The sequence below is a fragment of the Vibrio sp. 99-8-1 genome, from assembly GCF_013114595.1.
GTDB lineage: Bacteria > Pseudomonadota > Gammaproteobacteria > Enterobacterales > Vibrionaceae > Vibrio.
Genome location: NZ_VTXE01000039.1, coordinates 1 through 44,411 on the forward strand (window position 1 = coordinate 1; position 44,411 = coordinate 44,411).

38 protein-coding genes and 1 tRNA gene are annotated in these 44,411 nt (G+C 41.4%); 26 read left to right on the forward strand and 13 right to left on the reverse strand.

The features are described 5' to 3' along the window. Window positions 1-220 precede the first annotated feature (220 nt). The 6 genes from F0227_RS18315 (at window position 221) to F0227_RS18340 (ending at window position 7,589) form a co-directional block, all read left to right on the forward strand. Window positions 221-297, forward strand: a tRNA-Pro gene (locus F0227_RS18315). 719 nt (window positions 298-1,016) lie between these two features. After that, on the forward strand, window positions 1,017-2,726 hold the full coding sequence (locus F0227_RS18320) for an ABC transporter ATP-binding protein (protein ID WP_171754693.1): 1,710 nt from the start codon (window positions 1,017-1,019) through the stop codon (window positions 2,724-2,726). A 131-nt stretch (window positions 2,727-2,857) separates the two neighbouring features. Then, a complete protein-coding gene (locus tag F0227_RS18325; RefSeq protein ID WP_171754694.1) occupies window positions 2,858-4,411 on the forward strand; it encodes an ABC transporter substrate-binding protein in 1,554 nt (517 codons plus the stop codon). Between the two features lie 200 nt (window positions 4,412-4,611). After that, window positions 4,612-5,589: an ABC transporter permease gene (locus F0227_RS18330; RefSeq protein WP_171754695.1), complete on the forward strand. Its 978-nt coding sequence runs from the start codon at window positions 4,612-4,614 to the stop codon at window positions 5,587-5,589. Between the two features lie 2 nt (window positions 5,590-5,591). After that, on the forward strand, window positions 5,592-6,530 hold the full coding sequence (locus F0227_RS18335) for an ABC transporter permease (RefSeq protein WP_171754696.1): 939 nt from the start codon (window positions 5,592-5,594) through the stop codon (window positions 6,528-6,530). 123 nt (window positions 6,531-6,653) lie between these two features. Then, complete coding sequence (locus tag F0227_RS18340) at window positions 6,654-7,589, forward strand: SPOR domain-containing protein (protein WP_171754697.1); 936 nt, start codon at window positions 6,654-6,656, stop codon at window positions 7,587-7,589. Window positions 7,590-7,708: 119 nt separating this feature from the next. Here F0227_RS18340 and gorA read toward each other — a convergent pair whose 3' ends face one another. Further along, the gene (gene gorA, locus F0227_RS18345; protein WP_171754698.1) at window positions 7,709-9,064 is read right to left on the reverse strand and encodes a glutathione-disulfide reductase; all 1,356 of its coding nucleotides are present in this window, start codon (window positions 9,062-9,064) and stop codon (window positions 7,709-7,711) included. A gap of 65 nt (window positions 9,065-9,129) precedes the next feature. Then, complete coding sequence (locus F0227_RS18350; protein ID WP_171754699.1) at window positions 9,130-9,969, reverse strand: 23S rRNA (adenine(2030)-N(6))-methyltransferase RlmJ; 840 nt, start codon at window positions 9,967-9,969, stop codon at window positions 9,130-9,132. 133 nt (window positions 9,970-10,102) lie between these two features. Between F0227_RS18350 and prlC the strand changes: the two genes are divergently transcribed. Then, a complete protein-coding gene (gene prlC, locus F0227_RS18355; protein WP_171754700.1) occupies window positions 10,103-12,145 on the forward strand; it encodes an oligopeptidase A in 2,043 nt (680 codons plus the stop codon). Window positions 12,146-12,248: 103 nt separating this feature from the next. Here prlC and asnC read toward each other — a convergent pair whose 3' ends face one another. Further along, complete coding sequence (gene asnC / locus F0227_RS18360; RefSeq protein ID WP_171754701.1) at window positions 12,249-12,710, reverse strand: transcriptional regulator AsnC; 462 nt, start codon at window positions 12,708-12,710, stop codon at window positions 12,249-12,251. A gap of 150 nt (window positions 12,711-12,860) precedes the next feature. On the opposite strand from asnC, the gene F0227_RS18365 reads away from it, so the two are divergent. The 3 genes from F0227_RS18365 (at window position 12,861) to F0227_RS18375 (ending at window position 17,406) form a co-directional block, all read left to right on the forward strand. Continuing rightward, window positions 12,861-15,986, forward strand: a complete 3,126-nt coding sequence (locus F0227_RS18365; protein WP_171754702.1) for an ABC transporter substrate binding protein — start codon at window positions 12,861-12,863, stop codon at window positions 15,984-15,986. Window positions 15,987-16,006: 20 nt separating this feature from the next. Then, window positions 16,007-16,789 carry a class I SAM-dependent methyltransferase gene (locus tag F0227_RS18370; protein WP_171754703.1) on the forward strand — a complete coding sequence of 261 codons (783 nt, stop codon included), beginning with the start codon at window positions 16,007-16,009 and terminating at the stop codon, window positions 16,787-16,789. Between the two features lie 119 nt (window positions 16,790-16,908). Next, complete coding sequence (locus F0227_RS18375; protein WP_171754704.1) at window positions 16,909-17,406, forward strand: hypothetical protein; 498 nt, start codon at window positions 16,909-16,911, stop codon at window positions 17,404-17,406. Window positions 17,407-17,467: 61 nt separating this feature from the next. On the opposite strand, the gene F0227_RS18380 is transcribed toward F0227_RS18375, so the two are convergent. Beyond that, complete coding sequence (locus F0227_RS18380) at window positions 17,468-17,896, reverse strand: universal stress protein (RefSeq protein WP_171754705.1); 429 nt, start codon at window positions 17,894-17,896, stop codon at window positions 17,468-17,470. 255 nt (window positions 17,897-18,151) lie between these two features. Between F0227_RS18380 and ftnA the strand changes: the two genes are divergently transcribed. The 4 genes from ftnA to crcB all read left to right on the forward strand — a co-directional run bounded on the left by ftnA (window position 18,152) and on the right by crcB (window position 21,138). Beyond that, on the forward strand, window positions 18,152-18,679 hold the full coding sequence (gene ftnA / locus F0227_RS18385) for a non-heme ferritin (RefSeq protein ID WP_171754706.1): 528 nt from the start codon (window positions 18,152-18,154) through the stop codon (window positions 18,677-18,679). A gap of 69 nt (window positions 18,680-18,748) precedes the next feature. Further along, window positions 18,749-19,072 carry a universal stress protein UspB gene (gene uspB / locus F0227_RS18390; protein ID WP_171754707.1) on the forward strand — a complete coding sequence of 108 codons (324 nt, stop codon included), beginning with the start codon at window positions 18,749-18,751 and terminating at the stop codon, window positions 19,070-19,072. A gap of 103 nt (window positions 19,073-19,175) precedes the next feature. Further along, window positions 19,176-20,360: an aminoacetone oxidase family FAD-binding enzyme gene (locus tag F0227_RS18395; RefSeq protein ID WP_171754728.1), complete on the forward strand. Its 1,185-nt coding sequence runs from the start codon at window positions 19,176-19,178 to the stop codon at window positions 20,358-20,360. 394 nt (window positions 20,361-20,754) lie between these two features. Continuing rightward, window positions 20,755-21,138 carry a fluoride efflux transporter CrcB gene (crcB, locus tag F0227_RS18400; protein ID WP_171754729.1) on the forward strand — a complete coding sequence of 128 codons (384 nt, stop codon included), beginning with the start codon at window positions 20,755-20,757 and terminating at the stop codon, window positions 21,136-21,138. A gap of 116 nt (window positions 21,139-21,254) precedes the next feature. Here crcB and F0227_RS18405 read toward each other — a convergent pair whose 3' ends face one another. Then, complete coding sequence (locus F0227_RS18405; RefSeq protein WP_171754708.1) at window positions 21,255-23,057, reverse strand: aminopeptidase P family protein; 1,803 nt, start codon at window positions 23,055-23,057, stop codon at window positions 21,255-21,257. 30 nt (window positions 23,058-23,087) lie between these two features. After that, window positions 23,088-24,047 (reverse strand): LysR substrate-binding domain-containing protein, encoded by a 960-nt coding sequence (locus F0227_RS18410; protein WP_171754709.1) that lies wholly within the window; start codon window positions 24,045-24,047, stop codon window positions 23,088-23,090. 108 nt (window positions 24,048-24,155) lie between these two features. On the opposite strand from F0227_RS18410, the gene F0227_RS18415 reads away from it, so the two are divergent. Continuing rightward, entirely contained in the window at window positions 24,156-25,346 is a 1,191-nt protein-coding gene (locus F0227_RS18415) for a multidrug effflux MFS transporter (protein WP_345775814.1), read from the forward strand. 172 nt (window positions 25,347-25,518) lie between these two features. Then, the gene (locus F0227_RS18420) at window positions 25,519-25,800 is read left to right on the forward strand and encodes a hypothetical protein (protein ID WP_171754710.1); all 282 of its coding nucleotides are present in this window, start codon (window positions 25,519-25,521) and stop codon (window positions 25,798-25,800) included. A gap of 53 nt (window positions 25,801-25,853) precedes the next feature. Here F0227_RS18420 and F0227_RS18425 read toward each other — a convergent pair whose 3' ends face one another. The 4 genes from F0227_RS18425 to F0227_RS18440 all read right to left on the reverse strand — a co-directional run bounded on the left by F0227_RS18425 (window position 25,854) and on the right by F0227_RS18440 (window position 28,287). Further along, complete coding sequence (locus F0227_RS18425) at window positions 25,854-26,309, reverse strand: DoxX family protein (protein WP_171754711.1); 456 nt, start codon at window positions 26,307-26,309, stop codon at window positions 25,854-25,856. Continuing rightward, complete coding sequence (locus F0227_RS18430; protein ID WP_171754712.1) at window positions 26,302-27,084, reverse strand: DNA-binding domain-containing protein; 783 nt, start codon at window positions 27,082-27,084, stop codon at window positions 26,302-26,304. Before F0227_RS18430 ends, F0227_RS18425 begins: the two co-directional genes overlap by 8 nt. After that, window positions 27,081-27,947, reverse strand: a complete 867-nt coding sequence (locus tag F0227_RS18435; protein ID WP_171754713.1) for a DUF692 domain-containing protein — start codon at window positions 27,945-27,947, stop codon at window positions 27,081-27,083. The genes F0227_RS18430 and F0227_RS18435 overlap by 4 nt, the downstream gene beginning before the upstream one ends. Window positions 27,948-28,026: 79 nt before the next feature. Next, window positions 28,027-28,287, reverse strand: coding sequence for a DUF2282 domain-containing protein (locus F0227_RS18440; protein ID WP_171754714.1), 261 nt, complete (start codon window positions 28,285-28,287; stop codon window positions 28,027-28,029). A gap of 286 nt (window positions 28,288-28,573) precedes the next feature. Between F0227_RS18440 and uvrD the strand changes: the two genes are divergently transcribed. Next, entirely contained in the window at window positions 28,574-30,748 is a 2,175-nt protein-coding gene (gene uvrD / locus F0227_RS18445; protein ID WP_345775815.1) for a DNA helicase II, read from the forward strand. Between the two features lie 687 nt (window positions 30,749-31,435). Here uvrD and rarD read toward each other — a convergent pair. Next, window positions 31,436-32,338 (reverse strand): EamA family transporter RarD, encoded by a 903-nt coding sequence (gene rarD, locus F0227_RS18450; RefSeq protein WP_171754716.1) that lies wholly within the window; start codon window positions 32,336-32,338, stop codon window positions 31,436-31,438. A gap of 170 nt (window positions 32,339-32,508) precedes the next feature. On the opposite strand from rarD, the gene recQ reads away from it, so the two are divergent. From recQ to F0227_RS18465, 3 genes are all read left to right on the forward strand, one after another. Then, window positions 32,509-34,338, forward strand: coding sequence for an ATP-dependent DNA helicase RecQ (gene recQ / locus F0227_RS18455; protein ID WP_171754717.1), 1,830 nt, complete (start codon window positions 32,509-32,511; stop codon window positions 34,336-34,338). Continuing rightward, on the forward strand, window positions 34,331-34,639 hold the full coding sequence (locus F0227_RS18460; RefSeq protein WP_171754718.1) for a DUF3630 family protein: 309 nt from the start codon (window positions 34,331-34,333) through the stop codon (window positions 34,637-34,639). Before recQ ends, F0227_RS18460 begins: the two co-directional genes overlap by 8 nt. A gap of 201 nt (window positions 34,640-34,840) precedes the next feature. Next, entirely contained in the window at window positions 34,841-35,515 is a 675-nt protein-coding gene (locus tag F0227_RS18465) for a 7-cyano-7-deazaguanine/7-aminomethyl-7-deazaguanine transporter (RefSeq protein WP_171754719.1), read from the forward strand. Between the two features lie 90 nt (window positions 35,516-35,605). Here F0227_RS18465 and gppA read toward each other — a convergent pair whose 3' ends face one another. Further along, window positions 35,606-37,099, reverse strand: a complete 1,494-nt coding sequence (gene gppA, locus F0227_RS18470) for a guanosine-5'-triphosphate,3'-diphosphate diphosphatase (RefSeq protein ID WP_171754720.1) — start codon at window positions 37,097-37,099, stop codon at window positions 35,606-35,608. Window positions 37,100-37,116: 17 nt separating this feature from the next. After that, on the reverse strand, window positions 37,117-38,412 hold the full coding sequence (gene rhlB, locus F0227_RS18475) for an ATP-dependent RNA helicase RhlB (RefSeq protein ID WP_171754721.1): 1,296 nt from the start codon (window positions 38,410-38,412) through the stop codon (window positions 37,117-37,119). A 112-nt stretch (window positions 38,413-38,524) separates the two neighbouring features. On the opposite strand from rhlB, the gene trxA reads away from it, so the two are divergent. From trxA to fre, 6 genes are all read left to right on the forward strand, one after another. Continuing rightward, window positions 38,525-38,851 (forward strand): thioredoxin TrxA, encoded by a 327-nt coding sequence (gene trxA, locus F0227_RS18480; protein ID WP_171754722.1) that lies wholly within the window; start codon window positions 38,525-38,527, stop codon window positions 38,849-38,851. Window positions 38,852-39,056: 205 nt separating this feature from the next. After that, complete coding sequence (rho, locus tag F0227_RS18485; protein WP_171754723.1) at window positions 39,057-40,316, forward strand: transcription termination factor Rho; 1,260 nt, start codon at window positions 39,057-39,059, stop codon at window positions 40,314-40,316. Between the two features lie 95 nt (window positions 40,317-40,411). Then, window positions 40,412-41,416, forward strand: a complete 1,005-nt coding sequence (locus F0227_RS18490) for a hypothetical protein (protein ID WP_171754724.1) — start codon at window positions 40,412-40,414, stop codon at window positions 41,414-41,416. Window positions 41,417-41,536: 120 nt separating this feature from the next. After that, complete coding sequence (gene ubiD / locus F0227_RS18495; RefSeq protein WP_171754725.1) at window positions 41,537-43,003, forward strand: 4-hydroxy-3-polyprenylbenzoate decarboxylase; 1,467 nt, start codon at window positions 41,537-41,539, stop codon at window positions 43,001-43,003. Then, complete coding sequence (locus F0227_RS18500) at window positions 43,000-43,269, forward strand: 2Fe-2S iron-sulfur cluster binding domain-containing protein (protein ID WP_171754726.1); 270 nt, start codon at window positions 43,000-43,002, stop codon at window positions 43,267-43,269. Before ubiD ends, F0227_RS18500 begins: the two co-directional genes overlap by 4 nt. Before the next feature lie 9 nt (window positions 43,270-43,278). Beyond that, entirely contained in the window at window positions 43,279-43,989 is a 711-nt protein-coding gene (gene fre / locus F0227_RS18505) for an NAD(P)H-flavin reductase (RefSeq protein WP_171754727.1), read from the forward strand. The last annotated feature ends 422 nt before the right edge of the window (window positions 43,990-44,411 follow it).

The window sequence follows — 44,411 nt, forward strand, 5'->3', positions numbered from 1 at the left end:
GATTCCGGTTGTCGCGAGTTCAAGTCTCGTTAGCCACCCCATTTATTTAGGTAGCATTCGCTTCCTGTCTTGATGAAAGTCGAGATGAAATAGCAAATTTTGAACAAGCAACAAAATATTTCGGTGAATAGCGCAGCTTGGTAGCGCATCCTGAAGTTTGGAATAGCGGGACTAGAGGGTGACCCTCGGTACGAAATTCTAAACAAGCAACAGAATATTTCGGTGAATAGCGCAGCTTGGTAGCGCATCTGGTTTGGGACCAGAGGGTCGGGGGTTCGAATCCCTCTTCACCGACCATATTAAAGAAACCTCGTCGTAAGACGGGGTTTTTTTTTCGTCATAACAAAATGCATAGCAAGTATTGGAGAGCGTTTTTGTCTATATAAAATCAATGATGTTACTCAACAAGCTTGTATCAATTAAATATCGTTATGACTACACGAGTAGTAAGGATTTTTTCGTCACTAGAAAATGATTTATTATTGCACCTCTTTATAAAAAACTGCTTTGTATGATAAATGCACTAAATAGAGATATCCGCTCTTTTCATAAATAGTCGTAGCTGGTTGTTGGTATTATCTTTTATTAGTACGTATGACTATAAAGTCTGCCTATCTTTGCTTAATTGGTTATTTACTCTATTTTTTTTATGTAACAAAGTATATGTAACTTGCTTGTTAAATAACAAATAGAATAAAAATTCAAAATTAGACGTTTGTATTACCTTTTGCTTTTACTGTGTATTGTTGTTTTTGTAGTGATATGTTCTTTGTTTTTGGTCTATGTGAGAGCGGTTATCTGTTTGGCCTGAGCGAATAAAATGAATGAATAATGAATAAATATTGATTTCCCATGCTTTAAAACGGACGTAATACACTTTTTTATTCTATATTTGTTGCTTTTTCGTGAATTATTTGCCAAATTGAATAGCTATCAGATTATCAGGACTTTATTCTGGTAATGAATGGATTCAATGTTTGCAGACAAGGCAGTAGCGCCGCAGTAGAGGTCTGGTAATGTCTCTTTTAGAAGTAAAAAACCTTCGGATCGAATATCCGTCAAGGCATGGTGTGCATGCCGCGGTAAAAGAACTTTCGTTTAATGTTGAACGAGGTGAGATCGTTGGTGTTGTAGGTGAATCAGGTGCAGGTAAATCAACGGTCGGTAATGCCGTTATCGATTTATTGAGCCCTCCTGGCTTAATTGCTGATGGTGAAGTTTTCCTTGATGGTGAAAAAATCTCAGGATTATCGTCGTCAGAAATGAGAAAGGTTCGCGGTTCAAAAATTGGGTTTATTTTTCAGGATCCAATGACCTCGTTGAACCCTTTGTTTACCGTTGAGCATCAGCTTAAAGAAACTATTCATGCGAATATGAATGTTTCTGATGAAGAAGCGTATCAGCGTTCACTTTCATTAATGAATCAGGTTGGTATTCCTCAGCCTGAGAATCGATTAAAGCAGTTTCCACATCAGTTTTCTGGTGGTATGAGACAGCGTGTAGTTATCGCGATAGCACTGGCTGGTGAGCCAGACCTAATTATTGCCGATGAACCTACCACAGCGTTAGATGTATCAATTCAAGACCAAATTCTTTCCCTTATCCGAGACCTTTGCGTTAAAAATAATGTAGGTTGCATGTTGGTAACCCATGATATGGGTGTTGTATCGAATGTCACTGATAAAGTAGCGGTTATGTATCGCGGTGATTTGGTTGAGTTCGGTAATACTGACAAGGTACTTGGCGACCCTGATCACTCCTATACTCGAAGCCTTATTTCCGCTGTCCCTCGTTCAGACAGAAAATTAGATCGCTTTCCTCTGGTTAGTTATATTGAAGAAGCGGCAGAAATGGCGCCTTTAGATGTAAAAAACCACTGGTTAGGCCAGAGCCAAGACCAACGTGCTTATACTGGCCCACTTCTTAATGTGGAAAATGTACACCTCCGTTTTGTTACTAAGGATTCTCTCTTTGAGAGTCGTCGAGAGTATGTGCAAGCATCTGATGATGTGAGCTTTGAAGTACATGAAGGTGAAACATTTGGTTTGGTTGGCGAGTCCGGTTCCGGCAAATCAACGATCGCTCGTGTTATTGCTGGATTATATGAGCCTAATGCGGGGAAAGTGACGTTTGAGGGAATCGACCTGACAGGATTGAAGTCGGAAAAAGAGCGCCGTCCAATGCGTCGTCAGATGCAGATGGTTTTCCAGAATCCGTATACGTCAATGAACCCTCGCATGAAAATCTTCGATATCATCGCAGAGCCTATTCGTTTCCATAAACTGACCCGCAACGAGGCTCAAACTCGTGAGATTGTTCATGATCTGCTTGACCATGTAGGGTTGGGACGTATGGCCGGCCTTAAATATCCGCATGAGTTTTCTGGTGGTCAGCGTCAACGTATCTCCATTGCGCGCGCACTTGCGACTCGACCTCGTCTGCTTATTTGTGATGAGCCTACCTCTGCTTTAGATGTGTCGGTACAGGCGCAAATCTTGAACTTATTGAAAGACTTACAGGATGAGTTAAACCTGACAATGCTTTTCATAAGCCATGATTTGCCGGTAATACGTCAAATGTGTGATCGAATTGGTGTTATGAAGATGGGGAAATTGTTGGAAGTCGCGCCTACAGAGCAGCTTTTTAATGACCCTCAGCATGAATACAGTAAACAACTAATATCTCTAATGCCTGAATTTACAGGGTTAAGAGAAGATATCGCTTAATTTTTCTATCTTGGCAGCCGTTGCTGAGGTAGTAAATTGATTCTTGAGTAAGCAAATTACTTTAGATTAATCACCTAAACACTAGCAAAACAACAAACAGGGATATGAATTCCCGCATAAGGAGTTATGCAATGAGAACCATCAAGACTAAATTAGCAGTTGCTCTAATGGCTGCTGGCCTGAGTTTTGGAGCTGCAGCCGCTGACATCACAGTGGGATATGCCGCAGACCCAGTATCACTAGATCCGCATGAACAACTTTCAGGCGGTACACTTCAGATGTCCCATATGGTATTTGACCCTCTAGTACGTTTTACTCAAGAAATGGATTTTGAGCCGCGTCTAGCTGAGTCATGGGAGCGTATTGATAACGAAACGATGCGCTTTACTCTTCGTAAAGGCGTGAAATTCCATTCGGGCAATACTTTCTCTGCGGATGATGTTGTTTGGACTTTTGCTCGTCTAAAATCATCGCCAGACTTTAAAGGTATCTTTGCTCCTTTAGTCTCTTTGACGAAAGTTGATGATTATACTGTTGAAGTAAAAACGGACGGTACTTATCCACTCATCGAAAACGTAGCAACTTACATTTTCCCAATGGATAGCAAGTTCTACTCAGGTAAAACGGAAGACGGCAAATCTAAAGACGAGCTAGTGAAGCATGGTAACTCTTATGCATCGACTAACGTTTCCGGTACTGGGCCATTTACGATCACTTCTCGTGAGCAAGGCGTTAAGGTTGAATTTGAACGTTTCGCTGATTACTGGGATACAGCTTCAAAAGGTAACGTTGATAAACTAACACTTGTACCGATTAAAGAAGATGCAACTCGAGTAGCTGCTATTCTTTCTGGTGACGTTGATATGATTGCGCCAGTGGCTCCTAACGACTACAAGCGTATTGAAAATGCAAGCAATGTTGACCTGTACACAATGCCGGGTACACGTATCATCACATTCCAAATGAACCAAAATAGTAACGAAGCACTGAAAGATGTACGTGTTCGTCAAGCTATTGTTTATGCCGTGAATAATGAAGGTATTACTAAGAAAATCATGAAAGGTGCAGCAACGGCGGCGGCTCAGCAAAGCCCAGTTGGTTATGCCGGTTACAATGAAGATCTTAAACCTCGTTACGACCTGAAGAAAGCCAAAGCGCTGATGAAAGAAGCGGGTTATGAAAATGGCTTCTCACTCACCATGATGGCTCCAAACAACCGTTACGTGAATGACGCGAAGATTGCTCAAGCGGTTTCAGCGATGCTGTCTAAGATTGGCATTAAAGTAGACCTAAAAACCATGCCTAAAGCGCAATACTGGCCTGAGTTTGATAAGTGTGCTGCAGATATGTTGATGATCGGCTGGCACCCAGATACAGAAGATTCCGCAAACTTCTCTGAGTTCTTAACGATGACTCGTGATGAAGCGACAGGTAAAGGTCAATATAACTGTGGTGGTTACTCTAATGCTGAGTTAGATAAAATGGTTATTGGGACTAATGCCGAAACAGACCTTAAGAAACGTAGCGCGACTCTGAAACAAGTTGAAGCAACACTATATGATGAAGCTGCATTTGTTCCATTGCATTGGCAAGATCCTTCTTGGGCAGCTAAGAGCAACGTAGAAATTGGTCCAATCATTAATGGTATGAACTTCCCATATTTTGGTGACCTAGTAGTCAAGTAAATATGTTAAAAGGTTGCGTGTCTGAACACTTAACACCTATGTGTTCAGAGACCAACTTACATCTAACTCATTGATTTGGATGTGTTGAAAGTTTTATGGTGCTCTATCTTATTTCAGTCGGATTGAGCGCCATTTTTAGACAGAAGATTGACTGAAAAACTTCTTTGACAAGAAGATAATGGATTATTAAGGGGCAAGGAATGTTTTCGTTTCTGGTCAAGCGCCTGTATCAGGCACTGATAGTGATGTTTGTGATCAGTTTAGTTGCGTTTTCTATTCAGGATAACCTGGGAGATCCGTTACGTGAGCTGGTGGGCCAGTCTGTTTCTGAAGCGGAACGTCAAGCTTTGCGTGATGAGCTTGGATTAAATGACCCGTTTTTGGCTAAATACAGCCGCTTTGTTAGTAACGCTTTGCAAGGTGATTTAGGGACTTCTTACTTCTTTAAAAAACCTGCAACAGAAGTGATTTTAGATAAATTAGTTGCCACACTCGAGTTGGTTTTTGGTGCAGCGCTAATTATTGTGGTGATGTCTATCCCACTTGGTGTTTACTCTGCTATTCACCCCAAAAGTTTCTTTACCAAGGTGATTATGGCACTGAGTAGTGTCGGTATCTCCATCCCAGTATTTCTTACCGCAATTATGTTGATGTATATATTCTCCATAGAGCTAGGCTGGCTGCCTTCTTATGGTCGCGGTGAGACGGCGAATGTACTCGGCTGGGAATCGGGTTATTTCACCTTGGACGGATTAGCGCACCTAGTACTGCCGAGCATTGCATTGGCGTCGATAATGTTACCGCTGTTTATTCGACTAGTACGTTCAGAAATGTTGGAAGTGCTAAGTTCTGAGTACATTAAATTCGGCAAAGCGAAAGGCTTGCCAATGAAGAAAATCTATTACCAACATGCATTGAAAAACACCATGTTGCCAGTATTAACCGTTGGTGGCGTTCAAATTGGTACCATGGTTGCGTATACCATACTAACTGAAACTGTTTTTCAGTGGCCCGGCACTGGTTTCCTATTTTTAGAAGCGATCAATCGTGTTGATACGCCATTGATTACGGCTTATGTCATTTTTGTGGGGCTTGTTTTTGTGGTGACCAATACCATTGTTGACTTATTGTATGGCGTGATTAACCCAACGGTAAATCTTACTGGAAAAGGAGCATAACGATGAATCAATCAAACACTGTTCCTAGTCCATGGCAGCGCTTTAAAGAATCGGATTTTCTTTACTATTTCTTGCGTGACAAAGTTGCCATGTTCAGCTTTGCTGTTTTTATGATCTTTTTGGTATTTGCGTTAGCTGCACCATTAATTGCACCAAGTGATCCCTATGACCTTTCGTCTATCGATATTATGGACTCAGAACTGCCACCTGTGTGGATGGAAGACAGTGATGAGCGATTCCTATTAGGTACCGATGAACAGGGACGAGATATTTTATCGACCATGCTATACGGCTCGCGATTGTCACTTACTATCGGTTTTCTTGCGGTAGGGTTACAGTTGTTCCTTGGTATTGTTATCGGATTATCTGCTGGTTACTTTGGTGGTCGTATTGATAGCTTCTTAATGCGATTTGCTGATGTGCAGTTATCATTTTCTACCATGATGGTGGCGATCATTGTCTCGGCAATATTCAAAGCCAGTTTTGGTAGCGAGTTTTATAGTCAATATGCAGTGATTATGCTGGTGGTCATCATTGGTGTGGCAGAGTGGCCACAGTATGCCCGTACCATTCGTGCTTCAGTATTGGCAGAGAAGAAGAAAGAGTATGTGGAAGCGGCGCGTGTGATGGGTTTTAGAGCGCCTAAGATTATGTTCCGACATATATTGCCAAACTGTTTGTCTCCTATATTGGTTATTTCAACGGTACAGGTTGCTAACGCCATTATGTCAGAGGCGGCGCTGTCGTTTCTTGGTCTAGGTCTGCCTGTGGATCAGCCTTCGTTGGGAGCGCTAATTAGCATTGGATTCAACTACATTTTCTCTGGTGCTTGGTGGATAACAGCCTTCCCAGGATTTGTACTGGTAACATTAGTATTGGTAATTAATTTACTTGGTGACTGGTTACGTGATGTATTTAACCCTAAAATTTATAAAGGGTGATCCAAAGCAATTGATCTTTAGCCAAAAAGCTTTCTAAACTAGAAGAGTCACCTATAGGTGGCTCTTTTTTATTTTTCAATAGTCTATATCATACTGATGGATAAAGATTTTAGAGATACGTATATGATTAGTGTTCTAGTTAGAAACTTGAGAGTATTGCTGTTTATCGTCACAGTTATTGGTAGCTATTCTGCTGTTGCAGCGGATGCCAGTAAGTATGTCTGTGAAGCGAAACAAAACTCTAACAGTGAATTACCACTGCTGTCTGCTGAGTGTCCCATAGGTAATGGTTTATGGGGAAGCAATCGCCCAGTGAAAGACGATGGTTTCTTCTGGATACAGTGCGGACTCATGTCGAAGCCAATGTCTTTATCAATTGCAAAAAGTTTATATGGAAAAATTTCTACCGATGTGTGGATGAAGCCAGAAGATAAAGGCTTTCGTTGTCTAGTAGGGCCGTATGAAAATTATAAAGCGGCAAATCAAGATCTGAAACAGGTTCAAACGTTAAAAGCGTATAAGAAAGCATTTATACGCAGTGTGGGGAATGAAATTACCAAGCCAAAAAGTACCATGAAGCCGAAGAAAAAGCCCTCACCTGCAAAAGCACCCGTAGCTAAAGTGGTACCTAAGAAAGCTAAAGCCGCACCGCCAGCGCCGAAGCGAAAAGCAGAGCCGGTCAGTAAAGTGGCAAACAGTAATCAGAAAATAAAGAAAACATCTGTTGGAAGCATTGTGCTTCGTCGTGAAGCCAAAATAGGAGAAGCGTATTACGCCATTCCTTTTTTAATGGAAGGTAATGCTCAGTATTACATGGAATATGGTATTGGCTGGAACCGTCTTGATTATAAGCAAGCAAAGCAAGTGTGTGAATCCCAGCAGATGCGTTTAGTGAGTACTAAAGAGTGGCGAGCACTGATTAACTCAACAGTGATGGTAAACAAACAGTGGCCTATTCATGTTCCGTACTGGGGAGATGGCAAAAAAGGATTATTTACCAGTGGTAAGGTTACTCAGTTAACAGGCACATCTTTACTGAACGTTGTCTGTGTGAAGTAACATAAAGTTGATATTTCGCTTTATTTGTTTCCAGTAAACCATAGCCTATCTTGAATATCGCCATTAAAGGCCGTATTCATCGCTGTGGCAAGCGAAGAATACGGCCTTAGTATTATGGCTTAGCGCATTGTTACAAACTCTTCAGAGCCCGTAGGGTGAATGGCTACCACGCTGTCAAAGTCAGCCTTAGTGGCTCCCATCTTAATGGCGACGGCAAAACCTTGGATCATTTCGTCAACGGTAAAGCCTATTCCGTGTAACCCAACCACTTTCTCATCGTCACCCGCGCAAACCAGCTTCATTTTGCATGGCTGGCGGTGCTTAGTGATTGCGGTATACATGGAAGTAAAGCCCGATGAGTACACTTTGACATTCTCTTCACCATACTGCGCAACCGCTTCTGGTTCGGTTAAGCCAATTGTGCCGATAGGAGGGTGACTGAACACAACCGTCGGGACCAACTCATAATCCATCTTAGCGTTTGGTTTATTGTTAAATAAACGCTCAGAAAGTTGACGTCCAGCTTTCACGGCTACCGGAGTAAGCTCAATACCCCCTTCCATGATATCGCCTACGCAGTAGATACCTTTTACGTTGGTCTCTTGGTACTCATTAACTTTAATGTAGCCACGGTCATTTAGTTCAACACCCGTTGCGGCTAAGTTGATAGCATCGGTGGCGGGATGACGGCCTATCGCCCAAATTAGCGTGTCTACATTTTGGCTTTCACCATTCTCTAAGTGAAGAGTTAAGCTACCATCTTGCTCTTTGATGATCTCTTTAGGCACAGAATGGGTGTGCAGCGTTGGCCCTTCTTCTGCCATTACATCCACTAAAGTATCGATGATCATTGGGTCAAAAGTACGAATAGGGGATTGCTTACGCACAAACAGATGTGTTTCACTGCCTAGCGCATGCAATACACCTGCGATTTCAACAGCGATATAGCCTGCACCCACAACCGCGACGCGTTTTGGTTGTTCGGTAAGATCAAAGAAACCGTTAGAATCAATACCGTACTCTGCACCAGGAACGTTTGGAATGCTTGGTCGGCCACCAACGGCTACTAAAATATGATCGGCACTGTATTGCTCTCCGTTGACTTCAACGGTGTTCGCATCAACAAACTTTGCAAAGCCTTTAATCACATTAACTTTGTTATTACCTAATACATTGTCATAAGACTGATGTATACGGCCAATATAAGCTTGACGGCTCTCGACCAGTTTATCCCAGTTAAGGCCTTTATAATCAACGTCGAAGCCATAATCTTCTGAGTAAAGGTTGATCGCCTCGGCAACTTGGGCACCATGCCACATTACCTTTTTCGGTACACAACCTACATTTACGCATGTACCACCGAGATCTTTTGCTTCAATTAGCGCGACTTTTGCGCCATACATCGCTGCTCTGTTAGCTGAAGCAATGCCACCACTGCCACCACCAATACAGATATAGTCAAAATGTGTTGCCATTACTTTCTCCAATTTTTCTTTTTTATGTAGTAATCATATTGGGTCAATTGCTGAAAAGTTCAACATTATTCAGGAACAACCCACTCTACTTTATAGTGACCGGTGACCGGAGCAATTGCTTGCTTAAGAAACGGTAAAATTTCATTGATCTGTTTTTCTAACGTCCAAGGAGGGTTAATTATGATCATCCCAGATGCGGTCATACCTCGTTCATTGCTATCAGCCGATACGCCCAGTTCTATCTGTAATATTTTTGGTATACCGAGTGATTGAAGTCCTTCTAACATATCGTCAATATCGCAGCGATTAACCACCGGGTACCATATGGCGTAAATACCGGTCGCCCAGCGTTTATGGCTCTGTGCTATTGCGGTAACGACATCACGGTACTCTTTGGCGAGTTCGTATGGTGGATCGATAAGCACTAAACCACGACGCTCTTTTGGCGGTAAACTGGCTTTTAAACGTTTAAAGCCATCTTCGTGGTAGATCTTGACCTGTCTATCACGATGAAACTCTTGTTCAAGTAGAGGAAAGTCGCTCGGGTGAAGTTCAGTCAATATCATTCGATCTTGAGAGCGAATTTGAGCTCTGGCTACCCGCGGTGAACCGGGGTAATAGCGAAGGGTTGAGTCTTCGTTGAGCTTGCGGACTGAGTCTAGGTAACTTTGAATGCCGCTAGGGTATTCATTTTGCTGCCATACTCGATCTATTCCTTGTTTATATTCGCCGGTTTTTTCTGCCCACTCATGAGTCAGATCATAACGACCAACACCAGAATGAGTGTCGTGATAAACAAAGGGTTTCTCTTTGTTTTTTAAGCTGTCCAAAATAAGGCTTTGGACAATATGTTTTAAAACATCTGCGTGATTACCCGCATGAAAATTGTGTCTGTAACTTAACAAATTAGACTCTCATAACGCTCTGAATTAGAGTGTGATAGAAGATGAAAAATCAATAACATTGATTATACGCTACTATTGAAAACAGTATAAGCAGCCTACATTTAGATAATACCAATTAAAAAAGGAATGTCGTATGTCCAACCCACTCGTCAATTTTTCCGACTTACCTCCATTTTCTCAAATTAAGCCAGAACATGTTAAACCTGCAATAGAGCAAGCTATCGCTGATTGTAGAGTCAAAGTAGAGCAGGTTTTGCAAGATAATAAGAACCCAAGTTGGGATACCATTTGCACGCCATTAGCGGAAGTTGATGATCGACTTAGCAGAATTTGGTCACCTGTGAGCCATATGAATTCAGTGGTGAACAGCGCAGATTTAAGAGAAGCCTATGAGAGTTGTTTACCTTTGTTGTCAGAATATGGCACATGGGTAGGGCAGCACAAAGGCTTATATGACGCCTATAAGGCTATTCGAGCGAGTGAGTCGTTTGATGCATTAAGCCAGCAGCAGAAGAAAAGCATTACCGACGCCTTACGTGATTTTGAACTGTCGGGAATTGGTTTGCCGGCGGATGAACAGCATCGATATGGTGAGATCAGTAAAAGAATGTCTGAGTTAGGTTCGCAGTTCTCTAACAATGTTCTTGATGCAACTATGGGCTGGAATAAACAGATTACCGATGAGCAAGAGTTGCAAGGCCTTCCTGAGTCTGCGATGGCAGCAGCCAAAGCGGCAGCGGAAGCTAAAGAGCTGGATGGCTGGTTACTTACTCTTGATATGCCGTCATATTTGCCTGTAATGACGTACTGTGACAATCAAGCCCTAAGAAAAGAGATGTATGAAGCGTATGTTACTCGTGCATCAGATCGAGGTCCAACAGCTGGGGAGTGGGACAATACAGAGATAATGGCTGAGCAGTTGAAGCTTCGCCATGAAATCGCTCGATTGCTGGGTTTTGCATCCTACAGTGAAAAGTCTCTGGCGACTAAGATGGCAGAAACCCCAGAGCAAGTGATGAGTTTTTTAAATGACTTGGCGCTGAAAGCGAAACCTCAAGGTGAAAAAGAGGTGCAAGCGTTAACGGCATTCGCAAAAGAGGCATTTGAGGTTACTGAGCTGAACCTATGGGATATCGCTTATTATAGCGAGAAACAGAAGCAGCATCTGTTCCAGATATCCGATGAAGAGCTGCGTCCATATTTTCCTGAAAAACGAGTGGTCAATGGCTTATTTGAAGTGCTGAATCGAGTATTTGGTATGACGGTAACAGAAAAGCAAGGCGTGGACACTTGGCACGAATCGGTACGATTTTTTGATATCTTTGATGGTGATGGAACGCTTAGAGGAAGTTTTTACTTAGATTTGTACGCAAGAGAGCACAAACGCGGTGGTGCTTGGATGGATGAGTGTCGAGTAAGACGAGTCACCCATGACGGTCAACTGCAATCTCCAGTCGCCTATTTAACCTGTAACTTTAATAAGCCCGTAGGGGATAAACCGGCTCTGTTTACTCATGATGAAGTGGTCACCTTATTCCATGAGTTTGGGCACGGAATACATCATATGCTGACAAAAATTGATGTTTCATCGGTATCAGGCATTAATGGGGTTCCATGGGATGCGGTAGAGCTACCTAGTCAGTTCTTAGAAAACTGGTGTTGGCAGGAAGAGGCGCTAGCGTTTATTTCCGGACATTATCTAACTGGTGAACCGTTACCGACCGATATGTTAGAAAAAATGTTGGCGGCGAAGAACTTTCAGTCGGCCATGTTTATTTTGCGCCAATTAGAGTTCGGTTTGTTTGATTTTACTTTGCATACTGAATATGACCCTGAAATTGGAGCAAGGGTTCTAGAGACCTTGCAAGAAGTGAAGTCGAAAGTCGCGGTATTGCCTAGCTTAGAGTGGAATCGATTCTCTCATGCCTTTAGTCATATATTTGCTGGTGGCTATAGCGCAGGCTATTACAGCTACTTGTGGGCAGAAGTGCTCTCTTCTGATGCTTTTTCTAAATTTGAACAACAAGGGATCTTTGATAAAGCAACCGGAAATGAGTTTTTAACCCATATTTTAGAGATGGGTGGCAGTGAAGAACCGATGACGCTGTTTAAACGCTTTAGAGGTAGAGAGCCGAGTATAGATGCATTATTAAAGCACTCTGGTATTGAGGTGTAGCATCTTAGATTAACGCTCTGTTGCGGTTAATGTTATAAATAGAAAAAGGGCATAATTGCCCTTTTTTGCTCAATATTGAAACAAAAACGTTAGTTAGCTGCGGTTAAGGGCTAACATTTCTGTTGATTGGATTTTGCAGAGAAATAAGCGTTTCCGTCGACTGAACTTCATCAATAGCTTGTAGCTTGTTAATTAATACGTGCTGTAACTCTTCGATAGATTTACACATTAGCTTCACAAAAATATTGTAAGCTCCAGTGGTGTAATACGCTTCAACAACTTCATCTAGTGCCGTTAGCTTATCGAGTGCTGAGTGATAATCTCTGGCCGTTGTAAGGTTAATACCGATAAAGCAACATACGTCATAGCCCAACTTCTTGGGGTTAACAATCACTTCAGTTCCTTCAATAATGCCAGATGCTTTCATTTTTTCGATACGAACATGAATTGTGGCAGGACTAACGTCAAATTGCTTAGCCATTTCGGCATATGGACGTCGTGCATCGGCCAGTAACGTTTTGAGAATGTCGCGATCTAAGTTGTCTAGCCTTGCGTTAGGGTGCATATTTAAACCTGAATGTTTGGAAGCTGTTATAAGTGAAAGTATATTTTATCATTAACAGTGATACTATACTTGCTTTTACGTTGCATTACTTAGCGCTCATTATTTGTTGCTAAGTGAATAAGTTATCTGTCAGAGGATGAGTAAATATACGTGCGATTTTTTGTAATGACACTGATTTTAGTCTGGAGCTCAGTATTATTTGCTGAAGAAAAGGACGTACTCGTGATTCAGTCATATCATCAGGGATATGCCTGGTCTGATCAATTTCAATCAGGCTTAAGTGAGGTGTTAGAACGCAATAATATCGTTAATCGTGTTGTTTACTTAGATACTAAACGTCATCAATCTGAGGCCTATTTACAGCAGTTAATACAGCTATATCAGCAGAAATTTCAACGAGAGCGTTTTCGGGCCATTGTTGTGGTAGATAATACCGCATTGAATCTAGTTAACCGTCTTGCTAGTTATATTAAAGATACCCCGGTGATATTTAGTGGCATCAATGGTTATTCTCCGAGTATGCATGCCAATTTAAATGCAACTGGCGTGGTTTCTAAGGTAGAAGTTGCTGGAAATATAGGGCTTATTCAGAGGCTACAACCTAAGGTAGAAAAGATATATATCATTTCCGGTCAGTCAGTGACAGGGAGTGGTGTTCGTGCTTCCATTGAAAAGTATTTAGCCAATAATCCGCATGAAGATAGCTTGGTCGAACATTTTGTTCCCGAAAGCTTTCAGCAACTGGTGCAATTTACTTCTCATCTTCCCTCGAATAGTGCCGTTCTGTTTTGGAACTTTTATCTAGATCAAAGTGCATTTCGTAATGAAGAAAAAGTATGGAAAGTCATGGATGAAATTGCGTCTGTGCCGGTTTATGTCTTTCACGATAGCGTCTTAGGGGAAGGAGCCGTCGGCGGAGTTGTTCATAACAGCTTATCACAAGGTCGCTCTACAGGAGAGCTTGTAGTGGATGCATTGGCAAGTGAACAGGGGTCACTACCCCATGTTCGTTACGCTACGCCAGCAACGGTTCTAGATTACCAAGCACTGATGCATTGGGGGCTAAATATTGAGGATAACAATGCTGTTACCTTGATCAACAAGCCAGACTCTATGAGTAAGCAAGTGCAGTTGGTGTTGATTCTATTTGCAATTATGTTCGCTGTTATTGTGGTGCTTCTTTACTATCTTCGCCGTATCGCCATGAGTGAAGCAAGTGCGCGAAGAAGCCAGATGCTTATTGAGTCTGTTCTGGAAAAAAGTCAGCAATACATTGCTATTTTGGGTGAAGATGGGCGAGTCATTTCTAGTAATCATAAACTTCACGATCTGTTATTTGAAAGAGGCGCTGAATTAGAGCCGCCTATTTGGCACTTTACTGCTTGGCAAAACAATGGAAAAGAAGCGTTTAAACAGTTTTTTGCCGATGAGATGTCATCCTCAACTCGGTTTGAGTTAGAAGCGCTATGCAAGCGTTCTGGTAATGTATTGCTCGACGTGGTGATAAGTGCGCTTCCTGCTGGAACAGCTAAGAAACCACAATTCTTGATGGAAGCGAACGATATTACTCAAGGCAAGCTGGCTCAGCAAAAACTGATCGAGCGAGAAGCGTCAATGCGTAATTATTATGAGCAACAGCCTATTATGATGCTGACGCTCGATAGCCACTTTAGAATTCAAGCCATTAATCGCTTTGCAACAGAATTACTAGGGTATGCAGAAATTGATCTTCTCGGCCATAAGTTAAATGAGCTATATGTCGATCAAGATGCAGAACCGGTTCAGAGTACTATTGCGGATCCATTGCAGTCAATTAACGGTATTAGAAAGCGAGAAATTCGATATCGTCATCATAATAATAGCCACTTATGGATTAGGGAAAATGTTCGCTCACTTAGCAGTTCGGGGCAGTATTTGCTGGTGGGAGAAGACATTACAGAAGTTCACAGTTTAACAGAGAAGCTTGAGTACCAAGCGCGTTATGATCTATTAACAGAAACCTTTAATCGTAACCATTTTGAAATAGAGTTAGTACAATCTATAAGCGAAGTAAGTGATAACTTACGTACACATGCAATGTTGTATTTAGATCTTGATCAGTTGAAGGTGCTAAATGATACCGCCGGCCATGATGCTGGTGATGCCGCTATTAAGTTTTCGGCGATGATTGTTGAGTCAGTTCTTCCTTATAATTCGGTGTTGTCGCGAATGGGGGGGGATGAATTTGCCGTCCTGTTAAGAGACTGCACCCAAGCTGATGCGATAAAAATTGCTAAATTGATTATCAATGGTTTCGGTAGCAAGGCCTTTAACTGGGACCAACTAACCATCAATATTTCTTGCTCAATCGGTATACGTTTAATTGACCATACTGCTGAGTCTCCGCAAATGGTACATGCTCAAGCGGATACCGCTTGTCATGCTGCCAAAGATGAAGGAAGAAATAGGTTTCATTTGTACCACCAAGATGACGAAGAGTTACGACAAAGACAGCTTGAAATGGAGAGTGTAAACATTGTCCATGAAGCGCTCGCTAACGACCGACTGACGTTATATGCACAGCGAATATTGCCGCTTTCAGAAGAGCAGCAGATGTCTACAATGTACTTTGAAATTTTAGTCAGAATCCAAGATGCAGACAATAATGTTATCTCCCCCGGTATTTTTATGCCTGCTTCTGAGAAATACAATATTGCTCACCTGATTGATAAGGCGGTTGTTACTAAGACATTAACCTGGCTTGAAACCAATTTTACTCGTTTTGATGAACTGGGTATGTGTTCCATTAATTTATCTGGTCAATCAATGGGTAATCGAGCTTTTGTCGATTTCTTGTTAGATATTATCGAACATAGCACTGTTCCTAATCATAAAATATGTATTGAGATCACTGAGACCGCGGCAATGGGGAATATGAAACAAGCTATTGAGCTGTTTAGTAAGATAAAACAGTTAGGCTGCTGTATTGCATTAGATGACTTCGGTTCTGGGCTTTCATCATTTGGTTACTTAAAAAAACTACCTGTAGATATAGTGAAAATAGATGGTCTATTTGTCCGTGATATGGACGTGAATGAGACCGATTATATTATGGTACGTTCTATTAACGATTTAGCGAAACAGATGGGTAAGCGAACCGTTGCTGAATTTGTCGAAAATAGTGATATTATCGCCAACTTAATTGAGCTAGGGGTCGATTATGCTCAAGGGTATGTTATTAGCAAGCCTAAGCCCCTAAATGAACTTGTCGAAGAGCTACGCTCTGCACCGATGTAATTATATTTGGAGTCCATTTTTTGCGAATTCAGTTGCTTTGTGAAGCCGAAGGGCGAGAACACAATATCTCTTCTCTAGCGTCAAAGTGGGGGTTGTTGTCCGATCAATCCGGAGAACTTGCTCTGGTATTAACAGATAGTCGTCTAGAATTGCGTAAGCTAGATGAAGAGAAGTTAGGGGCAATTTATGTGGATTTTGTCGGTGGTGCTGTGGCTCATCGGCGTAAATTCGGCGGTGGAAAAGGACAAGCAATAGCGAAGGCAGCAGGCTTGAATAAAGGGGTTGTTCCTACAGTATTGGATGCTACCGCAGGGTTAGGGCGAGATGCCTTTGTACTGGCTTCTCTTGGCTGTTACGTGCAGATGGTTGAGCGTAACCCTGTTGTCGCGGCATTATTAGATGACGGTTTGAGTCGTGCGAAATGTGATGCTGAAATTGGTGGCTGGGTGTCCGAAAGGTTGTCTATGATTCATCAATCCAGTCATACCATTTTACACAACCTAGCCGATGATAAAGACTTCGTCCGGCCGGATGTGGTGTATCTGGATCCTATGTACCCTCATCCTGAGGGGAAAAGAAAAGCGCAGATTAAAAAAGAGATGAGAGTATTTCAGTCCCTCGTTGGTGCTGATGACGACGCTGACGGACTGTTAAAGCCAGCGTTGGTACTGGCAACGAAGAGAGTCGTGGTGAAAAGGCCCAGCTATGCAGGTTGGTTAGACGACGAAAAACCTACCATGGCAATAGAGACGAGAAAAAATCGATTTGATGTTTACGTAAAAGAGGCAATGAAAGCCAGTTAATTTGCTGCAAAACTTGAATTACCATACTGAACACTGTATACCTAATTGTTAATAATTCTCAATCAACATTTTGAACTGTTTTCTGAGAGTGTTTACAATGACATTATGTGGTGGTCGTTATGACAAAAAGATTGTGTAAATATAACCGAGTAGAGATAGCGGATAATCTAAACGTTATCCATAGTTTAGTTTTACAACCAAAATTTTTGTGTCGTTCATGTGCTCGCTCTTCTTCTGATAAACAAAGCTTATGCAAACCTACCGCAGTGCCTTCGGCATCAAGTCATCATTCGTTATCGTGTGGTGACCACGCTTCTGCTAGTGAGGGACAAACGCGTTTATTACCTATAGAACCTGTGAGTTTTGATGCTGATATGCCGAGTCACCTAGCGAATGGCTTAGTCGATAAGTTAGCGGTAGTGAAAGCAAAGAAATCACTTAAGAAACAGAAAAAGTATCATAAGCGGCTAAAAGTGCTGGCAAAAAAACAGAAACAGTTGCTTAAGAAACAGAAGAAAATCAAAAAGCAGTTTGCGAAGCTAGAAGTTGAAACAGATAAGTTGACAACGGTCGCAGTGAAGCATCCTTCAGAGAGTACGGCCAAGCAGTTGCATTAACGGTATTTAAGTTAGGGGCCCGATAGGCCCCTATGCGTCTTGTAGCTATTTATCTAACTTGTCACTCATCATGCAGAGGAACGACCAGCATATCGATGGGAACACTATTTAGAAGCTGTTTAGTGGAAGATAGGATCATACTCCAAAAATCCTGATGGTGACCGCATATAACCAGATCGACCTCTTTATCTCGTATTGCATCTTTTAATTCATAACCTAAATCGCCACTTCCGACTAAAGTATGTTTAATCGGAAAGTTAGCATGCTCTGCTAAGGTTTTTAGTTGTTCTAGGGATGCTTCCATCGCATGATTTTGTGTCTCGGCTAGGTTGATATCAATTAAGCCAGTGTATATCTCTGCGTAATTTACATCGATATGAATAAAAGACACGTCTGCTTCTAATGGTTTTGCGAGTGCTACCGCTTTCTCTATTAAGGTTTTGCTCTCATCAGAAAGATCAATTGCGACCAAAATATGTTTATAACTCATTAGACTACCTCCATTTCAGGGCCAATATAAATAGATTAGCAGCTAACTGAGATTTTTTTTGCAGTTACGATCTCATAACATCGTCTTATTTATAGATTTGCTTTCGGTGATAACGATAGGAACATGGTATAGTTTTATTCAAATTGTGATTACCAGTGAATCATTAGATCTCTCATTAGGTGTTATCGACGTCTATTTAGCACCTATTAGACTAAAGTTAAAAATTGGGTTTATCCCTGTTAAAAAGGAGCTTTCATGCTATCTCAGACAATGATCGATCAATTAAATGAGCAAATTAACCTAGAATTTTTCTCATCCAATCTATACTTACAAATGAGTGCTTGGTGTGAAGATAACGGTTTTGATGGTGCGGCTCTGTTTTTAAGAGCTCACGCCAAGGAAGAGATGGAGCACATGCAGCGACTGTTTACTTATGTTAGTGAGACAGGCGCTATGCCAATTTTGGGTGCTATTGAAGCTCCTAAATTTGATTTTGCAGGCCTTGGGGAAGTGTTTCGTGAGACTTACGAACATGAACAAATGATTACGGAACGAATCAATAAACTGGCTCATGTTGCGTTTACATCTCAAGACTACTCAACGTTCAATTTCTTACAGTGGTACGTTGCTGAACAGCATGAAGAAGAGAAATTGTTTAAAGGGATATTGGACAAGCTAGAACTAGTTGGTGAAGATGGTAAAGCACTATTCTTTATCGATAAGGACCTGGCAGCAATGGCACAAGAAGGTTCATCTTCAGTGATGGATGTCGCCGCTGAATAGCATATTCAGCAAATAGGGAAGCAGATTTGTCTTCTCTTTCGGCATCTTAGAAGATGTAGGGAGGAGAAGATGATCAGTGGAGATACAATTATATTTACGCTTATGATAATCGTAAGCGTAAACCTAGCGCGGTATTTAACCGCATTGCGCTCTCTTATTTATGTTATGCGCGAAGCACACCCATTACTTTATCAGCAAGTCGATGGTGGCGGCTTCTTTACCACTCATGGTAACGTAGTGAAACAAGTCAGACTGTTTCATTACCTGAAGGACAGAGAGTATCTTCATCATCATGATGATGTATTTGTTAGCAAGTGTGTTAAGGTCAGAGAGCTTTTTATTTTATTTGTTGCCTTAATTGGCGTGACTTTACTTGCTTCCTTCTTAGTTTGATAACTTTGCCATTTGGCAAGTTGTACAAGAGAAGTTAGAATGTGACCCTAGTATGAAGGGTGTACGTTAGCGTACATCCTTTTGTTTATTTTGGGGGTTGCGAATATTGAAAAAGGTTGATGTTGTCGTTATTGGTGCTGGAGCTGCTGGGTTAATGTGTGCGGCGCAGGCCGGTAAAAGAAACCGTTCAGTTTTGGTTTTAGATCATGCTAAAAAGCCCGGACGGAAAATACTAATATCTGGTGGCGGTAAATGTAACTTTACCAACTATGACGTTAGTGCTAATAACTACCTTTGTCAGAACCCTCACTTTGTTAAATCTTGTTTGTCTCAATACAGCAATTGGGATTTCATCTCTTTAGTTTCTAGCTATAACATTGCATTTGAAGAGCGCGAGCATGGTCAGCTGTTCTGTATCGATTCTGCTAAACAGATCGTCAACATGCTACTGGATCAATGCAATAAGTCCGTTTCATTTCGTTACCAAGCCCAGATAGCTTCTATAAACCCTTCTCAGGATGGTTTTTTACTTGAAGTGGATAATGACCTGATTCAATGTAATTCCTTGGTTATCGCGACTGGGGGGCTATCTATGCCTAAACTTGGCGCGACCTCATACGGTTATCAAATTGCAGAACAGTTCGGCCTTAAGGTCGTTACAACAAGGGCTGCACTTGTACCGTTTACCTTGCATAAGGAAGACAAGGAACATATGGCTGCGTTATCTGGTATCGCGATACCAGTGGAGATCACCGCAACAAATGGGCAGACGTTTAAAGAGGCTTTGCTGTTTACTCACCGAGGTTTGTCGGGACCATCAGTGTTACAGATCTCTTCTTACTGGACGGCAGGTCAATACATTACGATTGATTTGTTGCCTGAGGTAGATACTGCTTTACTGTTAGCCGAAGCGGTTAAGAAACATCCCAATCAATCATTAAAGAACACACTGGCTAAGGTTTTACCTAAACGCTTGGTGGAGATGCTGATTAGTAGGGAAGAGATCGATGATAAGCCTTTAAAACAATTTGCCGGGAATCAATTACATTCTATCTCTGAAAAACTTCATAACTGGAAAGTTTTGCCTAATGGTACGGAAGGGTACCGAACCGCAGAGGTAACTTTAGGTGGAGTAGATACTGATGGTATCTCATCTAAAACAATGGAATGTAAGTCTGTTGCTGGTCTCTACTTTGTTGGAGAAGTGTTGGACGTTGCAGGGCATCTTGGCGGCTATAATTTTCAGTTCTGCTGGAGTAGCGGTTTTGTCGCAGGGCAGAACGTATAGTTTAAATGATAATAACAAATGGTTTTTTATAACTTAATCGTCGTTTTCTCTGTTGGTAAGCTATAAAAGTGACTCCTGTAACATTTTTATTCTGAGCATTCTTCGTGGCTAACTGTGTTGTTTTTTTTGGTTATTTTGTCGCCGTTCTCTTGTTCTCAGTACTAACAAGCAGAGGTATTAGGCTGTTAGCCGATATAAGTCGCTTTAAAATAATTGGCGATATTTTTCTTCGTTTGCGATGTTTTATTCATTCTGACAATATATCTGTTTTACTAGACACAAGTTTGGCGACGAATAGGTCAGGTCGATTTGGTTAGAAATAGCCGAATTTTTATTGTGTTGTTATTTTCATCGTGGCAACTGTGTCATGTCTTTTCGTATTTTTGAGGGCGTTATGGGTCAACTTACCATTTTGGGTTTTATTGCTATCGGTGGTGCTTTCGGTGCCTGTTCTCGTTATCTTATTTCAGAATTATGTGTTGTTCTTCTTGGCCGAGGATTCCCATACGGCACGCTAACGGTAAACGTTGTTGGCTCCTTCATTATGGGATTATTAATTGCCGCTTTCGAAAATGAGCTACTTGCGACAGAACCTTGGAGGCAAATTATTGGCCTTGGATTTTTAGGTGCACTCACCACATTTTCGACCTTTTCGATGGACAATGTGTTGTTAATGCAACAGGGAGCATTTTTTAAGATGGGATTAAATGTACTACTTAATGTTACTTTAAGTATTTCTGCTGCTTGGATTGGATTTCAGATTCTGTTCAAAGGGTAGAAGATGTTTCACGTGAAACATAATACGCCGCAACATTTGTTGCGGCGTATTGCTTTGTGCTGGAAAGTATTAGTGAACAACACGTCACAAAGCCGAATGTGTTTCAAGCTTTATGTCTAGTTTGTAGAATCTTCAGGTGTAATAGGTGATGTTGCTGAGCTAAGCCAAATTTTAGCATCCTCACTAACCAACGGACTAACGTCATTCCATACTTGTCGATGGTATTTGTTTAGCCAATCTACCTCTTTGTCTGTCAACATCGAAACGACAATGTTGCGCTTATCAATAGGGCACCGTGTTAGTGATTCGAAGCCTAGGGCAACAAAATCACCGCCAGTCTCTTTTTCTACTACCAATTCTAAGTTCTCTATACGGATACCAAAATGATCTGCACGGTAGTAGCCAGGTTCGTTAGAGACCACCATACCTGCTTGAAGTGCTACTGTGATTGGTCTTTTTGATATGCTTTGCGGGCCTTCATGGACACTCAAGAAATGGCCAACACCATGACCTGTGCCGTGATCAAAATCGAATCCATATTGCCATAAGTGTTGTCTGGCTAGCGCATCAAGTTGATGACCACTTGTTCCTTTCGGGAATAGAGCAGATGACAAGGAAATATGCCCTTTAAGCACCAGTGTAAACTGTTTCTTCATTTCATCATTTGGCTCGCCAATGGCGATGGTTCTAGTGATGTCGGTGGTTCCATTTAAGTACTGACCACCAGAATCCACTAAGTAAAGAGAGTTGTTTGTTAGACGACCCGGCTGCTCTTGGTCGTTATGGTTGTAATGACACATGGCCGCGTTGTCACCTGCTGCGGAAATAGTGTCAAAACTTAAATCGACTAAGCTATCATCCAGACGACGGATTTGCTCCAATTTGTCCGAAAGAACCGCTTCGTCATGCAGTTGACCCTTCTCGACTTCATTGTCTAACCAATGTAGGAATGTCACCATCGAAGCGCCGTCGCGAATGTGGCACGCCTTCATTCCGTCTATTTCCACTGAGTTTTTGACGGCTTTTTGTAGAGAGCAAGGGTCGTCAGATTTTGTAATGGTTGCACCTGCTTCTATAAGCTTCATTTCAAACCATGCGTTACTGCTTGACGGGTCTATAATGACGTTTTTGCCTTTAAGCATATGGAGTCGATTTTCCAGCTCTTTAGGGTTATAGACTTGAACGCCAACCCCAACATGGTTATTGAGTGTATCTGGCACTCTTGATGGGTCTACAAATAGATCTAACGAACCATCTGAATATAGCAGGGCATGAGATAACACAACTGGAAGGCGAGGGACATCTAATCCTCGAATGTTAAGCAACCAACAGATAGCGTCCAGTTGGGTAATGATAGCGGTATCTGCGTGTTGTTCTCTTAGAGATTGAGCAATGGAGTTCCGCTTGTCTAAGCTATTAATACCAACTGATGTGATATCAAGTAATCTAATTGGTGAGTTGGCAAAATCAGGTCTGTCCTGCCAGAGGGCATCTATAGGGTTGGACTCTAAAGGAACTAATGTGATTGACTCCGGTAGAGACACTTTTGTTCTTTGTAGCCACACACCAGTATGTAGGCGCGCATCAAAGGCGACCTTAGACAGGGCGTCTGCTCTGTTAGCTAGCCATTGTTGGATAGGTTCATCTACCAAGTGACGATACTCAAAAATATCCGCTGGCACTTGTTTTTGGACCTGAACGGTGTAGCGTCCATCAACAAATATTGCTGCGTCCGTTTTTGTTATAACTGAAACCCCCGCGGAACCAGTAAATCCGGTTGCCCATAACAATCGTTCGTTTCTTGCTGGCAAATACTCGCCAAGAAATTCATCTTCATGGGGTATGATCAAAGCGTCTAAATCACTTGTTAGCAGCCATTCTCTTATAGCATGAACACGTGATTCTATAGTTGAAAGCATATCTGAATCCTTTATCTAATTCGTCTATATCTACTCTTGATGGGTAGATTGTCCAAGGTGTAATGTTCGTTTTTCTATTATCTTGATTAGCCAGTCTAAAGCTGGATCAGCCTGATTATCCTTATGCCAAAATAGTGTATACGCCATAGGTGGAAACTCAAGAGGTAGTGGCAACACAACTAAGTCAAAGTGCTTGGCGACAAGATTTGAGAAGTGACTGGGTGCGGTAAACACGAAATCAGTATAGGTACATAAGCTTGCTGCGCTATTAAAATCGGGAACGGTAATTGCGACATCTCGATGTAGATTTAAATTGGCTAGCTTGAAGTCTAGTAGCCATTTCTCGTTACCATCGCAACGTACTTGTACGTGTCTTAATGAAAGGTATTTAGGCAGATCCCACTCTTGTTGGAGAACAGGGTGATCCTTTCTAACCACACAAACCTGATTATCTTGGTAAAGTACATGCTCACTTATACCTTGAGGTGGATGCATTGTCAGAGCTGCGTCGGAAAACTGAATATCTTTTCCGGTAATACCGATATCTAACTCTCCAGTTTTTAACTTGTTAAAAGTGGAGTCATCCCAGATATGAGTACTAATTTTAATATTTGGCGCTTCGACAAAAAGAGAAGGAAGAAAGTGGGGGAGGATTAAGGGATATCCACTTTCTACTAACGCGATATTAAATCGGCGATTCGATAAATGGGGTTCAAATTTGTCGGGCCCGTGAATTTCACTTAACTGATTAACCAATGCGTTTAGCTTTGGTTTAATTGCTTGCGCTCTAGAAGTAGGCTTTAAACCGTGAGAGGTACGAGTGAAAAGAGGGTCATTAAATTGTACCCGTAATTTAGCTAATGACTTACTCATTGCAGATTGACTTAGGCAGAGTTTCTCAGCGGCTCTGGTAACATTCTCTTCTTCGAATAGAACTTTTAGACAAACCAAAAGGTTTAAATCTATTCTTGCTAATTTGTCTATGCTCACCTGAATTTCCATCTAGGAATAATAGCAATGAGTATAAGCCATTTCCTTGCATATCAGTAGCCATGTAAACTTCGTGTCCAAATTGTAATGTAGGATGAAGGTGTCTAGGTGAGTAATACTAATATTAATAAGTGGCAAGTAGTGATGCTGGTTAGTTTGGTTCTGTTTAGCCCCTTAGCAATAGATATTTATCTACCTGCTCTTCCTATGATCGCAGATATGTTTCACGTGAAACATGCAATGGTACAAGACACCATTACTTGGTTCCTATTTTCAATGGGTATTGGGCAGATTTTTGCTGGACCGTTAGCTGATAAGTATGGAAGAAAGTCGGTAGCCATAACCGGTATAGCCATTTACGGATTAAGTTCTTTACTTGCGTGGTGGTCTATCAATATCGAGTGGCTACTCGTAGCAAGACTGCTTCAGGGGCTAGGCGCATGTGCAACATCGGTTGCTGCATTTGCTACAGTGAGAGACATGTTTGGCCCTGAGAAGAGTGGCAAAATGATCAGCTACCTGAATGGTGCGATCTGTTTTATTCCTGCATTAGCTCCAATTTTAGGTAGTTACTTAACACAACAACTTGGATGGCGAAGCAATTTCAGCTTTATGGCCTTATATGCGGCAGTAATTGGCACGGTGCTACTCATCTCAATGAAGGAAACGAATCCGAAGCAGGAGTCGGGTAACTCGTATTTCAAGCTGAACAGGTATCTAGCGGTTCTAAGAAACCCCACTTTTACCTTTCACGCTTCACTTTGTATGTTGGCAATGGCGGTGATCTTAGCTTACGTAACTGCGGCACCAATCGTACTTATGAAGCAGCTTGGTTTAACGATGAATGAGTTCACGTACTGGTTCGGAGCCAATGCGGTGTTTAATATCATTTCTGCTTTTTCTGCACCTAAATTGATGGATAAATTGGGCACTAAACGCGCTCTCATTGTTGGCATTAGCATGATGTTACTAGCCAGTGGACTCATGTTGATATTGCCAAGTAATGAATATGCATGGGCGTTTATGCTGCCAATATTTATATCATCGACTAGTTTTGCTCTCATTTTAGGGGCTGCTGCTGGTAAAGCGCTTGCTCCATTTGGAGATAAAGCGGGAACCGCAGCTGCTCTATTGGGATTGTTTCAAATGAGTGGTGCTGGCTTATTGGTTGGCACCTTACAAAGGTTTGATCTCACTCTTCAGATGACGATATCACTGCAGATGATGCTTATTGCACCTGCGTTGATAATACTGGTTAGTAAGTTGGGTAAACAGTGGCACGAATCTTATACGGGGTAGTGTACTTAATATTTTTAGTCCAACTTATTAATTAATGTAATTAGATAAGCAACTAATATGTAAAAATAAAGATAATTGAGTTAAATAGTCGACACCTGTTTTACTACCACGGAATAAGGTGTATATTTAGCGTTCAAACAAAATGTATTAACTACCTGGAATATTCGTCCGAATGTCTTTAACTACTTATGAAATGGCTCGAGTACTTGAGCAATTAGAAGAGTCGCCGGAAAAAATTATGTTTGGCAAATTACTTGCTGAACTTGGTAATCAAAGTGAAGAACGGATTCGCAGTGCAGCGAAGCAAGTCCCGCTGCACATCTTGCGTGATATAGTTTATCAGTTTCAAAAAGTAATAGAATCACGTAAAGGTGAGCAAGTGGAATTGATTGCAAAAGAACTTGCTGACAGCGGTATTTCTGCTGAAGAGTTACAAGCCTACTTAAATAAATAAAAACAGCCTCAAAATAAGAGGCTGTTTTTTATTGAACTTAAAATAGCAGAATATTACTTAATAACTTTAGTCTTCAATATCTTGTCTAAAGAGATGACACCTGCTCCCCAGACAATATTAATTAATATCATTAATCCCCAGAGCTGATGGTCATAAAATCCTTTTTCCCACAATAATGGATAAGAGATCACCGCAATTGCATTAAAGGCGAATAAAATAATAGCCATTGGTCGAGTGAATAAACCTAACGCGACAAAAATAGGTAACACGAGTTCCGCTATTGTTCCTGTGTAAGCGGCCAATTGCCATGGAATAACAGGTACTTGATACTCAAACTCGAATAGGTACAAGGTACTGTCCCAAGATGCAATTTTGGTAAGCCCTGAATTAAAGAAAACATAAGCAACCCATAATCGACAAAACAACAACAACAGAGGAACGACAACAGCTTGCAGGCGAATCACTGCACTATCATAGGTAGTGACAATGGGAATAAAGCGATTAAACATTGTTTTTCTCCTCATCTGAGTTGATGTTAAATCCAAGAAATATATCAAGAGTAAGTAGCGCGTTAAGATGTTCAAGTAGATCCGCTGAAATCTGGCGTAAACTCTGGCCTTTGACTAGCTCTTGCAATAAGCGATATTCATTTATAGAGAGTGTGTATGACTTAACTTCACCGTTATTCGATGTGACGACAATTCCTTGTTGAGGCTGATGAATATCAAGCTCATCGAAGTTACTAGTTATTATTGCTTGTTCTATCGCTGTGATGGCAAATTTGCTCTCAAACAACTGTAAAGAAGGGTTTGCTACAAGCAGAATACTTTGCTGCTGAACTTGCGATAAAGAAGTGAGTTGGTCAAATGAAGAGAAATGGCATTCGTCAAATTGTTGGCCAAATATATGGCTAGAATAATCTTTCTTCCATTCGAAAAGTGCTATATCTGCAAGGTAAGGTACTGCGTCAATAACGGCTGATGTATCAGAAATGGTTTTAAAAAAATCGACGCCATATAAGCTAACATCAGCCTCTTTAGGAGCGTGTTTAAGTATATGAAGACGGGCTAGCCCATTAAAACACTCTTCACCTACAAGCGCGGCAGTGATTGGGTATCCAGCCATTAATACGTCGGTTAAGCTCATTACGAAATTATTACGATATATCTGCATCCGTTCATCCGCTGAGAAATGATCCGATACGATATGACACTGCTCTCCTTTCGCTTGATAATGGAGAGCATCCGAAAACTGTGATTGTAGCTGAGATAATGAGATTGTCATGATGCAACCTCTAAAGGAGGCTGGCTAGAAAGAGCGATACCATTAAGTAACGTGCTAGCTTTATCTGCCTCTGATAGTAAGACCTCTGGCTCAGGTATATCCAAATCCCATTCAATCAGTGTTTTCCTACTGCCATTTGCAGTCGTCCACTGAGAGAAGAGCTGCCATACTTCATCACTGACAGGTTTACTGTGAGTATCGATCCAAACTTCCCCTTTGTCGGTCACTTTTTTCGTAAAGCCTGCTAGGTGAATTTCCTTAACGACTTGAGGGTCTATACCCGCTAGATATTCACTGCAACTGAAACCGTGATTAAAAGAAGAAACATGGATGTTATTGAAGTCGAGTAAGATATGACAGCCTGTTCGTTTTTGTACCTCGGACAGAAATACCCATTCGTCGATAGTTGAATGGTCAAACCGAACATAGCTGGATGGATTTTCAATTAAAATAGGTTGGCGCAAATAGTCTTGTACTTCGAGTACATTACGACAAAATACTCTAAGCGCCTCTTCGGTATAAGGAAGAGGGAGTAAGTCGTTAAAATAATGGCCACCATTCTCGCTCCAACTCAAATGATCTGAAACTAAGATGGGTTCAATATCATCCACCAAGGCTTTCAATTTAGCTAAATGTGATTCGCTTACTGGGCTAACCGATCCCAATGATAATCCTACACCATGGCAGCTTATCTCATAAAACTCACGAAGCTGACGCAAATCGTTTCGTAGCAGAGAGTTCGGTTGGAAATAGTTTTCGCTATGTATTTCAAGCCAAGTTAGATTGGGTTTATTCTGCTTAAAAAAATCTAAATGGGGAGTTCGTAAGCCGACGCCAACTTGGGGGTGGAAATCACTTTTCATAGCTATGCCTCAAGTAAAAAACAAAAAAGACAAAAAAAGCCAGCCACCAGTAGGGGAGGGTGTGACTGGCTGGTAAAAATTAGCTAGATGAAGTGCTACCACCAGCCAAACGATCACAAAGACCTTTTGGAACCACTATAAATGCGTCGGTTTGGTTGTCTTCTTTAGAAGTACCTGCACAAGAACTTGTTTTCGTTGCACAGTCATTTTTACCAGCTTTTGCCACACCGTAGCATTTCTCTTTATCTGCTGCGATTGCTTGTGTTGTAGTCAGTGCTGTGGCACCAATGGCTAGAAGGCTTGAAACAGCTGCTGTTACTGCAAAGTTTGATTTTTTCATAATAATATTCCTCTAAACTAGATCCTTAAGTTAAATGAGCTAAGTTGATATTTATTTTTGTTGAGCATCTATCAACTTGCTTACAGTATAGGAGCAATTTTCTAATAAAAAACTTTCACTGATTGATAAAAAATAATCACTATCATTACCATTTGTACGCTATCTGATTGTTTTATATGGGTTAAATAATTTAAAAAATATTATGTATGTCTTCCTCATTACACCACAGATTGATGTATAATCAGCCAATCATGTATAAATAAACAGTAAATAACCGTCAGGAAATATAATGGACGCATCTCTATTGCTCGATGGCCTAAATGATAAACAGCGTGAGGCTGTTGCTGCTCCTCTGGATAATATGCTGGTGCTTGCCGGTGCTGGTAGTGGTAAAACTCGTGTATTGGTACACAGAATAGCGTGGCTTATCGCCATCGAGAACGCTTCTCCATTTTCGATTATGTCGGTTACTTTTACTAATAAAGCGGCCGCTGAGATGCGTGGGCGAATAGAAGAATTAATGATGGGCAGTGCATCTGGCATGTGGAACGGGACCTTTCATGGTATTTGCCATCGTATTTTACGGGCCCATTATCTCGACGCCAAATTACCGCAAGATTTCCAAATTATAGATTCTGATGATCAGCAGAGAATGCTACGTCGAATCATTAAAGCACAGAACTTGGATGAAAAGCAGTGGCCAGCTAAGCAAGCGTGTTGGTGGATTAATGGTAAAAAAGATGAAGGGCTGAGACCGCAACACATTGATAGTTATCATGACCCCGTTACTCAAACTTGGTTGCAAGTGTATAGAGCATATCAAGATGCCTGTGACCGAGCTGGGTTGGTCGATTTTGCTGAAATTTTGCTTAGAACAACTGAGTTGCTTAGAGAAAACAAGTTTATCCGACAACACTATCAGGCTCGTTTTAAGCATATATTGGTTGATGAGTTTCAAGACACCAACAATATCCAATATGCTTGGTTGAGAATGATGGCAGGCAAGGACTGTCGAGTGATGATTGTAGGGGATGATGATCAGTCGATTTATGGTTGGCGTGGCGCAAAAGTAGAAAACATTCATAAATTTACAGAAGAGTTTTTATCTGTATCTACCATTCGTCTTGAACAAAATTATCGTTCAACAAAAACCATCTTGAAAGCTGCCAACGAACTAATTATTAATAATACTGAGCGTATGGGCAAGGAGCTTTGGACCGACGGCAATGACGGTGAGAAAATATCAGTCTACTCAGCATACAATGAATTGGATGAAGCTAGATTTACCGTTAGTAAAATAAAGGCTTGGCAAGAGAGTGATGGCTCACTATCCGAATGTGCAATGTTATATAGAAACAATGCTCAGTCGCGAGTTTTGGAAGAAGCATTGATTCAGGCTGGTTTACCATACCGAATATATGGTGGTATGCGATTCTTCGAACGTCAGGAGATCAGAGATGCGCTTAGTTACCTTAGACTGATGGCAAATCGGCGTGATGATGCAGCGTTTGAAAGGGTCGTGAATACACCCACCCGTGGTTTAGGTGATAAGACGTTAGAAACGATTCGTGCTGCTGCAAGAGACAGAGGAGAGACGTTATGGGAAGCGAGCAGCGCTTTACTGGAGCAAAAAGTGCTTGCTGGACGTGCTGCTAGCGCCTTAGGTCGTTTTATTGAGTTGATCGTGGCGTTAGAAGATGACACCGCTGAAATGCCGTTACATGAGCAAGCGGACCATGTCATTAAATCTTCGGGTTTATTTGCCATGTATCAGCAAGAAAAAGGCGAGAAGTCTAAGGCACGTATTGAAAACCTGGAAGAATTAGTCACCGCATGTCGACAGTTTGAGCGGCCTGAAGAAGCCGATGAAATGACAATGTTATCTGCTTTCCTTTCTCATGCAGCATTAGAAGCAGGAGAAGGACAAGCTGATGAGTTTGATGATGCGGTTCAACTCATGACGTTACACAGTGCCAAAGGGTTAGAGTTTCCGATGGTATTTATGGTTGGTGTTGAGGAAGGGATGTTTCCTAGCCAGATGTCCGCGGAGGAAGCGGGTCGTTTAGAAGAGGAACGTCGCTTATGTTATGTCGGCATGACACGAGCGAAGGTTAAACTCTACATTACCTATGCGGAAATGCGTCGTTTATATGGCCAAGATAAATATCATAAGCCGTCACGATTTATTCGTGAGTTACCCGAGTCTTGCTTAGAAGAAGTAAGAATGAAAGCTCAAGTGAGTCGATCCACCTCTTCTGGGCGTTTTAGCCAAACGGCGGTGAAAGAGAGCTTTAATGAAACCGGCTTTAATCTGGGACAGAGAGTGCAACACCCTAAGTTTGGTGAAGGAACCATTATTAACTTTGAAGGTAGCGGTCCTCAGAGTCGTGTACAAGTCGCTTTCAATGGTGAAGGTATTAAATGGTTAGTGACGCAATATGCAAAGTTGCAAGTACTATAATGCACTAACTCAATACAACATATGAAAAAGAAAAACCCCGATACTTGCGTATCGGGGTTATAGTCTTACTCGCAGCAATCCGGCTACTAAATGTGCTCCATGCATCAAATCCTTGATAGTGTGCTGTTATCCTTCAGCGCATTCCTTTTCATCGCCTTCCTAGCGGTGTCCTTGATCTTATCCTGATCAGCCAACAATCCTCGTTAGCGTGCTTCACTTGTTCCTTGAGCGGTGTCCTTTACATCATCCTGATGTTCAGTCCTTGCCTCATCCAGAGGTGTCCATTGTCTTTCCTTAGTAGTAACCATCCTAGTCACTATTGCGTCCATTCAATGTCCATTTTGCTTTCCTTGCTGGTTATTCATCCTAAATAACCAAATCTTCATCCTGAAGATTACCTATCCTTAGGTCTCTCTATTCCGTGTCAGCATCCTTCCGACAAGTTAAATATTAGCGAATATAGGACTAACAGCAATAGCTGAATGGCAATATCAATACTTGCCTAATAAGTTGGATTAACGTTAGTTGTTGATAAATAAGGTTAATTCAAATGGATCTAATCTAAGTCTGATAACGAGAAGTAGGGAACTCTTACGGTCATGTGAGAGATCTCTTACAAACAGATGCAGGTAAATCGTAACCTAGCATCTGCATAGAAGGTGACAAATGTTGACTTTTTATGCTGCGTTACTGTTCTCGTCTGTTTTTTGCGTGACGAATACCGTCAAAACTAAATAAAACAAGCGCGCTCCAAATAAACGTGAATGTGGTGGCTTTATCTGAGCTAAAAGGTTCGTTATAGACCAAAACTGCCAGTAGAAACATCAAACTTGGGCCAATGTATTGGAAGAATCCCAATGTAGAAAGCATCATTCGTGTGGCAGCACCATTGAAACACAGTAGAGGTAAGGTTGTGACTAAACCTGCCGCAATTAATAGAATGTTAAGTGACATTGGGTTTTGGCTGAGATCTGCAGTAGGACTAGTTGTAATAAACAGTAAGTAGAATGCTGCGATAGGTAACATGATCAGCGTCTCAATAAAAAGTCCTGTCTGTGCATCTAAGTTGATTTTTTTTCGTAATAAGCCGTATAAGCCGAAACTGGTCGCGAGTATCAGAGCAATGACGGGTATGCTTCCAAAAGCGATAACTTGAATAGCTACGCCAACTAGAGCCAGTACTACGGCCAGCCACTGTAACTTTCTTAACCGTTCGCCCAAAAATAACATCCCCAGTAGAACATTGAATAATGGGTTAATGTAATAGCCTAAGCTGGCATCTAGCATGTGGTCGGAATTGACGGCCCATATGAAGACTAACCAGTTGACGCCAACTAAAATCGCTGTAGAGATAAGAACCAGTAAGGTTTTTTTATTACGTAAAACGCTTTGTACTACACGCCAGCGGCGACTAACGTGAATGAGCAGAGCCAGAAAACCGAAAGACCAAATCACTCGATGGCTAAGTATTTCTAAAGGTGTTACTTCACCAAGCGCTTTGAAGTAAATAGGCGCAAACCCCCACATGGTGTATGCGGCTATTGCCAGCAATACCCCCTGGCGAGATCGTGTTTGTTGTTCTGTTGTCATTGACGTAAAGACCTGATTAGACGTGATAAAGAGAAGCAAGATGCTAAGTATAAGAGTGAGATCTCAATTTCTCCTAATAATTTGATGTTTTATTCAGTTACAAAGCAAACTACAATGTGCGCCTTATCTTCATAATGAAGATGTTTCAATGACTAAATGTTAGGAACCTCATGACTTCGACACTTTTGGCTGAACCTTTGCAATCTAATGATGCTGAACGTGTACTCAATGAGGTATTCGGTTACCAAGAGTACCGGAGCGGCCAACAAGAAGTAATAGAGTCAGCTTTATCAAACCAAGACAGTTTGGTTATTATGCCTACGGGCGGTGGTAAATCACTTTGCTATCAAATTCCAGCGTTAGTAAAAGATGGTTTAACACTGGTTATCTCTCCGCTGATCTCTTTAATGAAAGATCAGGTCGATCAATTAAAAGCAGACGGTGTCGCAGCTGAGTGTATCAACTCCTCTTTACCCAGAGATGAATTGATTGCTATTTATAACAGAATGAATAGCGGCGTTCTTAAGCTAGTGTATGTTTCTCCTGAACGAGTATTAACTCAAGAGTTTCTTCAGCGTCTTTCGCACCTTAACTTATCAATGATCGCGGTTGACGAAGCACACTGTATATCTCAGTGGGGCCACGACTTTAGACCAGAGTACGCTGCTCTGGGGCAATTAAAACAGCATTTCCCATACGTCCCCTTTATGGCTCTTACTGCAACGGCAGATGAAGCGACGCGTGAAGATATACTATCTCGTTTAAGCCTAGAGAATCCTTGTCAGTATCTGGGTAGCTTTGATAGACCGAATATCCGTTACAACTTGGTCGAAAAACATAAGCCTGTTTCTCAGGTTATTCGTTTTCTTGCTAATCAAAAAGGGCAGTGCGGCATTATATACTGTGGCAGCCGCAAGAAAGTGGAAATGTTGACCGAGAAACTGTGCAATAACCATATTAGGGCGGCAGGTTATCATGCAGGTATGGATGCAGATGAAAGAGCTTATGTTCAAGATGCCTTTCAAAAAGATGATATACAAATTGTCGTGGCCACTGTTGCATTTGGAATGGGTATTAACAAGCCTAATGTTCGTTTTGTGGTGCATTTTGATATACCTAGAAATATTGAATCCTACTACCAAGAAACTGGCCGAGCGGGTCGAGATGGTTTACCAGCAGAAGCGATGATGTTGTATGACCCTGCGGATATGTCATGGTTGCGCCGTATATTAGATGAAAAGCCAGATGGCGCGCAAAAACAGGTAGAGAGTCATAAACTCAATGCGATGGGGGCGTTTGCAGAGGCGCAAACGTGCCGCAGACAGGTGCTTCTTAATTACTTTGGCGAATATCGTCATGAGCCATGCGGAAACTGTGATATTTGCCTTGACCCTCCTAAACATTTTGACGCTACAGAAGCGGCGCAAAAAGCGTTGTCCTGTGTCTACCGAGTAAAGCAAGGTTTTGGCATGGGCTATGTGGTTGAAGTATTGCGAGGTATGCAGAATATTAGAGTGAGAGAAAATGGTCACGATAAGATTTCTACCTATGGCATTGGTCGAGAACATAGTCATGACTATTGGATTAGTATTATCCGTCAGTTGATACACAAAGGGCTTTTGAGCCAAAACATCACTCGAAATTCAACGCTTCAGCTTACAGAAGAGGCTCGTCCACTGCTCAGAGGGGATAGAGAATTAGAACTAGCGGTTCCTCGCTTGGATACTTCGGTTAGAAATGCTAGGTCAGATAAGTTGGCGAATAAGCATTATGATAAAAAGCTGTTCGCTAAATTGAGAAAACTGCGTAAGAGCATTGCCGACGAAGCTGGAATCCCTCCTTACGTTGTGTTCAGTGATGCCACACTTATTGATATGGCGGAGATTCTACCAACATCTTATGGTGAAATGCTGGCGGTTAATGGCGTCGGGCAGGTAAAACTGGATAAATACGCTGATGATTTTCTCGACCTTATTCAGGAGCACTTAACTCATGGCTAACTCTGTTGTTTGGCAACTTAAAGAGCATATTGCGGATGGCAAACTAATACTTAGTGGCCCATCATTTGATGTTGATAGTTTTCCTGCAATAGGTAATGAGTTAGTTAGAACTCTTTCTGCCACTATCGTAGAGAAGCAGTTTGATGCTGATTTACACTCTTGGTTGATTGACTTTGAAGGCTGTCGTTTTTTTCTCAGAGCGGAGCATTACACAGAGTCAATATGGCTAGAAGCGGTGTCAATTAATGAAAGTGAAGAAGAGTTGAACTATCTTGCCAAACTCTTTAGCGCGGGTATTTAACGACTCGACTAATGGTGATGTTGTTGGGAATATTTAGCTTATTTTCATACTAAAACGTTTGCTTATTATTGCGCTATTGCACCGTGATATGATTAAGGTATAATCGCCGCCCGCTCAGTTGAGCGAATTACATTACGGGTTTGAAGTGATTGGCACTTCAACAATTGGGTTCCCTCCACCCCATCAACAAAAAGGTTTAGCATGAGTAACTTTACCCCTGCGCAATTGCGCAAAGCCCTTTCAATTCTTGTTCTGTTTCACTTGGTGATTATTAGTTCTAGTAATTATTTAGTGCAAATACCCTTTACTGTTTTCGGGCTACATACCACTTGGGGGGCATTCACCTTCCCATTTATTTTTCTAGCGACTGATCTAACGGTTCGTATTTTTGGTGCCAAACTAGCAAGAAATATTATTTTCTTTGTTATGTTGCCTGCGCTATTGGTTTCTTATTTCTTGTCGGTTGTCTTTTTTGAAGGACAATTCCAAGGGTTAGCTCAGTTAAGTGAGTTCAACTTGTTTGTCGCTCGAATTGCGATAGCCAGTTTTATGGCCTACTTACTTGGACAGATATTAGATATTTATGTGTTTAATCGACTACGCCAAATGAAGCAGTGGTGGATTGCACCAACTTGTTCTACCTTGTTTGGCAACGCATTAGATACGTTAGCATTCTTTGCGATTGCTTTTTATAACAGTCCTGACGCATTTATGGCCGAACACTGGCAAGAAATTGCGTTGGTTGATTACGGTTTCAAGCTGGTTATTAGTTTAGGTTTGTTTGTACCAATGTATGGTGTATTACTGAATTACTTAATTAAAAAGTTAACAAGTATTAATCCTAAACTAACTATTTCGGGTGTAGAAGCGAACTAAACGCTTTTATAGCGCGCTTTCGATGCAAACAAAAATAGGGCGATTCTCGCCCTATTTTTATGTCATCTATATTTTGTTAGTCCATCTTATCTATTCAGTGGCTATGACAGTTAACGGCCAATTTAAATCAGACTGACGATTAGATTCTATTTCTAACTCTGCATTGGTTAGTGGATTTTCATCCAACCACTTTTTGCTGATACTTAATTGCAAGTTATCTTCCTCAGCATGTAAATGATAGAGAGGGATAAGATCAAAGCTACGACGATGCGTGAGTATTATTGATATCCGCAATAGGCGAAGTATGCGCTTACTACTGGTATCTGATAGAGCATGTTGGGTAGGCATTGTGGTGAGTTGATCTTTATATCGTCTGGCGGTTTCTGACAGGTAGCACTTTTGAGCTCTTGTATAACCAGGTAGATCAAGGTGTTGTAAAAGATAGGCGCTATGTTCACCACCTTTTTTAAAGTCTATAGATAGACCAATTTCATGCAGTTGGGCTATGGTATCCAGCAACATTTTAGCGTGAGACTCAGGAAGCCAATTTGGCCCACACTGCTTTAATAGTGTGTTGGCGACAACGGAAACTTGATGAGCATACTCTTTATCTATTTGATACCGAGTTTGAACACTGTTGATGGTTCTCGCTCTAATATCATTTTGACGCATCGGCTCGATCATTTCGTAGGCGAGACCTTCTCGTAATGCTCCACCTGCCAGAGTCATGCAGTCGATTTCCAATAGTTCAAAGACAGCAATAAGAATAGATAGCCCACTAGGAAAAACGAGTGCTCTTTCAAGGGTTAACCCTTCAATTTCCAACTCTTCTAAGTGAACAGAACTCATCGCCTGTTTTTGCAATCGTTTTAGCTTAGACAAAGTAATTACTTCATCCATGCCTTGAGCCAACATGATCTCTTGCAATGCTTGCACAGTGCCACTGGCACCAACACAAACATCCCAACCGATAGATTGATATTGTTGCAAAATAGGCTGTAAGGTGCATTTTGCTGCATCTATAGCGTTGCTAAAGTTGCTATTGGTTAGTTGACGATCTTTGAAGTGCTTTTCGAGCCAAGTGACACAGCCCATTTTTAAGCTTGTGAGGGCTTTCGTTTCGAACCCTTTACCGATGATGATTTCGGTACTAGCACCACCAATGTCAACCACCAGCCTGCGTCCCGTTCCCCCTGATGTGTGAGTCACACCTCGATATATAGTCGCGGCTTCTTCTTCACCGCTTATAACTTCGATCGGGTAACCTAGAATGCTATTCGCTTTTGATAAAAAAACATCCACATTGGTTGCGGTACGTAAGGTCGCGGTACCTACAATACGGATGTTTTCTTTTGGTATGTCTTGCAACCTTTCCGCAAATAAACTTAAACAGTCCCATCCTCGCTGCATGGCTTCAATACTTAATGCATTGTTTTCGTCCAAACCGGCTGCCAAACGTACTTTTCGTTTAATCTTAGCCATAGTTTGGACACTGCCATCGATATGACGCACGACGAGCATGTGAAAGCTATTTGACCCAAGATCAATAGCTGCATAAAGCGGAGATGACACTGCTTGATTCATATTTGCGTTGTATTCCCTTAGTTGCGAGGTGGTCTTGAACGATAATTGCGTTTATTGCGGTTGCCGTTTCGTGCTCCGCCAGTATTCGTTCTGCGCATATTTGGGTTACGGTTTCTGCTTCGTAAAGGAGCAGGTAAATCGTCAATCAGTGCGTCAGCATCATAATCAGATACAGAAATAGTATGTTCAATATACTCTTCAATTGCAGTTAGATTGATAGCATACTCTTCACAAGCAAAGCTGATAGAGTGACCACTTGCGCCCGCACGACCTGTACGACCTATACGGTGAACATAGTCTTCACAATCGTCAGGGAGATCATAGTTGAATACATGCGTCACTTGAGGAATATGAAGTCCGCGAGCTGCGACATCCGTTGCAACAAGTATATCGACATCGCCATTAGTGAACTGCTCAAGAATTTTTTCACGTTTCTTCTGCGGTACATCCCCAGTCAATAGACCTACACGGTGACCATCAGCAGCTAAGTGTCCCCAGATAGAGTCGCACTTGTATTTGGTATTCGCGAAAATAATGGCGCGATCTGGCCAATCCTGCTCAATTAGAGTTTGCAGTAGAGACATTTTATGTTCATTGGAAGGATAAAATAGCTCTTCCTGAATTCTGTGGCCGGTTTTCTGCTCTGGTTCAACTACCACATGTTCTGGGTTATGCATGTGCTCAAACGCCAACTCTTGTACTCGATAAGAGAGGGTGGCTGAGAATAGCATATTCAGTCTATCTTGAGGTTCCGGCATGCGACGGAACAAAAAGCGGATATCTTTAATAAAGCCTAAATCAAACATACGGTCAGCTTCGTCTAGTACTACCGCTTGAATATGATTAAGGTCGAAAACTTTTTGTTTATAGAAATCGATAATACGACCGGTTGTTCCGATCAAAATATCAACGCCAGACTCTAGTTTAGCTCGTTGCTTGTCATAACTTTCGCCACCGTACGCTAAGCCAGCTTTGATGCCAGTTGATTCAACCAGTGATTCAGCGTCGTTATAAATCTGAATAGCCAGTTCACGCGTAGGCGCCATGATTATTGCTCGTGGCGATGAAACTTTTTTGCCTTCAACAGCAGGTGTTTTCAGTAAGTGATTAAAAATAGCAGTAAGAAACGCTAAGGTTTTACCAGTCCCAGTTTGGGCCTGGCCTGCAATGTCTTGGCCGGTGAGCAGTACCGGCAACGCCAAGGCTTGGATAGGGGTACAAAATTCGAACCCTTTTTTGTCCAATCCTTCAATGACTTGCGAGTGTAAATCGAAGTCGGCGAACTTTTGCTCTGTGATGTGCGTCTTTTTCATTGTTATAGAATATCAGTTTAGGGTTGCAATACGGAAGCAAATACATTCCAATAGAGTATCTATTTTCTGGTTATCATCCAACCAGTAGCATATAAACACATTGGAGTGGAAGATGAGTGATAAGATTTTGCAGCTTTCTGATGAAGCATTTGATAGTGATGTAATCAAAGCTGCAGGCCCGGTTCTTGTTGATTTTTGGGCTGAATGGTGTGGTCCTTGTAAGATGATTGCCCCAATTCTAGATGAAATTGCAGAAGAATACGAAGGTAAGCTCACCATTGGTAAATTAAATATTGACCAAAATGCAGGAACTCCACCTAAATTTGGTATTCGTGGAATCCCAACACTACTTCTTTTTAAAGATGGAAGTGTTGCAGCAACGAAAGTTGGTGCATTATCAAAAACTCAATTAAAAGAGTTTTTGGACGCAAACTTATAATACAGTTTGCACTCGATGAGCGAGAAACCGCGCACCTTAACAAATGCGCGGTTTTGTTTTTTGTAAAACTAGACTAGACTACTTTTTAGTGATAGTTTATCGCACGATAAATAAACAAATGTTCATTTCTTGGTCGATCCTGAGACCGAAAATATCTTAACTAACACATACAGATCCTATTTTGACTACTAAAGTATCTACTACTATGAATCTGACTGAACTGAAGAACAGGCCTGTTTCTGAGCTTGTGAAACTTGGCGAAAGCCTAGGTCTGGAAAACCTTGCACGTCTGCGTAAGCAAGACATTATTTTCTCTATCCTAAAAGCTCACGCAAAAAGCGGTGAAGATATTTTTGGGGATGGCGTTCTTGAAATCTTACAAGATGGCTTTGGTTTCCTACGAAGTGCGGATAGTTCTTATCTTGCTGGTCCTGATGATATTTACGTATCACCTAGCCAAATTCGTCGTTTTAACCTAAGAACCGGCGATTCTATTTCCGGTAAAATTCGACCACCGAAAGATGGTGAACGTTACTTTGCACTTTTAAAAGTAAATACGGTTAATGACGATAAGCCAGATAATGCCCGCAATAAAATACTGTTTGAAAACTTAACACCATTACATGCTAATGAGCGCATGGTGATGGAGCGTGGTAACGGCTCAACAGAAGACATCACGGCACGTGTTTTAGATTTGGCATCTCCGATTGGTAAAGGACAACGTGGCTTGATTGTTGCCCCACCAAAAGCCGGTAAAACAATGTTGCTGCAAAATATTGCGCAGAGCATTGCTTATAATCACCCTGAGTGTGAGTTAATGGTGCTTTTGATCGATGAGCGTCCAGAAGAAGTAACCGAAATGCAGCGCCTAGTTAAAGGTGAAGTTATCGCGTCTACTTTTGATGAGCCAGCCTCTCGTCACGTTCAAGTTGCTGAGATGGTGATTGAAAAAGCGAAACGTCTAGTCGAGCACAAGAAAAATGTAATTATTTTATTGGACTCAATCACTCGTCTAGCTCGTGCTTATAACACTGTGGTTCCTTCATCAGGTAAAGTTCTGACTGGTGGTGTAGATGCGAATGCTTTACATCGTCCAAAACGATTCTTTGGTGCCGCACGTAATGTTGAAGAAGGTGGTAGTTTAACTATCATTGCAACAGCATTGGTTGATACAGGCTCTAAAATGGATGAAGTTATCTACGAAGAGTTTAAAGGTACAGGTAATATGGAACTGCACCTTAACCGTAAAATCGCTGAAAAACGTGTATTCCCAGCCATTGACTTTAATCGCAGTGGTACTCGTCGTGAAGAGCTTCTAACTAAGGCTGACGAACTACAGAAAATGTGGATACTTCGTAAAATCGTTCACCCTATGAGTGAAACCGATGCGATGGAGTTTTTGATCGACAAGCTTGCGATGACTAAAACCAACAACGAGTTTTTTGATGCAATGCGAAGACAGTAGCATTTAAGCTAGCTGAATATAAGAACACCAGCCATACTTTATGGGTGGTGTTTTTTTTTGCTCTAATTTTTATTAATCTTATTTGGAGAGTCACTATGCGACATGGAATGTTGTGGACCTTTCTACTGATTTTACCTTGGTTATTTCAAACCGCTTTTGCACAAGAGATTACCCCTAGCACTCGTCAGTTATGGCTAGAAAGTGACAATGTTCAGCAAAATACAGCAGACATAGTGCGCTTTGCACGTGTTGGCGATGTTGATGCTATGGCTCAGGCATTAAGTCAGTTGCCTACAAATGAGCAAGAAGCGGTACGTTTTTTATTGTTAGAGCATATTGAAACAGAGGAGATGCTGCTTACCGCAGAGGTTGCAGAGTATGTACAGAGCCTCTCATTGATAGCACCTGCATTTTATCTTCGCCATTTTGGTGATGGCTACGAGTTTGTGACGCCTGCATTTTCTTATCCTTCGATAGCTAATCGTATTGTCAAAAAATGGCAGTATGATCAAAAAGTAACCCAATTCATTTTGGCGGTTGAGCGGCAAGAATTAAGTTTAGAAAAATGGCTCAATGAAGGTAGCTTGACGGAAAATAAACTTAGAGAGCAACTTTTGATCGCAGAGATGGATGGATTATCCCCTCCAGCTATTTTATTTCTTGTCGAACAAGTGCTCCAAACGGATAACAAGATAATTTTTTGGCTTCCCTCCAATGCAGTCATGGTCAAACTTGCCCAGTTAAGTAATCAGCCGAAGCTCTATAGCATGCTATGGAAAATGAAGACAGATAAGAGTAGTAAGCAAGAGTTGTTTCGTTTGATGGAAGTAGCAGATGAGTTTTCTATAAAGATGATCATAGGTTCCGCTTCTAATCCTTCTTTAAATGAAGAAGTGATAAAATATTTTGCCGCTAAAAGACCGAAAGTTGAAGTGATAGAAGATTTTTTAGTCGCAAGTTTGTCTGTAAAAGAAAATGATAAAGCCTATTTCACTGCAAGTGAGTTGTCCAAGCAGGGTTATGATAAGTGGTTGAAGGAGTTACTCATATCAACCCCTTCGGTAAATAGCGGTGCAATTAAAAAAGTGTTATCAGAGTGATATCGTTTCGAACCGTTAACCAATACCCCTTACCCTAAGCCAAGGTCGAACCGCTAAGTTGCTTGGGTATATACGCCATTTGTTATAATATTGTTTTTTTATTTAGTGATATTTAGCCCTATGAATTTTAAGGACTTACGTGAGTTTATTGCCTACTTAGAAAAACAGGGGCAGCTTAAACGAATTACTCACCCTATCGATCCTCACTATGAAATGACAGAAATTAGTGACCGAACACTAAGAGCAGGTGGTCCTGCTCTGTTATTTGAAAACCCGATTGGTTATGACATACCTGTGCTGACGAACCTATTTGGTACTGCACAGCGAGTGGCTATGGGGATGGGGAGAGAAGATGTCTCTGAACTAAGAGAAGTCGGTAAGTGGTTGGCCTACTTAAAAGAACCAGAGCCACCGAAAGGACTTAAAGACGCCATAGATAAAATACCGGTATTTAAACAAGTATTAAATATGCCCACTAAGCGACTTCGTAAAGCGCCATGCCAAGAGATTATTTGGCAAGGTGATGAGGTAGATTTAGATAAGATACCAGTAATGAGCTGTTGGGCTGAAGATGTTGCTCCATTATTAACTTGGGGTTTGACGATAACAAAAGGTCCAAATAAAAAACGTCAAAACTTAGGTATTTATAGACAACAAAAACTAAGTAAAAACAAAATTATCATGCGATGGCTTGCGCATAGAGGTGGAGCGTTAGATCTTCAAGATTGGATGGAATCTAATCCAGGAGAACGCTTTCCTGTCACGATTGCATTTGGTGCTGATCCCGCAACTATTCTCGGTGCGGTTACGCCTGTTCCTGATACTTTGTCTGAGTACGCTTTTGCTGGATTACTGCGAGGCAGTAAGACCGAAGTGGTTAAATCGATAAGCAATGATCTAGAGATTCCAGCCGGGGCAGAGATTGTTTTAGAAGGTTATATCGATCCCGAAGAGTTCGCCGATGAAGGGCCTTACGGAGATCATACTGGTTATTATAACGAAGTGGAGCAACATCGAGTCTTTACAGTAACTCATGTAACCATGCGTAATAAGCCTATTTACCACAGCACATATACAGGCCGACCACCAGATGAGCCAGCAGTGCTAGGTGTTGCTCTTAACGAAGTCTTTGTGCCTATACTACAAAAGCAGTTTCCAGAAATTGTTGATTTCTATTTGCCGCCGGAAGGGTGTTCGTATCGTATGGCCGTAGTGACAATGAAGAAACAGTACCCAGGACATGCTAAGAGAGTGATGATGGGAGTGTGGTCATTTTTAAGACAATTTATGTACACTAAATTTGTGATTGTTTGTGATGATGATGTCAACGCACGAGACTGGAACGATGTGATTTGGGCAATAACAACTCGAATGGATCCCGCTCGAGATACCGTTATGATTGATAATACACCTATTGATTCTTTGGATTTTGCCTCTCCAGTCGCGGGGCTGGGATCAAAAATGGGGCTGGATGCAACTAATAAGTGGCAAGGCGAAACTCAGCGAGAGTGGGGAAGGCCGATTAAAAAAGATCCTCAACTTGTCGCAAAAATAGATGCTATTTGGGATGAGTTAAATATTTTATGAACCATATCGTAACTTTATATCCACAAAATATAGAGTTTGAGGTGTCAGAAGAGACAACCTTGTTGGAAGCTGCACTCAACAGCAATATCAAGTTTCCACATCGTTGTCATATTGGAGCATGCTCTAGTTGCATGTGCCGGTTACTGGAAGGAAACATAGAGTACCAATTGCAACCAATGCTGACAGAAAAAGAACAAGCAGATGGTTGGATGTTTCCTTGCTTAGCTTATGTTAAGTCCAATATAAAACTTACCTTTGAAGAGTAAGAGGAAATAATGATAGTTAATTGTAAAGTAAAGTCTATAGAGCCATTGGCCTCTAATACATGTCAAATAGTGCTGCAACCTATTAAATCCGTAGACTTTAAAGCGGGGCAGTATTTGATGGTTGTTATGGGGGAGAAGGATAAAAGACCATTTTCCATCGCAAGCAGTCCTTGCCGCCATCAAGGTGAATTAGAGTTACATATCGGTAGTGCTGATGAAAACCCGTACTCTCAGGAAGTGGTTGAGAAGATGCGTCAAGTTATGCAGCAAGACAGTACTATAGAGATTGATGCTCCTCATGGTGATGCATGGTTACAAGAGTCAAATAGACCATTGTTACTGATCGCTGGCGGAACCGGCTTTAGTTATGTCCGCTCGATGCTTGATCACTGCTTAAGCCAGAATATCAACCGAGATATCTACTTATATTGGGGGGCTCGAACGGATTGTCAGCTCTACGCTTATAAAGAGTTAATGGAAATAGCCGCACAACACAGCAATATTACTTTTGTTCCTGTTGTTGAACAAGTTGGCCGAAACTGGCAAGGGAAGACAGGTAATGTTCTATCCGCAATCAAACATGATTTTGACAGTTTAGAAGATTATGACATTTACATTGCGGGCAGGTTTGAGATGGCCGGCGCAGCCAGAGAGCAATTTACTAAGGAAAAAAATGCTTTAGTGGAACGTATGTTCTCTGATGCTTATTCATTTATATAATGATAGGCAAGATATCTGATCGAAAAAGGCCTTTTTAGGCCTTTTTTTGTGCAAAGAGAAGAAAAATTAGCCGGAAAAAAGAAAAATCGTAATTATTTAAAAAAAGATGTTGCACCAAAAAGAAATCTCCCTATAATGCGCATCTCCCAACGACGAGACCTTATCAAATAAGGGATTCAGAGAAGGGAAGAAAATTCGGTCTTGAGATAATAATTTAAAAAAGTGTTTGACACATTACGTTATCTCGCTAAAATGGCCGCCCACTTCGATGAGAAAGCTGAAAGGCTTAAAAGTAAAGTTTTACTACTTATTGAAGTTGCTCTTTAACAATTTAAACCTATCAATCTGTGTGGGCACTCGTTGATGACAATCGAAGATGATTCTCTGCTTTCGGGCACGAAATCAACAACGGTTTCAATGAA

Coding starts and splice junctions, on each gene's coding strand:
- rarD (WP_171754716.1), bottom strand. CDS start 32,338: ATGACAACAGAACAACAAACACGATCTCGCCAGGGGGTATTGCTGGCA.
- rhlB (WP_171754721.1), bottom strand. CDS start 38,412: ATGAAAAAGACGCACATCACAGAGCAAAAGTTCGCCGACTTCGATTTA.
- F0227_RS18325 (WP_171754694.1), top strand. CDS start 2,858: ATGAGAACCATCAAGACTAAATTAGCAGTTGCTCTAATGGCTGCTGGC.
- F0227_RS18460 (WP_171754718.1), top strand. CDS start 34,331: ATGGCTAACTCTGTTGTTTGGCAACTTAAAGAGCATATTGCGGATGGC.
- F0227_RS18380 (WP_171754705.1), bottom strand. CDS start 17,896: ATGAGTTATAAACATATTTTGGTCGCAATTGATCTTTCTGATGAGAGC.
- ftnA (WP_171754706.1), top strand. CDS start 18,152: ATGCTATCTCAGACAATGATCGATCAATTAAATGAGCAAATTAACCTA.
- F0227_RS18465 (WP_171754719.1), top strand. CDS start 34,841: ATGAGTAACTTTACCCCTGCGCAATTGCGCAAAGCCCTTTCAATTCTT.
- F0227_RS18440 (WP_171754714.1), bottom strand. CDS start 28,287: ATGAAAAAATCAAACTTTGCAGTAACAGCAGCTGTTTCAAGCCTTCTA.
- crcB (WP_171754729.1), top strand. CDS start 20,755: ATGGGTCAACTTACCATTTTGGGTTTTATTGCTATCGGTGGTGCTTTC.
- recQ (WP_171754717.1), top strand. CDS start 32,509: ATGACTTCGACACTTTTGGCTGAACCTTTGCAATCTAATGATGCTGAA.
- F0227_RS18335 (WP_171754696.1), top strand. CDS start 5,592: ATGAATCAATCAAACACTGTTCCTAGTCCATGGCAGCGCTTTAAAGAA.
- F0227_RS18320 (WP_171754693.1), top strand. CDS start 1,017: ATGTCTCTTTTAGAAGTAAAAAACCTTCGGATCGAATATCCGTCAAGG.
- F0227_RS18425 (WP_171754711.1), bottom strand. CDS start 26,309: ATGTTTAATCGCTTTATTCCCATTGTCACTACCTATGATAGTGCAGTG.
- asnC (WP_171754701.1), bottom strand. CDS start 12,710: ATGCACCCTAACGCAAGGCTAGACAACTTAGATCGCGACATTCTCAAA.
- F0227_RS18490 (WP_171754724.1), top strand. CDS start 40,412: ATGCGACATGGAATGTTGTGGACCTTTCTACTGATTTTACCTTGGTTA.
- uspB (WP_171754707.1), top strand. CDS start 18,749: ATGATCAGTGGAGATACAATTATATTTACGCTTATGATAATCGTAAGC.
- F0227_RS18420 (WP_171754710.1), top strand. CDS start 25,519: ATGTCTTTAACTACTTATGAAATGGCTCGAGTACTTGAGCAATTAGAA.
- trxA (WP_171754722.1), top strand. CDS start 38,525: ATGAGTGATAAGATTTTGCAGCTTTCTGATGAAGCATTTGATAGTGAT.
- rho (WP_171754723.1), top strand. CDS start 39,057: ATGAATCTGACTGAACTGAAGAACAGGCCTGTTTCTGAGCTTGTGAAA.
- F0227_RS18430 (WP_171754712.1), bottom strand. CDS start 27,084: ATGACAATCTCATTATCTCAGCTACAATCACAGTTTTCGGATGCTCTC.
- ubiD (WP_171754725.1), top strand. CDS start 41,537: ATGAATTTTAAGGACTTACGTGAGTTTATTGCCTACTTAGAAAAACAG.
- prlC (WP_171754700.1), top strand. CDS start 10,103: ATGTCCAACCCACTCGTCAATTTTTCCGACTTACCTCCATTTTCTCAA.
- F0227_RS18375 (WP_171754704.1), top strand. CDS start 16,909: ATGACAAAAAGATTGTGTAAATATAACCGAGTAGAGATAGCGGATAAT.
- F0227_RS18500 (WP_171754726.1), top strand. CDS start 43,000: ATGAACCATATCGTAACTTTATATCCACAAAATATAGAGTTTGAGGTG.
- gorA (WP_171754698.1), bottom strand. CDS start 9,064: ATGGCAACACATTTTGACTATATCTGTATTGGTGGTGGCAGTGGTGGC.
- F0227_RS18435 (WP_171754713.1), bottom strand. CDS start 27,947: ATGAAAAGTGATTTCCACCCCCAAGTTGGCGTCGGCTTACGAACTCCC.
- F0227_RS18340 (WP_171754697.1), top strand. CDS start 6,654: ATGATTAGTGTTCTAGTTAGAAACTTGAGAGTATTGCTGTTTATCGTC.
- F0227_RS18405 (WP_171754708.1), bottom strand. CDS start 23,057: ATGCTTTCAACTATAGAATCACGTGTTCATGCTATAAGAGAATGGCTG.
- gppA (WP_171754720.1), bottom strand. CDS start 37,099: ATGAATCAAGCAGTGTCATCTCCGCTTTATGCAGCTATTGATCTTGGG.
- fre (WP_171754727.1), top strand. CDS start 43,279: ATGATAGTTAATTGTAAAGTAAAGTCTATAGAGCCATTGGCCTCTAAT.
- F0227_RS18330 (WP_171754695.1), top strand. CDS start 4,612: ATGTTTTCGTTTCTGGTCAAGCGCCTGTATCAGGCACTGATAGTGATG.